Annotated in this window: 52 protein-coding genes, 2 rRNA genes and 1 other RNA gene; 36 read left to right on the top strand and 19 right to left on the bottom strand. The window is 56.2% G+C overall.

Annotation, left to right across the window (positions count from 1 at the left end):
- From CLM71_RS18145 to grcA, 3 genes are all read right to left on the bottom strand, one after another.
- A complete protein-coding gene (locus tag CLM71_RS18145) occupies positions 1-750 on the bottom strand; it encodes an ankyrin repeat domain-containing protein (RefSeq protein WP_105232231.1) in 750 nt (249 codons plus the stop codon).
- Positions 743-1,705 carry a phospholipase gene (locus CLM71_RS18150; RefSeq protein ID WP_105232232.1) on the bottom strand — a complete coding sequence of 321 codons (963 nt, stop codon included), beginning with the start codon at positions 1,703-1,705 and terminating at the stop codon, positions 743-745. Before CLM71_RS18150 ends, CLM71_RS18145 begins: the two co-directional genes overlap by 8 nt.
- Positions 1,706-1,875: 170 nt before the next feature.
- A complete protein-coding gene (gene grcA, locus CLM71_RS18155) occupies positions 1,876-2,259 on the bottom strand; it encodes an autonomous glycyl radical cofactor GrcA (protein WP_105232233.1) in 384 nt (127 codons plus the stop codon).
- Between the two features lie 354 nt (positions 2,260-2,613).
- On the opposite strand from grcA, the gene ung reads away from it, so the two are divergent.
- Positions 2,614-3,297, top strand: a complete 684-nt coding sequence (gene ung / locus CLM71_RS18160; RefSeq protein WP_105232234.1) for a uracil-DNA glycosylase — start codon at positions 2,614-2,616, stop codon at positions 3,295-3,297.
- Positions 3,298-3,361: 64 nt separating this feature from the next.
- On the opposite strand, the gene grpE is transcribed toward ung, so the two are convergent.
- Complete coding sequence (gene grpE, locus CLM71_RS18165; RefSeq protein WP_105232235.1) at positions 3,362-3,934, bottom strand: nucleotide exchange factor GrpE; 573 nt, start codon at positions 3,932-3,934, stop codon at positions 3,362-3,364.
- A gap of 124 nt (positions 3,935-4,058) precedes the next feature.
- Here grpE and nadK point away from each other — a divergent pair, with 124 nt between their 5' ends.
- The 3 genes from nadK to bamE all read left to right on the top strand — a co-directional run bounded on the left by nadK (position 4,059) and on the right by bamE (position 7,263).
- Complete coding sequence (gene nadK, locus CLM71_RS18170; RefSeq protein WP_105232236.1) at positions 4,059-4,937, top strand: NAD(+) kinase; 879 nt, start codon at positions 4,059-4,061, stop codon at positions 4,935-4,937.
- A gap of 86 nt (positions 4,938-5,023) precedes the next feature.
- Positions 5,024-6,685: a DNA repair protein RecN gene (gene recN / locus CLM71_RS18175; protein WP_187044239.1), complete on the top strand. Its 1,662-nt coding sequence runs from the start codon at positions 5,024-5,026 to the stop codon at positions 6,683-6,685.
- 236 nt (positions 6,686-6,921) lie between these two features.
- The gene (gene bamE / locus CLM71_RS18180; protein WP_105232237.1) at positions 6,922-7,263 is read left to right on the top strand and encodes an outer membrane protein assembly factor BamE; all 342 of its coding nucleotides are present in this window, start codon (positions 6,922-6,924) and stop codon (positions 7,261-7,263) included.
- 105 nt (positions 7,264-7,368) lie between these two features.
- On the opposite strand, the gene CLM71_RS18185 is transcribed toward bamE, so the two are convergent.
- Together CLM71_RS18185 and CLM71_RS18190 are read right to left on the bottom strand one after the other, a co-directional pair.
- Positions 7,369-7,653, bottom strand: coding sequence for an RnfH family protein (locus tag CLM71_RS18185; RefSeq protein ID WP_105232238.1), 285 nt, complete (start codon positions 7,651-7,653; stop codon positions 7,369-7,371).
- Positions 7,646-8,080: a type II toxin-antitoxin system RatA family toxin gene (locus CLM71_RS18190; RefSeq protein WP_015673472.1), complete on the bottom strand. Its 435-nt coding sequence runs from the start codon at positions 8,078-8,080 to the stop codon at positions 7,646-7,648. Before CLM71_RS18190 ends, CLM71_RS18185 begins: the two co-directional genes overlap by 8 nt.
- 162 nt (positions 8,081-8,242) lie before the next feature.
- On the opposite strand from CLM71_RS18190, the gene smpB reads away from it, so the two are divergent.
- Entirely contained in the window at positions 8,243-8,725 is a 483-nt protein-coding gene (smpB, locus tag CLM71_RS18195) for an SsrA-binding protein SmpB (protein WP_015673473.1), read from the top strand.
- 50 nt (positions 8,726-8,775) lie between these two features.
- Positions 8,776-9,139, top strand: a transfer-messenger RNA (tmRNA) gene (gene ssrA / locus CLM71_RS18200).
- 308 nt (positions 9,140-9,447) lie between these two features.
- Here the strand turns inward: ssrA and CLM71_RS18205 are convergent.
- Both CLM71_RS18205 and CLM71_RS18210 read right to left on the bottom strand, forming a co-directional pair.
- Complete coding sequence (locus CLM71_RS18205) at positions 9,448-9,855, bottom strand: DUF1493 family protein (RefSeq protein WP_105233488.1); 408 nt, start codon at positions 9,853-9,855, stop codon at positions 9,448-9,450.
- 270 nt (positions 9,856-10,125) lie between these two features.
- Positions 10,126-11,343, bottom strand: coding sequence for an MFS transporter (locus CLM71_RS18210; RefSeq protein WP_105232239.1), 1,218 nt, complete (start codon positions 11,341-11,343; stop codon positions 10,126-10,128).
- Between the two features lie 170 nt (positions 11,344-11,513).
- Here CLM71_RS18210 and CLM71_RS18215 point away from each other — a divergent pair, with 170 nt between their 5' ends.
- From CLM71_RS18215 to CLM71_RS18225, 3 genes are all read left to right on the top strand, one after another.
- On the top strand, positions 11,514-12,242 hold the full coding sequence (locus CLM71_RS18215) for a 2-phosphosulfolactate phosphatase (RefSeq protein WP_105232240.1): 729 nt from the start codon (positions 11,514-11,516) through the stop codon (positions 12,240-12,242).
- Positions 12,243-13,112: 870 nt separating this feature from the next.
- A complete protein-coding gene (locus CLM71_RS18220; RefSeq protein WP_105232241.1) occupies positions 13,113-15,737 on the top strand; it encodes a DUF4214 domain-containing protein in 2,625 nt (874 codons plus the stop codon).
- Between the two features lie 1,089 nt (positions 15,738-16,826).
- Entirely contained in the window at positions 16,827-19,196 is a 2,370-nt protein-coding gene (locus CLM71_RS18225; protein ID WP_370446957.1) for a beta strand repeat-containing protein, read from the top strand.
- Between the two features lie 78 nt (positions 19,197-19,274).
- Here CLM71_RS18225 and CLM71_RS18230 read toward each other — a convergent pair whose 3' ends face one another.
- Positions 19,275-20,201 carry an alpha/beta hydrolase gene (locus CLM71_RS18230; protein WP_105232243.1) on the bottom strand — a complete coding sequence of 309 codons (927 nt, stop codon included), beginning with the start codon at positions 20,199-20,201 and terminating at the stop codon, positions 19,275-19,277.
- Between the two features lie 170 nt (positions 20,202-20,371).
- Here CLM71_RS18230 and CLM71_RS18235 point away from each other — a divergent pair, with 170 nt between their 5' ends.
- From CLM71_RS18235 to CLM71_RS18245, 3 genes are all read left to right on the top strand, one after another.
- On the top strand, positions 20,372-21,106 hold the full coding sequence (locus CLM71_RS18235) for a bifunctional 2-polyprenyl-6-hydroxyphenol methylase/3-demethylubiquinol 3-O-methyltransferase UbiG (protein ID WP_105232244.1): 735 nt from the start codon (positions 20,372-20,374) through the stop codon (positions 21,104-21,106).
- 196 nt (positions 21,107-21,302) lie between these two features.
- Complete coding sequence (locus CLM71_RS18240) at positions 21,303-21,716, top strand: DoxX family protein (protein WP_105232245.1); 414 nt, start codon at positions 21,303-21,305, stop codon at positions 21,714-21,716.
- A gap of 60 nt (positions 21,717-21,776) precedes the next feature.
- Positions 21,777-22,163 carry a VOC family protein gene (locus CLM71_RS18245; RefSeq protein ID WP_105232246.1) on the top strand — a complete coding sequence of 129 codons (387 nt, stop codon included), beginning with the start codon at positions 21,777-21,779 and terminating at the stop codon, positions 22,161-22,163.
- Positions 22,164-22,173: 10 nt separating this feature from the next.
- On the opposite strand, the gene smrA is transcribed toward CLM71_RS18245, so the two are convergent.
- A complete protein-coding gene (smrA, locus tag CLM71_RS18250) occupies positions 22,174-22,746 on the bottom strand; it encodes a DNA endonuclease SmrA (RefSeq protein WP_105232247.1) in 573 nt (190 codons plus the stop codon).
- 212 nt (positions 22,747-22,958) lie between these two features.
- On the opposite strand from smrA, the gene CLM71_RS18255 reads away from it, so the two are divergent.
- The gene (locus CLM71_RS18255) at positions 22,959-23,330 is read left to right on the top strand and encodes an MbeD/MobD family mobilization/exclusion protein (RefSeq protein WP_105232248.1); all 372 of its coding nucleotides are present in this window, start codon (positions 22,959-22,961) and stop codon (positions 23,328-23,330) included.
- Between the two features lie 54 nt (positions 23,331-23,384).
- Positions 23,385-23,831, top strand: a complete 447-nt coding sequence (locus CLM71_RS18260) for a DUF1198 family protein (protein ID WP_105232249.1) — start codon at positions 23,385-23,387, stop codon at positions 23,829-23,831.
- A gap of 32 nt (positions 23,832-23,863) precedes the next feature.
- Here the strand turns inward: CLM71_RS18260 and CLM71_RS18265 are convergent, their stop codons facing one another.
- Together CLM71_RS18265 and asr are read right to left on the bottom strand one after the other, a co-directional pair.
- A complete protein-coding gene (locus CLM71_RS18265; RefSeq protein WP_105232250.1) occupies positions 23,864-24,202 on the bottom strand; it encodes a DUF2002 family protein in 339 nt (112 codons plus the stop codon).
- A gap of 417 nt (positions 24,203-24,619) precedes the next feature.
- Entirely contained in the window at positions 24,620-24,928 is a 309-nt protein-coding gene (gene asr / locus CLM71_RS18270) for an acid resistance repetitive basic protein Asr (RefSeq protein ID WP_105232251.1), read from the bottom strand.
- Between the two features lie 197 nt (positions 24,929-25,125).
- Between asr and CLM71_RS24480 the strand changes: the two genes are divergently transcribed.
- The 5 genes from CLM71_RS24480 to nrdF all read left to right on the top strand — a co-directional run bounded on the left by CLM71_RS24480 (position 25,126) and on the right by nrdF (position 29,291).
- Positions 25,126-25,188, top strand: a complete 63-nt coding sequence (locus CLM71_RS24480; RefSeq protein ID WP_222618814.1) for a hypothetical protein — start codon at positions 25,126-25,128, stop codon at positions 25,186-25,188.
- A gap of 358 nt (positions 25,189-25,546) precedes the next feature.
- Complete coding sequence (nrdH, locus tag CLM71_RS18275; protein WP_105232252.1) at positions 25,547-25,783, top strand: glutaredoxin-like protein NrdH; 237 nt, start codon at positions 25,547-25,549, stop codon at positions 25,781-25,783.
- 9 nt (positions 25,784-25,792) lie between these two features.
- Positions 25,793-26,197: a class Ib ribonucleoside-diphosphate reductase assembly flavoprotein NrdI gene (nrdI, locus tag CLM71_RS18280; RefSeq protein WP_105232253.1), complete on the top strand. Its 405-nt coding sequence runs from the start codon at positions 25,793-25,795 to the stop codon at positions 26,195-26,197.
- Complete coding sequence (gene nrdE, locus CLM71_RS18285) at positions 26,179-28,323, top strand: class 1b ribonucleoside-diphosphate reductase subunit alpha (RefSeq protein WP_105232254.1); 2,145 nt, start codon at positions 26,179-26,181, stop codon at positions 28,321-28,323. The genes nrdI and nrdE overlap by 19 nt, the downstream gene beginning before the upstream one ends.
- An 8-nt stretch (positions 28,324-28,331) precedes the next feature.
- Positions 28,332-29,291 carry a class 1b ribonucleoside-diphosphate reductase subunit beta gene (gene nrdF / locus CLM71_RS18290; RefSeq protein ID WP_105232255.1) on the top strand — a complete coding sequence of 320 codons (960 nt, stop codon included), beginning with the start codon at positions 28,332-28,334 and terminating at the stop codon, positions 29,289-29,291.
- 58 nt (positions 29,292-29,349) lie between these two features.
- Here nrdF and CLM71_RS18295 read toward each other — a convergent pair whose 3' ends face one another.
- A complete protein-coding gene (locus CLM71_RS18295; RefSeq protein ID WP_105232256.1) occupies positions 29,350-30,705 on the bottom strand; it encodes a 2-hydroxycarboxylate transporter family protein in 1,356 nt (451 codons plus the stop codon).
- Positions 30,706-31,030: 325 nt separating this feature from the next.
- Between CLM71_RS18295 and CLM71_RS18300 the strand changes: the two genes are divergently transcribed.
- Positions 31,031-32,623 (top strand): sensor histidine kinase, encoded by a 1,593-nt coding sequence (locus CLM71_RS18300; protein WP_105232257.1) that lies wholly within the window; start codon positions 31,031-31,033, stop codon positions 32,621-32,623.
- Between the two features lie 21 nt (positions 32,624-32,644).
- A complete protein-coding gene (locus CLM71_RS18305; RefSeq protein WP_105232258.1) occupies positions 32,645-33,331 on the top strand; it encodes a response regulator in 687 nt (228 codons plus the stop codon).
- A 96-nt stretch (positions 33,332-33,427) separates the two neighbouring features.
- Here CLM71_RS18305 and CLM71_RS18310 read toward each other — a convergent pair whose 3' ends face one another.
- Positions 33,428-33,697: a hypothetical protein gene (locus CLM71_RS18310; RefSeq protein WP_158684832.1), complete on the bottom strand. Its 270-nt coding sequence runs from the start codon at positions 33,695-33,697 to the stop codon at positions 33,428-33,430.
- A 106-nt stretch (positions 33,698-33,803) separates the two neighbouring features.
- Between CLM71_RS18310 and proV the strand changes: the two genes are divergently transcribed.
- The 3 genes from proV to proX all read left to right on the top strand — a co-directional run bounded on the left by proV (position 33,804) and on the right by proX (position 37,297).
- A complete protein-coding gene (gene proV / locus CLM71_RS18315) occupies positions 33,804-35,006 on the top strand; it encodes a glycine betaine/L-proline ABC transporter ATP-binding protein ProV (protein WP_105232260.1) in 1,203 nt (400 codons plus the stop codon).
- Entirely contained in the window at positions 34,999-36,225 is a 1,227-nt protein-coding gene (gene proW / locus CLM71_RS18320; RefSeq protein WP_105232261.1) for a glycine betaine/L-proline ABC transporter permease ProW, read from the top strand. Before proV ends, proW begins: the two co-directional genes overlap by 8 nt.
- A 67-nt stretch (positions 36,226-36,292) precedes the next feature.
- Positions 36,293-37,297, top strand: coding sequence for a glycine betaine/L-proline ABC transporter substrate-binding protein ProX (proX, locus tag CLM71_RS18325; protein ID WP_105232262.1), 1,005 nt, complete (start codon positions 36,293-36,295; stop codon positions 37,295-37,297).
- Between the two features lie 41 nt (positions 37,298-37,338).
- Here the strand turns inward: proX and CLM71_RS18330 are convergent, their stop codons facing one another.
- Positions 37,339-38,220 (bottom strand): LysR family transcriptional regulator, encoded by an 882-nt coding sequence (locus tag CLM71_RS18330; RefSeq protein WP_105232263.1) that lies wholly within the window; start codon positions 38,218-38,220, stop codon positions 37,339-37,341.
- Between the two features lie 104 nt (positions 38,221-38,324).
- Here CLM71_RS18330 and CLM71_RS18335 point away from each other — a divergent pair, with 104 nt between their 5' ends.
- From CLM71_RS18335 to emrB, 7 genes are all read left to right on the top strand, one after another.
- On the top strand, positions 38,325-39,527 hold the full coding sequence (locus tag CLM71_RS18335) for an MFS transporter (protein ID WP_105232264.1): 1,203 nt from the start codon (positions 38,325-38,327) through the stop codon (positions 39,525-39,527).
- 114 nt (positions 39,528-39,641) lie between these two features.
- Positions 39,642-40,388: an AzlC family ABC transporter permease gene (locus CLM71_RS18340; protein ID WP_105232265.1), complete on the top strand. Its 747-nt coding sequence runs from the start codon at positions 39,642-39,644 to the stop codon at positions 40,386-40,388.
- Entirely contained in the window at positions 40,378-40,719 is a 342-nt protein-coding gene (gene ygaH / locus CLM71_RS18345) for an L-valine transporter subunit YgaH (protein ID WP_105232266.1), read from the top strand. The genes CLM71_RS18340 and ygaH overlap by 11 nt, the downstream gene beginning before the upstream one ends.
- Before the next feature lie 172 nt (positions 40,720-40,891).
- Positions 40,892-41,410 carry a transcriptional repressor MprA gene (gene mprA / locus CLM71_RS18350; protein ID WP_105232267.1) on the top strand — a complete coding sequence of 173 codons (519 nt, stop codon included), beginning with the start codon at positions 40,892-40,894 and terminating at the stop codon, positions 41,408-41,410.
- Between the two features lie 30 nt (positions 41,411-41,440).
- Positions 41,441-42,892 carry an efflux transporter outer membrane subunit gene (locus tag CLM71_RS18355; protein ID WP_105232268.1) on the top strand — a complete coding sequence of 484 codons (1,452 nt, stop codon included), beginning with the start codon at positions 41,441-41,443 and terminating at the stop codon, positions 42,890-42,892.
- Between the two features lie 87 nt (positions 42,893-42,979).
- A complete protein-coding gene (gene emrA, locus CLM71_RS18360) occupies positions 42,980-44,152 on the top strand; it encodes a multidrug efflux MFS transporter periplasmic adaptor subunit EmrA (RefSeq protein WP_105232269.1) in 1,173 nt (390 codons plus the stop codon).
- Positions 44,153-44,211: 59 nt separating this feature from the next.
- Positions 44,212-45,711: a multidrug efflux MFS transporter permease subunit EmrB gene (emrB, locus tag CLM71_RS18365; protein WP_111736576.1), complete on the top strand. Its 1,500-nt coding sequence runs from the start codon at positions 44,212-44,214 to the stop codon at positions 45,709-45,711.
- Positions 45,712-45,768: 57 nt separating this feature from the next.
- On the opposite strand, the gene CLM71_RS18370 is transcribed toward emrB, so the two are convergent.
- Positions 45,769-46,821: a tRNA/rRNA methyltransferase gene (locus tag CLM71_RS18370; RefSeq protein ID WP_105232271.1), complete on the bottom strand. Its 1,053-nt coding sequence runs from the start codon at positions 46,819-46,821 to the stop codon at positions 45,769-45,771.
- Positions 46,822-47,026: 205 nt separating this feature from the next.
- Between CLM71_RS18370 and trxC the strand changes: the two genes are divergently transcribed.
- The 5 genes from trxC (at position 47,027) to CLM71_RS18395 (ending at position 52,873) form a co-directional block, all read left to right on the top strand.
- Positions 47,027-47,446, top strand: coding sequence for a thioredoxin TrxC (gene trxC, locus CLM71_RS18375; RefSeq protein ID WP_105232272.1), 420 nt, complete (start codon positions 47,027-47,029; stop codon positions 47,444-47,446).
- A 119-nt stretch (positions 47,447-47,565) separates the two neighbouring features.
- Positions 47,566-48,261, top strand: a complete 696-nt coding sequence (locus CLM71_RS18380) for a tRNA-uridine aminocarboxypropyltransferase (protein ID WP_105232273.1) — start codon at positions 47,566-47,568, stop codon at positions 48,259-48,261.
- Between the two features lie 46 nt (positions 48,262-48,307).
- The gene (locus CLM71_RS18385) at positions 48,308-50,959 is read left to right on the top strand and encodes a bifunctional acetate--CoA ligase family protein/GNAT family N-acetyltransferase (RefSeq protein WP_105232274.1); all 2,652 of its coding nucleotides are present in this window, start codon (positions 48,308-48,310) and stop codon (positions 50,957-50,959) included.
- Positions 50,960-51,111: 152 nt separating this feature from the next.
- Positions 51,112-52,467: a CDP-diacylglycerol--serine O-phosphatidyltransferase gene (gene pssA, locus CLM71_RS18390; RefSeq protein WP_199776388.1), complete on the top strand. Its 1,356-nt coding sequence runs from the start codon at positions 51,112-51,114 to the stop codon at positions 52,465-52,467.
- A gap of 76 nt (positions 52,468-52,543) precedes the next feature.
- Positions 52,544-52,873 (top strand): YfiM family lipoprotein, encoded by a 330-nt coding sequence (locus CLM71_RS18395; protein WP_105232276.1) that lies wholly within the window; start codon positions 52,544-52,546, stop codon positions 52,871-52,873.
- 1 nt (position 52,874) lies between these two features.
- Here CLM71_RS18395 and CLM71_RS18400 read toward each other — a convergent pair whose 3' ends face one another.
- From CLM71_RS18400 to CLM71_RS18410, 3 genes are all read right to left on the bottom strand, one after another.
- Positions 52,875-54,179, bottom strand: coding sequence for an MFS family transporter (locus tag CLM71_RS18400; protein WP_105232277.1), 1,305 nt, complete (start codon positions 54,177-54,179; stop codon positions 52,875-52,877).
- Between the two features lie 239 nt (positions 54,180-54,418).
- Positions 54,419-54,534, bottom strand: a 5S ribosomal RNA gene (gene rrf / locus CLM71_RS18405).
- A gap of 179 nt (positions 54,535-54,713) precedes the next feature.
- Positions 54,714-57,621 (bottom strand): 23S ribosomal RNA (locus CLM71_RS18410).
- Between the last annotated feature and the right edge of the window lie 50 nt (positions 57,622-57,671).

The raw sequence follows: 57,671 nt of genomic DNA on the forward strand, positions 1-57,671 counted from the left end.
TCACAATACGCGATAACGCGCCGCCAGCCGGTGCGCCTGCAGCCAATCATCCAGCTGCTGACGCGCCTGACGCATGGCTTCATTCTGCAGATGCCGCGGCGTCTGGGCGAAATAAGCCTGAAATGTCATCCCCTGCCGGTTAACCGCCGCAGCATCCGCGCCGTTTTGCAACAGCATCAACGCCACCTGCGGCGCGTTGATTCTGGCGGCAATATGCAGCGGCGTATCACCGACGCGATCGGCCAGACGGCTGTCGGCAGCCGCATCCAGCAGTTGGCGCACCTGCGTCGGACGGCCGGCCAGCACCGCAGCGGCCAGCGGCGTCGCGCCGCTGACGGCGTTACGCACATCAACCACCGGCTGCCGCGCCAGCAGCTGTGTCAGATAGCCGGCATCCTCCACCATCGCCGCGATATGCAGCGCGCTGTTGCCGTCCATGCCGGTTTCCGTCACGTCGGCGCCGGCATCCAGCAGCGCCTGTACGCTGCCAGGCTGCTGGCGTAAAATCGCCCACTGCAACAGCGTTATACCCTGCTCGCCGCGCTCACCAAGCGCCTCCGGCGTCGCCAGTGCCGCGATACGGGCCGTATCACCAGTGGCAACCGCCAGCGCCAGCGGCTGGCAGCTCTGGCCGTTAAACGGCGTCGTTTGCTGATTCATCTGCAGTTCCTCGGCCTTTCCCGACAACGCCAATACTGCTAACGGTATCAATAACATCAGCAATATTGGCCAGCGTAATCTGTCAGGCATCGGCCTTTGTCTCCCACGGTTTCTGTTCCATCATCGAGCTAATCACCTTATCAATACCATGCGCGGCAAGACTGCGCTCCAGATGCTTGCTCGGCCGCCAGTCGTCAATACCATTTAGCGTATCATTATTTTCCAAAATGATTTGATGGCCGATGGCATTCGGGATCAGCGACGTCGACTCCTGCGTCGACGTCAGCATGTCATATTGCTCGCTGTAGCGGCGAATACCGCCGGCTTCCGCATCCTGTCTGGCTGCGGCCGGATCGATACCAAAGCGATTCAGGGTGTGATCGGACACTCCGGCAGCGTTGAAGGTGACCGCCAGCGTACCGGTGGCCAATGCGGCGGTAGCCGCCAGACCGCCCCCCAGTGAGTGCCCGCTAATTACCAGCCGCTCGCCAAACGCCGCCTTGGCGCTTTTCGCTACTGACACTGCCTGATTGTACTGTACGTCATCGTATCCCGTCGCCTGACGCACATTGCTTAACCAGTCCCGCCAGTCGTTGGTGCCGGCAAAGGCCAGTACATATTGCTGCCCGTCATGGTAAATGCCCGCCTGAAAACCCGATGCCGTATCATGCAGGCTTGCAGGCTCAATACCGGCGCTCAGCAATGCCGCATCGCTTAGGCGGCTGAAGTTTTCTACGCCCTTTCCGTCCAGGCTGTAAACGTCCTTAGCCAGCAGCGCCAGGGTGTAATCCCCCTGTTGCGGCATCTGCCCGCGCATCAGATCGGTTTTGGCCGACGAGGCGACAGCGGCGACATCATTGACCAACGAATGCAGCAGTTGCTGCGTTTGCCGGTTCTGTGACGACGTTGATGGATGCGCCGCCGTGGGCAACCGTTCGCCAGCGACAGGCTCTGCCGGAATGGGCGGCTCCGTGCGCCGTTCGGGAACCACAGGCAAAGATACGGCAGGTAACGCCGCCGAAGTAAAACTTAAAGACATGCTCATGCCGACTCCTTGTCGATAGTTCAGTCATCGCACTGATAACCAGCGCCAGGTTAGCTATCGGCAGGTCGGAGCAGTTCTGTAATACCAGAGTGTGATCCCGGTCTAAATTTTGATTGCCGGGCATAAAAAAGGGGAGCCAAGGCTCCCCCGATAAGTCAACCGCCTGACAATTACAGGCTTTCGGTAAAGGTACGTGTAATCACGTCACGCTGCTGTTCCGGCGTCAGTGAGTTAAAGCGCACCGCATAGCCGGAAACGCGGATGGTCAGCTGCGGGTATTTTTCCGGATGCTTCACGGCGTCTTCCAGCGTTTCACGACGCAGTACGTTGACGTTCAGATGCTGACCGCCTTCAACACGCACGGTCGGCTGCATTTCCATCGGCACTTCACGATACTCGATGGTGCCCAGCTCGCTGACCGGCACGATTTGGTCTTCAGCATAATCGGCTTTGGCGCACACGCAACGTGCTTCTGATTTTTCGTTATCCAGCAGCCAGAAAGAGTTCACCAGCGCCTGATTGTTTGCTTTGGTAATTTGAATACCGGTAATCATGTTATTGCCTCCGTACAAGGGCGAAAAAACTTATTTCATTGATAACCCGAACAAGGTTTAGGTCATTTGGTAAAACCATTTATTGTTCTGTATACCAGCCCGACCCCGGTAATTCTTTGATTAAGGTCAATTTCCAACCAAAGCCCACGCGCTACAAAACGGCAAATTTCTGTTTTATATCAATATTTACCCAATCGGTACTGGCAATTATTTTTGTAAATTTTCAACAAAACCTGCAAAGACCATCTGCGCCGCCGCTGAGCGACAGGGAATGTTAAATGCGGGTTTCGCTCCGTAAAGCTAAACGGTAAGCTATGCCCGATGAATGATTAACGAAAACAAAGGAGAGCGTTAATGTCCACTCCCCTCACCTGGCATGACGTTATTGGCAAGGAGAAAGAGCAACCCTATTTTGTCGACACGCTCGCCTTTGTTGCCAATGAGCGTCAGGCCGGCAAAACCATTTACCCGCCGCAGAAAGACGTGTTTAACGCTTTTCGCTTTACCGAACTGGCCGACGTCAAGGTGGTGATCCTCGGTCAGGATCCCTACCACGGCCCGAATCAGGCGCATGGCCTTTCATTTTCCGTGCTTCCCGGCGTGCCGGCGCCGCCGTCGCTGGTGAATATGTATAAAGAACTGGCAACGGATATTCCGGGCTTCGAGCGCCCCGATCACGGTTGCCTGCAAAGCTGGGCGGAACAGGGCGTACTGCTGCTCAACACCGTATTGACGGTGGAGAGAGGAAACGCGCACTCGCATGCCAACCTGGGCTGGGAAACCTTTACCGATAAGGTCATCGCCGCGCTGAATGAAAACCGCGAAGGCGTGGTATTCCTGCTGTGGGGCTCACACGCGCAGAAGAAAGGCAGTTTTATCGACCGTCAGCGTCATCACGTGCTGAAAGCGCCGCATCCGTCGCCGCTTTCAGCCCACCGCGGCTTCTTTGGCTGCCGGCACTTCTCGCAAGCCAACCAACTGCTGGAACAGCAGGGGCTAACGCCGATCGACTGGATGCCGCATTTACCGCAGCAATAAGCCAGACGGCAAAAAGGCACCCGAGGGTGCCTTTTCTTTATCTATTGCATCATACAGGCAACGATTATTTGGAAACTGCCACCATCGCCGGGCGCAACAGACGACCGTTCAGCGTATAGCCTTTCTGCATCACCATCATCACCTGGTTCGGTTCATGATCGGCAGACTCCATCAGGCTCATCGCCTGGTGCACATCCGGATTGAACGGCACATTCACGTCGCCGACAATTTCGATACCGTATTTACGCACCACGTCCAGCAAGGATTTCAGCGTCAGTTCGATACCTTCGACCATCGCCGCCAGCTCTGGATTATTACGGTCCGCCAGCTCCAGCCCGCGCTCCAGGTTGTCGATTACCGGCAGCAGATCGGAAGAGAATTTCTCCAGGGCGAATTTATGCGCCTTTTCAATATCCTGCTCGGTACGACGACGAATATTTTCGACTTCAGCCTTGGCGCGCAGCTGGCTTTCGCGTTCGCGCTGCTGAGCGTCCGCCAGTTGGGCTTCCAGCTCGGCAATACGTGCGTCACGCAGATCGACACCTTCTGCTGCTTCCTGCTGCACGTCCTCGTGCTGAGCGTGTTCCATTTCTTCCGAGACTTGCTCGTTTGGCGTCTTGTGTTCTTTACTACTCATGAATATCTCCGCGTTTTAGCATTAATCCCGCAACTTGGCTTATTATGGGGATCAAAACCGGGGTTTCAAGTCAACCGGTCACAATGTAAGACATAATCTGGCTCCGGTGAGGGAAAACGCAACAATGAATAAAAAATTTAACTGCATTGGCATTGTTGGCCACCCGCGTCACCCGTCGGCGCTGGCAACGCACGAGATGCTGTTCCACTGGCTGGTCGCCCGCGGCTACAACGTGATGGTTGAACGACAAATCGCCAAGGATCTGGGGCTGAAAGAAGCGGTAACCGGCAGCCTGGCGGAAATCGGCCAGCAGGCCGACCTGGCGGTGGTGGTCGGCGGCGACGGCAACATGCTCGGCGCGGCGCGGGTGCTGGCGCGTTACGAGATTAAAGTTATCGGCGTCAACCGCGGCAATCTCGGCTTCCTCACCGATCTGGACCCGGACAATGCCCTGCAGCAGTTGGCCGACGTGCTGGAAGGCGAATACATCAACGAGCAGCGCTTTCTGCTGGAGGCGATCGTCCAGCGTGAGCAGCAGCCATACCGCATCAGCACCGCCATCAATGAAGTGGTGCTGCACCCCGGCAAAGTGGCGCACATGATCGAGTTCGAAGTCTATATCGATGACCGCTTTGCTTTTTCCCAGCGCTCCGACGGCCTGATTATCGCCACGCCGACCGGTTCTACCGCCTATTCACTGTCCGCCGGCGGCCCGATACTGACGCCGTCGCTGGAAGCCATCGCGCTGGTGCCGATGTTCCCGCATACCCTCTCCGCCCGCCCGCTGGTCATTAACGGCGACAGCACCATTCGGCTGAAGTTTTCCCACGTCAGCAGCGATCTGGAGATCAGTTGCGACAGCCAGATCGCCCTGCCTATCCAGGAGGGGGAAGAGGTGCTCATTCGTCGTAGTGATTTCCACCTGAATCTTATTCATCCAAAGGATTACAGCTATTTCAATACGTTAAGCACCAAACTCGGCTGGTCTAAAAAATTGTTCTAAAATCTTGCTCAACTACTTTACTGTATATAAAACCAGTTTATACTGTATGAAATTACAGTTATGTGTTTATACACAGGAAGGTTCCCATGCTGTCGCAATTAACCATCAGCAATTTTGCTATCGTTCGTGAGTTGGAGATCGACTTTCAACCGGGTATGACGGCGATTACCGGTGAAACCGGCGCCGGTAAGTCGATTGCGATTGATGCTCTGGGGCTGTGCCTCGGCAGCCGTGCCGACGGCAACGCGGTCCGGCTGGGCGCCTCCCGTGCCGACCTGTGCGCACGCTTTTCCCTGGCCGACACACCTTCCGCCCGCGAGTGGCTGGAGCAAAATCATCTGGACGACGGCAACGAATGCCTGTTGCGCCGGGTGATTGGCGCCGACGGCCGCTCACGCGGCTTTATCAACGGCACCTCCGTGCCCCTGTCGCAGCTGCGCGAGCTGGGCCAACGCCTGATCCAAATTCACGGCCAGCACGCACATCAGTTGCTGCTGAAACCGGAACACCAAAAATCACTGCTGGACGCCTACGCCGGCGAAGCGGAACTGATGACGGAGATGCGCCAGGCCTATCAGCGCTGGCACCAAAGCTGCCGTGAGCTGGCGCACCATCAGCAGCAATCCATCGAACGCGAAGCGCGTAAGCAACTGCTGCAGTACCAGTTGAAAGAGCTGAACGAGTTCGCGCCGCAAAGCGGCGAGTTTGAGCAGATTGATACGGAATACAAACGCCTGGCCAACAGCGGCCAGTTGCTGACGCTCAGCCAGCAGGCGCTGCAGCTGTTGGCCGATAGCGACGAACACAACATGCTGAGCCAGTTGCACAGCGTCAAACACCTGCTGCTGGAGCTTATCGGCATGGATGACAAACTTGCCGGCCTGCTGGATATGCTGGAAGAGGCATCGATTCAAATCAGCGAGGCCGGCGACGAACTGCGCCACTATGCCGAACGTATGGATCTCGACCCCAACCGCCTGTATGAACTGGAGCAGCGCATTTCACGCCAGATAGCGCTGGCGCGCAAACATCATGTCACGCCGGAAGAGCTGCCGACCCTGCATCAGCAGTTGCTGGAAGAGCAGGAACTGCTGGCCCAGTATGAAAGCGACCACCAACAGCTGAACGAAGCGGTTACCCAACACCATCAGCAGGCGATGGCGCTGGCGGAGCGCCTACACCAACAGCGCCGGCACTATGCCGCCGAACTCACCCAACTGATCACCGACAGCATGCATGCGCTGTCAATGCCGCACGGCCAGTTCAGCATCGACGTACATTTCGAACCTGAACATCTGGGCGCCGAGGGCGCAAGCCGCGTTGAGTTCTGCGTTTCCACCAACCCCGGCCAGCCGCTGCAGCCGCTGGCAAAGGTCGCTTCCGGCGGCGAGCTGTCGCGTATTGCGCTGGCAATTCAGGTGATTACCGCGCGTAAGATGGAAACGCCGGCGCTGATTTTCGATGAGGTAGACGTCGGCATCAGCGGCCCGACCGCCGCCATCGTCGGTCGCCTGCTGCGCCAACTCGGCGAGTCCACCCAGGTGATGTGCGTTACCCACCTGCCGCAGGTGGCCGGCTGCGGACATCAGCACTTCTTCGTCAGCAAACAGACCGACGGCACAGCGACAGAGACGCAGATGTCACCGCTGGGTAAACGCGCACGCCTGCAAGAACTGGCGCGCCTGCTGGGCGGCAGCGAAGTCACGCGGAACACGCTGGCTAACGCAAAAGAGCTGCTGGCGGCGTAAAAAACTCAACTTTTTCATATTCTCGCGGTCTGAATGTAGCGCTGTAAACCTGAACGATTTCAACTTGCTGCATACCGACCGCCCGACAGGCCTGAGGGGCGGCGATGCCCCGCCCTGCAGAGTCAAAATGCATGGCTATCGCCGCAGCCGCTTGAAAGTTGAAGGGTATAAAGGTTTCCAACTGCCGCAAGGTCTATTATCATCGGCATCCTATGCCCTAAAGGAATATGATTACTATGCGCTGTAAAATGCTGACTGCTGCCGCTGTGGTTCTTGTGATGCTGACTGCAGGCTGCTCGACTTTCGAAAAAATCGTTTATCGCCCTGATATCAATCAGGGGAACTACCTGACAGCCGCCGACGTGGGCAAAATCCACAAAGGTATGACCCAGCAGCAGGTCGCTTACACTCTGGGTACGCCAATGCTGCAAGACCCGTTTGGCACGCAGACCTGGTACTACGTGTTCCGCCAACAGCCTGGCCACGAGAAGATCACCCAGCAAACGCTGACGCTGACCTTCGATAGCGCCGGCGTATTGACGGATATTCAGAATAAACCGGCGCTGACCGGCAAGTAATTACGGGCCGCCCGCCGGCCCATACAAGAGTCGGTTAATCTTGTATGACAGTCACAGGCTGCAACTCGGCAGGTGAGGTTCAAAAAATAAGGCGCTGATAGCGCCTTATTTTTTTGCTTTCTCCGCGCGTTGCCGACGCAGTTCTTTCGGGTCGGCAATCAGCGGCCGGTAAATCTCCACCCGGTCGCCATCATTCAGCACATCGCCCGGCTTGGCCGGACGGCTATAGATGCCAACCTTGTTAGTCGCTAAATCGATATCCTTACGGAGTTCCAGCAGTCCGGAGGCTATAACCGCCTGTTCGACCGTACTGCCTGCCGCCAGCTTAACCTGACGCAGATACTGACGTTCCGGCAGCGCATAAACCACCTCTACGCGTATCTCAGACACTGTAAACCTCTTTGGCGCGCTGGGTAAAAGCCTGCACCATATTGCTGGCCAGCTCTTTAAACACCTTACCGAACGCCAGTTCGATCAGTTTGTTGGTGAACTCAAAGTCCAGATGCAGTTCAACCTTGCAGGCCTCCGGGCTGAGCGGCGTAAACTGCCAGCCGCCCATCAGCTTGCGGAACGGGCCATCAACCAGTTGCATGTTGATACGATGGTTATCCTGCAGTGTATTACGCGTTGTAAAAGTTTTGCTGATACCGGCTTTGGCTACGTCCACGGCGGCGGTCATCTCACTGTCCGTCGCATTCAGTACCCGACTGCCGGTGCAGCCTGGTAAAAACTCGGGATAGGCGTGAACATCGTTAACCAACTGGTACATCTGCGCAGCGCTAAACGGCACCAGCGCAGATCGACTAATCTGGGGCATATCATTTCCTGAGCAACATAAATCGAACAGATAATAACATTTATCTGGCGTCAGACAAAAAATCTGCTACGCGGGCAGACGCCCGCTAACGCAAAAAAATTGCGCAGACGTTGAACGCTAAAGGATTTCTTTCGCTGTGGCATCCAGTATAATGAGCACCTTATGAAAAAGAAAAAAGCATACAAACCCGGCTCAGCCACCATTGCGCAGAACAAACGCGCCCGCTACGAGTACTTCATCGAAGAAGAGCTCGAGGCTGGCCTGTCTCTGCAAGGGTGGGAAGTAAAATCGCTGCGTGCTGGCAAAGCCAATATCAGTGACAGCTACGTGATGTTCCGTGACGGTGAAGCCTATCTGTTCGGCGCCACCATCACGCCACTGAACGTGGCTTCATCACATGTGGTATGCGACCCAACGCGCTCCCGTAAACTGCTGCTGAAAAAACGCGAGCTGGACTCGCTGCTTGGCCGCGTCAACCGTGACGGTTACACCGTCGTCGCCCTTTCCATGTACTGGAAAAACGCCTGGAGCAAGTTGAAGATCGGCGTTGCCAAGGGTAAAAAAGAGCACGACAAGCGCGATAACATCAAAGATCGCGAATGGCAGACGGCGAAAGCCCGTATCATGAAGAACGCAAATCGTTAAGCCGCTGGCATAGCAGCGTAAACTTCTGATATACTGCCTGACAGTTACTTGGGGCTGATTCTGGATTCGACGGGATTTGCGAAGCCCAAGGAGCATGCCGAGGGGCGGTTGGCCTCGTAAAAAGCCGCAAAAAAATAGTCGCAAACGACGAAAACTACGCTTTAGCAGCTTAATAACCTGCTCAGAGCCCTCTCTCCCTAGCCTCCGCTCTTAGGACGGGGATCAAGAGAGGTCAAACCCAAAAGAGATCGCGTGGATGTCCTGCCTGGGGCTGAAGCGTTAAATCCAATCAGGCTAGTTTGTCAGTAGCGTGTCCATCCGCAGCTGGCCGGCGAATGTAAAGATTGGACTAAGCATGTAGTGCCGACGGTGTAGTAATTTCGGACGGGGGTTCAAATCCCCCCAGCTCCACCAAATAGGTCGCCGGTGATACCAGATAGACCCGGTGATAATGACAAAAAAGCCCGCAAGCTCAGCCTGCGGGCTTTTTTGTGTCCTCAATCGCAAGATCATCCGTTCGGATGTCGAGAAAAGTGCGTGTAATCCCCAGACACCTAACATAATGAAGGCCAATCACGTATGCCAACGATGGAAGCATCCAACCATAAAAGCCATACTCTGGAAAAAGATAGATAGCCATTCTATTTTTAATTTGAAACTCGGGCATGGCAATGAGTAACTCAAAGCTATTATAAAGATAAAACTAGCCAAAGTGATAAATGTTAATACTCTGTACTCGATGTAGTAGATCCGCTATTTTTTCTATGAGCAGCAACCAGTGCATCATGTAACGCCCCTACTGTCAGATCGCGGATGATAGGACGAGGCTTATTACGCAGCCAACCTATCAACCGTCCAATACAAAGCGGATCAAACCCTTCGGAATGGAAAAGATATTCGTTCTCCCCCAGCGAGAATGTAGTCCGGTAACCGTCTTCATCCGTATGCAGGACTATTCCAAACCTCTGTGCGACCTCCTCCAAAAGCTCCGCACCATCATCGCCGGTAATGCCTAGATCTTCTTCAAGATAAGTCTGCGCAGTAATAGAAGCACGGCGACTCCCTGTAAAATCACGTACAAAGTCGATAAGCTGAGAAAGAGTAGGATAGCAATATTCAGTGTTAGTCATGATAAAGTTACACACCAAGCTTAATTACATTAACGATTAAACAAATAATATCAAAACGCTTCACAAAGCCAATTCTATCGAAAAAACGTCTGGAATGATAAAATAGGTAAATATATCACCAATAACACCCCCCTATTTCAATATTAGTACACCTAACATATCGAGCCACAACAGTTTTATTTTCCATGCATTAACTCTTCAACGCCGTAGCACCCACAATAATTAATGCCTCCAACATTATTCCGGATAAACCACAGCGCCCTTCTCTTTTTATTCACCAGCCGGCTTTTCCTCCAACTCCGGCGCCGCACGCAGTCGCTTCAACAGCATAAACAGGAAAAGCGGCTGAATCACCGTCAGGGCCATCGTCAGCCAGGCCAGCTGGTCGACATTGCCCAGCCGCCCATCCACGTTGGTTAATATCATTGAAGATACGACCGCCGCCAGGCCGCTGAAGATATGCTGGCAAACGCTTTGTAAGGACATAAAGCCCGCTCTTTCCCAAGGCTCGGGCACCTGGCTGTTTACCGCCGCCACGGCAATAGTGCGCGTCGCGGTCACCGCCATAAACAGCGTGAAAATCACGATCGGCGGCATCGACGGCGTATGTAAGAAGCCATCCCACACCACCAGCAGGATCAACACTCCCATTATCAGCGTCATGCGCATGGCCCCCAGCTTATCAATCAGGCGACCGCCAAACTGCATCGCCAACAGGCTAAAAATACCGCCCATCACGTAGTAATAGCTCATGTCGCTGCGCGGTACGCTAAGGTTGAATTGGAAATAGGTCGCCACGTTAGGCACGATCAGGAACGTGCTGAAAATCGCCAGCCCGATCGCCGCAAAGGCGTTCAACACCACCGGACGCCTCAGCATTTTGACAAAGGAAAACGACGGCTGTTGCTGCTGCAGATGCGCCGTCATCGTCGGCAATTTAGCGTACACCGCCGCCAAGACACACATGCCCAAAGCGCTGACGATATAAAAAGGCGCGCTCCACCCGTAGCGCATCGCCAGTTCCAGCCCCAACGGAACGCCGGCAATTGCCGCCAGTGAAAAAGCGCCCATCACGATAGCCATCGCCCGGCCACGCTGCTGTTGTGGCACCGCATCGACTACGATGGCCAAAGCTATCGACGTAGCCGGGCCGGCGCAAACTCCGGCCAACAGGCGAGTGATAAACAAACTTTCCATATTCCAGGCCAGCGTGCATGCCCAAGTCGCCGCCGACAGCCCTAATAACGCCACCAGCGCGACAGACTTACGATCGAACCGGTCAATAAACTTCGCACATAACAGCGAGGAAAGTGCCGCCGCCAGCGTATAACCCCCGCCCAGATAGCCGATATAGGTGGGTGAAATCCCCAGCTCTCGCGAAAGATCCGGCCCCAGCGGCATCACCATCATAAAGTCCAGCGCATTGACCAGTTGAATTAGCGCCGCCAGCCAGACGATACGCATTTCCGGCGTACTTACCTTGCTCATCCTTTAAACTCCAACATTAATGGCAATCCCTACGCCGAATCTGCTGATATTTTCATCTAAAAATAAGCGACAGTTCCAGCATAAACATCTGACAAAGGATCAATAGTAGTTCACTTCTTATATTTGGATATTTCGCTACGCTATATAAATTCAGTCAGAAGGACACCGCTATGGTTTGGTATGCGCAAGAACGGTTCTCCGTCCGTCTTGAGTGGGGGATAGAGGCTGTCGAACAACTTGGCCAGACGGCAGATTGCATCATCATCGTTGACGTGATGTCATTTTCAACCTGTATAAGCCTTGCGGTGGATAACGGCGCCAGGGTTTATCCCTATCCCTGGAAAGACGAGTCGGCAATCGCCTATGGCAATGAGAAAGGGGCAATCGTTGCAAGTACTGAGCGCCGCCTCAAAAGCAACGGTTATTCCTTATCCCCTTGTTCGCTCAAAGACATCGAACAAGGCGTCAGGCTCGTTCTCCCCTCGCCCAATGGCTCGGCAATCTCTTTTCGCGCCAAGGATAGCGGTGCAGCCGTCTTCAGCGGTTGCTTCAGAAACATGGCGGCAACCGCCAGAGCCTGCCGCCATTTTAAGCGCATCCTGGTCATACCCTACGGTGAACGGTGGCCTAATGGTACTCTGCGCCCTGCGGTTGAAGATTTGGCCGCTGCCGGCGGCATTATTTCTTATCTGACGGACAGAACATTGTCACCGGAAGCCAGCGCTACCGTATCCGCCTACCGCCACAGCTATCAGAAAAATATTTCAGCCCTTAATGAATGCGCGTCCGCTTTAGAACTTGCTAGCCGTGGGTTTGAGAATGATGTAGCGCTTTGTCTGGAACGGAATATGAGCGAAATTGCATGTCGTTTGCATGGGGATGTTTTTGCCCCACTATAGTCAGATCTTCCTCCCTGCCTGACCGGTAACAGCAGACAACAAGAAAAGCGTAATGAACCGATGTAAAAAACCGGGGAAAACACTTTCCGCCAGTTCTTGCTGACGCTCCGCCCTTCTCGCTGCCTCCCATCGAGTACTGTATTCGTGAGTAACTGCACGGCATCAGGACTGCTGCTCTACCGTCGACGCAAACCTGTTGTTAACCAACAAATATCTGTCAGCTCTCAACCTCGATAGACCCTTTGGACAAACATTAAAATAAGATTAATCTCATATTGATTTTCTCTAATGACAGATAATTGAAAGAGTTATTTTAAAGGCAGGTGAAAAAGTTATGATAAATTATTAACAAGTTAAGTTTAACTATTTACAACAGTAATAATGACAATATAAAAGCAGACGAAAAAAGAAAATCGATAAATCAATAATGAATATCATTATCATTAAGAAAAAAGCTCAATTCACTCAGAAAAAATAAGCAAAAAAAACCATAAAAAACAACAAAATAAAAACAAACTCGGTGATATTTTATGCACCTAACCCTGCAAAATTTTCACCTAAAAAATCGTTAAAAATATATATAAAATCCTAAACAAAGCCGTTTAATTACCTAAAAAACCAGAGACAACCGTCATTGGTTTGGCTTAAGTAAAATATTTCTTAATGTAAACATTGACAGTTTTTAATCATTGAACTTTCTTTTAATTAGGTGAAAGAGGTGCGTTTCGCACGACCCCCTTTTACCGTTCACTTCCCATTACCATTATTTTCTTGAAGGTTTTTCTCACCTTCAGGGGATGTTGTACGCCGGGGAGTTGAAGATGTTAAAAATTTTTCTTATATGATTGAATTTTAAGAGGTAATATCCTTATGGCTTCTTTACCATCACAGCAACAAGCTGCGTCTATTTACTACTCGATCTTAGGAACGGTAACCACCTACAGTGGGTTCAATTCCTTTGCAAATCAGTTAGAAAGTGGTACACAAACCGTAGAAAGCCTGGCGACACAATTCCTCAATTCAGCAAAAGGACAACAACTGTACGCTGGCCAAAGTGACGCACAAATTCTTTCTCAGGTGTATGCACGCGCATACGGCGACACTCCATCCGCAGACCAGGTAACGCAACTGTTAAGCAGCGGCTCGTTAGAAAGCGCGCTGACGACGTTGGTGAATGACTTATTGAACTATCAAGGCTTTGATGACGCGACCTTAGCGAAGCAACAAGCCTTTGAGACCAATGTCAACAAGATGCTCTACCTGGACTCGTCAAATCTGGCAGACGCTTCTTACCAGGAACAGGCCGTAGCTCTTGCTTTGGCCGTGGCAGATCGCGGCGTATACTCCATTTCGCTCGAATCCTGGAGTAACTCGCTGCAAAAAGGTATCAGCATTGACTACCTGACCAAAACGTTGCTTGAGTACCCAGAATTCCAGCGTACCGTTGGTCAGTTGGAAGGTAACGATCTGATCACGCAGATATTCACCACCGTGCATGGTATTGCACCAACGTCAGAGCAACTGGCGACTTACAGTGCGTTGTCTGATAAACAAAGTATTATTGTCGCCATTATCAACGATCTTCGAACCTCAACCGCCACCGACGATGCTACGTTGACCAACCAGCACGCCTTTGAAGCCAGCATCGGGGAAAACCTGCTGTATAAAACGGCAGCCAAGCTGAGCGTCACCGAGGGCGGTGGCAATGCGACCGGTACCGTAAATACCAATGCCAGCCATCAATTAAGCAATGCGGAAGTTGCCGTACTGAAAACCGTTCAGTTGGATGCCAATTCTGCCGGCACCGTCGATCTGACGTTTGCTGATAACCTCAGCAGCTTAACCATCAATGGCAACGCCGCCGCTACGGTGAATCTATCTGATAACGGCGCACGAGGCGATACCGCCCTTGTCGTCAATAACGCGAACATTACCCTGAATGCTGGCTCAGGGAATGAAAACATCGACCTTTCTGCTGCTGACGTTGCCAATAGTACCGGTACCTTTAACCTAGGCAGCGGTAACGACGCCCTGCTTTGGGCCGGCAATGCTACCAACGGCGTAAATAGCGTATCTGCCAATCTGCATGCTGACGGCGGTGACGGCACGGATATCCTTTCCGCCAACTTCCTCTTAAAATCTGTCGCAACCACCAGTAATATCCTAGGGATCCGCAGCAGCACCGTAACCAGCAATACCAGCAACTTCAGCAATTTTGAAAAAATCGATCTGGCGGGCTACGTCGGTCAATCCAGCGGCACACTGAACGGTAATGCGGTCACAACGCCAGCTCACACCTTTGACTTTGGCATCCTGAATGGTACCGCCACGGTAGAAGGCACCAGCGGCGGCACCGTTACTCAGGCGACTCAGGGCACCAACCTGGGCAGCCAGGGTTTTGCGTTGTCTGGTAAAGCCGATAACGTCAAGGTCATCAACGCCGCTGGCGGTGATGCAGCTGCACTGACCGTCACCGGCAATGCAGGTGCCGACAGCAATCTGGAAATCACTTTCCGTCAGAATGCGACTAACAAATTCGACATCAATTTCGACGCCGCCAGCGCGCAAAACATTGACGCCGGCTCACTGAGTCTGATCAGTAGCAGCAGCGTTCTGGGAGGTACTGCGCTAGGTACGGTGAATATCGCTTCCGGTGGTCAAGGCGACTTTACCAACATTCTGGATCTGATTGGCACCAATTCACAGATTCAAACTATCAACGTTTCCGGCGATCACCAGATCGATCTCGCATTGGGCAGCGGTTACAGCAACGTGCGTACCATCGATGCTTCCAGCAACACTGCCGGTATCAATCTGGACTCTGCACACGCAGGGACCGGTGACGGTATTCTGGTACAGTTGTTGAATATCCTTCCGCTCAGCGCAGTGACCACTACCCTGCTGACGCCGCTCCTGAATACTCTGGGCCTGAACGGCTATCAGTTGGAAGTAACCGGCACTGCCGCCGATGACACTTTCAACATTGCCGCCAACACCACGGTTACTGGCGGTGCTGGCAGCAATACCTACGAGCTGAAAGGCAGCACCAGCCAGGCCGGTGTAACCATCACTGACTTCAACAGTGCTAAAGACAGCATCGTTGATGCCGCCTCCGGCGTCACCCTCTCGGGCGCAGCTGGCGGTTCTGTTGCAGATTACGGTCTGCGCTCTGCAGATATCATGGATGGCCTGCTGGGTTCTCTAGTTGGCGGTTTGACCAACGGTGTAGTTGGCCTGTTGGGTGGGATTCTGGGGTTGGGCAACAGCAACTCACTGACCTCGAAAGTGGGTGTTGCATCAGTAGCCTTCGATAACGGTACAGATGCCAGTTACGTTATTATTGATAATAACGATAACGGCTCCCTGGACAGCTCAGACAGCGTTATCTACCTGACAAATCAGGACCACCAGTCGCTGATCGACAGCCTGCACTACACCGAAGTGAGCGTAAACGGCATCGCCAGCGCACCGGCCGCCGATCTGGCCGTAGCCTGATCTCTGCTGACAGGATAATAATTTTTGTACGCTTAACGATCTCGTAACCAAACCCGTAAGTTTATTCTTGCGGGTTTTTTTATTCCTGGCCGGGAATACAATCACCCTATAAAGGCAAAGGCAAAGGTTAAGGTTTATGATGCATACTACGATATGTGGGTATTTCTCCCTACCACAGATTAGCGCTGTACACTTATACACCAGAAGATAGCTCCTCATAAAATAGCTATGGTAATCCCCCTTCACCTTTAATCACTGAACCGTTATTCAGCATGATGGTATAAAAAAACCGAAAGAATATATGCGAGCATGCACGCATATCTTCAGTTCATACGTTCCCCCCCACAAAAATAGCGTTCATGTGCATAAAATAACAACGCAATGGCAATATAACCACATAAAAAATAACTATATTATAGGCCCAATAAAAAATTTAAAATCAATGAAATAAAAGTTTAAAAATTCTCCCAACCGGCAGTGATACCCCCATCACAGATGATTAAATAGCATACAGCACTCACATTGTGAAACACGTCATACCAGAACATCCAATCTGGCACTTTTCTTAATTTTCGCGACATATTTTTTAATCAAACTACGTTCCCTTCTTTATTATCAAAAACCTCTCTCCACAAAGGACTACTCCATCGACATAAGACCAACATTGACAGCATGTATTTGTTGGACTTTTCTTTTACTGGGTGAAAACGACCTCACCCAATGCCCATACTGATATAAGGGAAAGGGCAATCTGGGGTTTTATATTTTAAACAGCATACTTCAAATGCTCTCGCGTTCGCATTTACCGAAAAATAAGGTGGTATTCCTATGGCTTCTTTACCTTCGCAACAACAGGTTGCGTCGATTTATTATGCAATTACCGGCAATAATTCACCAACCAATACTGCTTTCAACTATCATTCTAACTTATTGGAAAACGGTGAAAAAACGACAGCAAACCTGGCAGCCGATTTTCTGAACTCAGCTCAAGGTCAACATCTCTATGCGGGAAAAAGCAGTGAACAAATCATCTCGCAGGTCTTCTCCCATGTATACGGAACATCACCTTCCTCCGCACAGGTCACTGCGTTGCTGAACGGCAACAGTACTGCCCAAGCCATCTCCACGCTGGTTAACAACCTGCTGAACTACGATGGGTTTGACAGCACAACGCTGGCTCGCCAGGCAACGTTCGAGAATAACGTCGATAACCTGATTTATCATAACGCGGATCAACTCCCCGGGCTGGATTATCAGGAACAGGCGATGTCGATAGCCCTGGCCACCATGGACCGCGGCCTGTTCTCTCAATCTCTTGAAGCCTGGAGCCAGACACTGGCGGCAGGAGGCAGTCAAGCCGGGCTGATCGCCGCAAAACTGTCCTCCCCTGAGTTACAGCGCACTATTGGCAATCTGGATGGTGCTGAGCTGGTTAAACAGATCTATACCACCGTGCACGGCACGGCCCCAAGCGCCGAACAAATTGCTGCCTACAGCGCGCAACCCAATAAGCAGAGTATCATTGAAGCCATCATCAACAATCTGCGCGACTCGACATCTACCAATGCCAACACCGCGACTCAGCAGCATGCTTTTGAGGCACGTATCGGGGAAAACCTGCTGTACAAAACCACGGCTACGCTCGGCGTGGCAGAGAAAGGCGGCAATGCCACCGGTACGATCAACACGCAAGCACACCATCAATTAAGCAATGCTGAGACGGCCGTGCTCAAGCACGCTCTGCTCAACGCGGACAAAGCCGGCAGCGTTAATCTGAAGTTTGCTGACAGCCTCAACAACCTGACCATCAACGGCAATGCAGCCGCCACGGTCAATCTGTCTGATAACGGCGCCAACAGCGGCGTTAATATTGGCGTCAACAATGGCAATATCAAACTGAACGCCAGCTCCGGCAACGATATCGTCAACGTCTCCTCCAGCGCCAATATCGCTAATGGCACCGGCACCTTTAACCTGGGCAACGGCAATGACTCGCTGCTTTGGGCCGGCAACGCCACTACCGGCGGCAACAGCGTATCCAGCCAAATCTCCGCTAACGGCGGCGACGGCACGGATACCCTTTCTGCCAACTTCATCACCAAATCCGTTGCCACCACCAGTAATATCCTGGGGATCCGCAGCAGCGCCATCACCAGCAACGCCGACAAGTTCAGCAATTTCGAAAAAATCGATCTGGCTGGCTATGTAGGCAAATCCAGCGGTACTCTGAACGGCCAGGCAGTAACGACCGGCTCCCACACCTTTGACTTTGGCCTGCTGAACGGCACCGCCACGGTAGAAGGCACCAGCGGCGGCAGCGTCACCCAGGGCGCGAAAGCCACCAACCTGGGTTCGCAAGGGTTTGAACTGTCCGGCAAAGCGGATAACGTGAAAGTCATCAACGCCGCAGGCGGTGATGCCGCCGCGCTGACCGTAACCGGCAATGCCGGCGCCAGCAGCAATCTGGAAATCGGCTTCCGCCAGAACGCCACCAACAAGTTCGACATCAGCTTCAACGCCACCAGCAACAAAGATGTCGATGCCGGCTCCCTGAGCCTGTCAAGCAGCAGCAGCGCGCTGGGCGGCACCTCGCTGAGCACCGTTAATATCGCCTCCGGCGGTAAGGGCGACTTCAGCAACATCCTGGATCTGGTGGGCACCAACTCTCAGGTACAGACCCTGAAAGTGACCGGCGACCATAACCTGGATCTGACGCTGGGCAGCGGTTACAGCAACGTACGCACCATCGACGCTTCCGGCAACACCGGCGGCATCAACCTGGATTCCGCCCACGGCGGTACCGGCGACGGTATCCTGGTGCAACTGCTGAATATCCTGCCGCTGAGCTCGGTCACCACCACACTGCTGACGCCGCTGCTGAACACGCTGGGCCTGAACGGCTATCAGATGAAAGTGACCGGCACCAACGCTGACGACTCCTTCAGCCTGGCGGCCAACACCACCGTAACCGGCGGTTCAGGCAGCAATACCTATGAGCTGAAAGGCAGCACCACCAAAGCCGGTATCACCATCACCGACTTTAACAGTGCTAAAGACAGCATCGTTGACACCGCTTCCGGCATTCACCTCTCCGGCGCTGCCGGCAGCTCGGTGGCGGACTACGGCGTGCGCTCTTCCGATATCATGGATGGTCTGCTGGGCTCGCTGGTTGGCGGCCTGACCAATGGCGTGGTTGGCCTGCTGGGCGGCATTCTGGGCCTGGGCAACAGCAACTCGCTGACCTCCAAAGTCGGTATCGCCTCGGTAGCGTTCGACGGCGGCAAAGATGCCAGCTATGTCATCATCGATAACAACGACAACGGCACGCTCGATAATTCAGACAGCGTGATCTACCTGACTAACCAGAACCACCAATCTCTGGTTAACAGCCTGCATTACACCGATGTCAGCGTTAACGGCGTTGCCGGCACCGCTTCGGCCGACCTGGGCGTAGCCTAACGTCTCACCCGGTCATCTGACCGCGAATAAAAAAGCCCGCAGCTCAGCCTGCGGGCTTTTTGTTTGCCATATCTCAGGTTACTGCCCGGAGGCTATCCCTTCCAACGCCGGCGCAATAGCGGCATCCAGCATCGCCCCGTGGCTTAATGCCGGCCATTGGCGATAGCTGGCCCGCAACCCCGGCAGTGTGTCCAGACGCTGCGACAGCTGACGCGCGACATCGGCCGGCTGCGACGTACGCTCCTCTGGATGCGGCTGCGCCTCAGGGGCCTGTTGCCCCACCCACAGCTGCAGACGGGCGTTCAATACCGGCGACTGGCGGACAAACGCCTGCGCTTCCTTAAGAATTTGCCCTTTGCCCCACCACAGCGAAGGCTCCACCGCAATATAGTGCTGGAACAACTGCGGACGCTGGAACAGCGTATGCAGCACAAACAGCGCGCCGTATGAATGCCCCCACAGCGTCTGACGCTGCGGATCCACGGTGACGCGCGCCGCCACCTGCGGTTTGATGCGCTGCTCTAGCAGCGTCGCAAACGCATCGGCACCGCCGCTGCGCCAGCGGCCCATCTGCACCGGGTGGCCACGCTGCCCGGCAGGCAACGCCGGCGTATAATCATAGGCGCGCCCGGCTGCATCAATACGCAGATCGTTATCATAAGACAGCATCACCAACAGCGGCGGATGAGGCGCCTGCGCCAGACGCTGCAGTAGCCCGGCATTAAGCTGCATCAACACGGCGTTGCCATCCAGAAAATAAATCACCGGATACCCCGCCGCCGGGGCGGCCTGTTTCGGCTTGGCGATGCGAATGCGGTAGTGGCGTTCACCATCCGCCGAGGCCAGACGAAAGTCGCTGAAGGCATAGTCAGCCGTCCCGCGCTCCGCCACCGTAACGCCAATCCGGCGATCCAAATCCGGCCGGGCGCTGGCGGGCGCCGTTGCGCACACGCTCACCAGCAGTACAAATAAAACCCTATAAAAACGGTGGTAAAACAACGGCATAAACCATCCTGTCTGTAGGTGAAACGTCATAGTGTCGCAGCAGATGTTATATAAATTTCAGCCGGGTAGCGCAATCGCCCCGTGACCGTCCCCGCTGGAAATCAATCATGCGTCCGCCTACTATGGCGAATGAGTGATTTACCACCACCACATCTGACACCGGAGTTTCCATGTCACAAAATATCTACGACAACCAACGCTTCTTTGACGGTTACGCGCAGCTCAGCCGCTCGCAACACGGCCTGGACGGCGCACCGGAGTGGGCCAGCATCCGTGAAATACTGCCGACTCTACAGGGGAAAAACGTCATCGATCTGGGCTGCGGCTACGGCTGGTTCTGCCGCTACGTCCGTGAGCAAGGGGCCGCCGAAGTGCTGGGGATCGATCTGTCGCAAAAGATGCTCGAGAAAGCGCAATCCATGACCAATGACGCCGGTATCCGCTATCAGCAGCAGGATCTGGAAACGGCGCAGCTGCCGGCGGCGTCTGCCGATCTGGTTTACAGCTCGCTGACGCTGCATTACATCGTTGACCTGCCAGCGCTGTTCAGCCGCGTCTTTCAGGCGCTGCGCCCCGGCGGCCGGTTTATTTTCACCGCAGAGCACCCCATTTACACCGCGCCGCAGCGGCAGGGCTGGCTGATCGCCGAGGACGGACAAAAATCCTGGCCGGTCAACGGCTACCAGCGTGAAGGAGAGCGTATTTCCAACTGGCTGGCGGAAGGGGTGATCAAACAGCATCGCATGCTGGGCAGTTACCTGAATATGCTGGTGCAGCAGGGCTTCATCATCAATTATTTGAATGAATGGGGGCCTTCAGCACAGCAAATTCGCGACAACCCGGCGCTGGATGAAGAAAAAGAGCGTCCGATGATTTTCATCCTGTCTGCGCAGAAGGCGCGCTAATTCCCCCGCTTTTTTCCTCCTGCCCTTCATTCAATATTGCCATTTTCGGGGAGGCCGCCTCCCCCGCAGCGCCTGCGCGCCATAATTCCGCCTATGCCAACGTTCAGGCCGCACCATACCTCGAATAACGGTAAACATGGTCTACGCTTTAAGCAGCAACACAACATAACGTTTATCAGTGGCTAAGGAGTTAGCAATGGGTGATAGTTCAAAAGACGGCGTTATTCTGCTGGCCAGAATATTGCTGATGATCCTGTTTATCATTTTCGGCTGGATGAAACTGACCAACTTTGGCGCAACCGTCACCTCCATGGAAGGTTACGGCGCCCCGATGCCCTATCTGGCGGCGATCATCGCCGTGGTGGTGGAGTTTTTGTTTGGCATCGCGCTGATTATCGGGATCTTTACCCGCCCCATCGCGCTGCTTTTCGCCCTGTACGTGCTGGGCACCGCCTTTATCGGCCATCCGTTCTGGCAGATGACCGGAGCGGAAATGATGGGCAACGAGATTAACTTCTTTAAAAACGTCAGTATTATCGGCGGGTTATTGCTGCTGGCAGTCACCGGCGCCGGACGTTACTCGCTGGACCATAAACTGTTCGATAAATAACCCACGCGGCCGATTAGCGCATTCTGCGCCATCGGCCGCCCTGCACGACGGCGGATAGCCATGAAAATAGAACGGCTGGACCACCTGGTGTTAACGGTGGCGGACATTGAACGCAGTTGCCAGTTTTATCAGCAGGTGCTGGGATTTGACATCATCACCTTTCGCGGCGACCGCAAGGCGCTGCGCTTCGGCCAGCAAAAAATCAATCTGCACCGGCAGGGGCATGAGTTTGAACCAAAAGCGCACCGCCCCACGCCCGGCTCGGCCGACCTGTGTTTTATCACCTCGACCCCGCTTGAGCAGGTGATCGAAGAACTGGACGACCTCGGCGTCATCATTGAGGAGGGGCCGGTGGAGCGCACCGGCGCGATTGGTCCTCTCCTCTCGCTGTATCTGCGCGATCCGGATAATAACCTGCTGGAAATCGCTAATCTGCTGTCCGCCTGAGCGCGCGACGTTAACGGCTGCGCTTGGCGTGACGCTCGAAATTATCCGCTTTGGCCGCCGCAGATTTACGCAGCGTCACATAGCAGGCACCCTCGCCGCCGTCACGCGGCAGCGCGCGGCAAAATGCCTGCACCTGCTCCAGCTGTGCCAACCACTTGGCGACATAGCTGCGCACAATATTGGCATGGCTCTCATCATCACGCCCGCGACCATGTACGATCAGCAGCGAGCGCAGGTTCTCTTTTTCCGCCAGCGTGATAAACCGGTACAGCTCCTGCCGGCAGGCCTCCACCGGCCGCCTCAGCAGGTGCAGGCTGGCCTGCGGGGCGTAGCGTCCGCTGCGCAGCTTATCCAGTACGCCCTGCTGAATCCCTTCCCGTTTGTATTCGAGCGGCGTATCGCCGGGAATAATCGTCAAAAAATCGCTGCTGAGTGGGTTTTCCTCTGACTGTGCCAGCGCGTCGCGCCGGGCGCGCTTATCGACCTGGGACTGCGGTTGCAGATACAGCGTTTGCTGCTGCCCGGATAACGGGATGACATCCGCCATCGCCTGCTCAAAAAAGCCTTTATCTTCGTTGCTCATCTCGCTGCCACTCACGTAAGGGTTGATACCGGAAACGACCTGGGGCTCCTTGTACTGCGGGGAATTTCGTTGATTGTAAGACCCTGCGGCCAGGTTGCAAGTTCCGGATGCGCACCGGGAGTTTGTCTGCTTTTGTTCGCAACGGGTGAGCTTACGCGCGCTTTTCGTTATACTGCAGACAGACTACTGAGTGCCGCAAAGGGAAGAAGACCATGACTATGCGCGAGCTGGAAATCCAGTTTCAAAATGCAATGAATGAGTTGCAGGCCAGCTTCGAAAAGCAGCACCGCGAATGGCAACAAAGCTATGACGCTCTGCAACAACAGCTGGAAGAATCCAAACAGCGTGAGATGGCGCTGCTGGAGGAGGCCAAACGGCGTGAGGCCGCGCTGCATGCGCAAAATGAGCAACTGGAGCGCAAACTGAGCACCGCCACTTCCGTTCCGCAACAGCATGCACTGGTAAAACAGATAAAAATGCTGGGTGCGCATCTGGACGCGCTGGCAAAAGACGCCGCCACGTTCAACCACCATCTGCAAAACCAGCAGCAGACCGCAGGGAACTTCAGCGGCGAGCAGCACTGAAACGGCAGGCGCCAGCCCGGCGCCCCAGACCATCACTGAGTAGAAAATAGCGCCATGACGTGGATTATCATCGCTGTTCTGATCGTCGTATTTATCGCCGGCTATCGGATCCTGACGTCCGATACCCGCAAGGCCGTTGACTCGCTGGCCCAGTGGCTGCGGGTCAAGCCCATGCTGATTGAGTCAATGATGCAGGAAATGGGTGGCCGCAACAGCCAAGCGTTTATTCGCATGCTGAATAACGGCTATACCGAAGAGATGCACCGGGCCGCCTACCTGCTGTTTATCTATGTCGCCTTTATCAAGGAGGCAGACGACACCCAGCTCGCCCAATGGCGCGATATGCTGATTCGCGCCGGCCTGTCGCCGGAACTGAATGCGGAATACACCGAATCCGCCCTGTTCTACTTTGCCGAATTGGATCTGGACGCGTTTGAACTGGCGCAGTTCCGTCGCGCCTATAATGCGCGTTTTAATCTGGATGCGGTAGCCAACGGCTGAGTACCGGCACGGCGCAACGAGCCGCGTTGGGGTTACAGAAACATGCTGTAAAGGTAGCGGCTCAGCGCTTCACGCGAGCTGAAACCGTGGGGAATACCGTAACGCTGGCCCGGACTGTCGCCGCTGACGTCCAGCGGGAATTCAAGGTATTGTTCGCTGACGCGTATCGGCGAAGCCGGCGTGGCGAAATAGCGGCTGCGCTCTTTTAACTCAGGATGAATCACCAGCGCGGTTCTGCCCATCCGGGCTTCCCGGTTCACGTACACATAGTGCTCGCCCTTGCGGTAACCATACGCCTGGTCGGTCATCGAGTCACACTTAAAGCCAGTACTCTCCAATACCTTAGCCACTTCATCCGGCCGTAAATACATCGCTTTCTCCTCTCATTCCAAACTGCCGTGCGACCTTACCGGAATCATTGGCCGAAACAATAATTTTCCGCCGTCAGCACGGGGGTTTCAGACTATTCTTGAGGCACGGTTTATGGCGGGATAGCGTTGCATTCTGCAGAACCAAACGCGCGGTTTGAGGCGCAGCGAAGGGGAAAATAGCGTTACGTTTGAAAGGGAAATCAGGCGTCGACGGGCGGCACGCGGGTTACAAAAAACGGTTCAGAAACAGCCACCAGGCGACCAACAGGCCGCACAAGGCAATCACGCTGCAGATCAGCGCCAACAGGTAGCGATTTATCATGACAGGCGGCCCTAAAAAAACACCCGGGGAACCGGGTGTTGGCATCAGACGCCATAAGCCAGGCGCTTGACGCGTGGCTTATGGCGATCGCTTAATCAAGCGGCTTTCTTGCCTGCTTTTTTGTGATGCTTTTTCGCCGCCTGCGCTTTTTGCGCCGGGGCTTTTTTAGCGTGTTTTTTCGCTTTGGCGGCCTGAGCTTTCTGCTCTGCGGCTTTTTTATGGGCTTTTTTGTGATGCGTTTTCTTATGGCTGGTTTTTGCCGGCGCTTTTGTCGCCGCGGCAGCCGGTGAGCTGGTGGTTGCCGCCGGTGCAGCTGCTGCCGGCGCAGCCGCAGTTTCAGCCGCGAAGGCCACGGAAGACAGACCCATCGTTGCCGCAACAGCCAGAGCTAATAATTTTTTCATCATTACATTCCTCAGTATGTTCTTCGGTAAGCCCCTGCGGGCCGTTGCAGCAGATACTAGAAGAAGCGCCGTCGCCTTTCCGTGAGTGATTGGTTTCCTTGAGTAACCAAATGTACAACCCCACAGGTGCTGACTCTCACACGTGCCGACGCGCGGCCGAAAAATGGTCTACACTGTAAAGATATGCTGATGAATATGTGCATGACAGACCTTGGCAGAACGTGGGTATCGCACCCGACGCGCTGCCGGACCGGCGTTAACACCCCTTGCAGTCATAAAGATAAAACAGATGTGCGTCTGGCCCGCGGGAAACCGCGGGCCGCTTACTTTTATCCCCCATACCGTCGCCAGACCGACCAAAACCTCTCCTGATTGACTCCCCTGCTTAGCGGCATAAAAAAATTTTCCGCCGCCGATCCAGCCCCGGTGCGGCTTCGCACAAAAATAGGATAAAACACTATATATAGAGCGGTTGATAAACTTAAGATCAATATCTAGTATCTTAAACATCAACCGCAGGGACAACGCGTGGGTTGATAACGTCGTCAGAAATGCCGCATCAGGTTCTGGTTTCTGACTTTACCGCCTTTCCTTCAAACCAAAAGGTAAATGCGAATCATGAGTATTATTATTTACAGCAAGCCGGACTGTGTCCAGTGCAACGCCACCTATCGCGCATTCGATAAACAGGGAATTGCTTATCAGGTGATCGATCTCACTCAGGATCAGCAAGCGCTCAACCATGTCAAATCATTAGGCTACCAGCAGGTTCCGGTGATCGTTGCCGGCGACGATCACTGGGCGGGCTTTCGCCCCGACAAAATTGGCGCGTTGATTCACGCCACGGCGTCGTGAGTCGTTCTGATGAATCCATTGGTCTATTTCTCCAGCAGTTCGGAGAACACACACAGGTTCGTTGAGAAACTTGCGCTGCCGGCGATACGCATCCCGATCGCCGGCAGTCGTGAAAATCTGCTGGTGGATCGCCCCTATATTTTGATCGTACCCAGCTATGGCGGCGGCAGCGCCACCGGTGCGGTGCCGATCCAGGTAATCCGCTTTCTCAACGATCCGCATAATCGCGCTTATCTGCGCGGCGTCATCGCCGCCGGCAACACCAACTTCGGCGCAGCGTATGGCATCGCCGGCGAGATTATCGCCAAAAAATGCCAGGTGCCTTTTCTTTACCGCTTTGAACTGCTCGGCACCGCACAAGACGTTGCAAACGTACGACAGGGAGTAACCGCATTTTGGCAACGACAGAATTGATCAGACCCGGCGCCGACGCGCTGGACTACCACGCGCTTAACGCCATGCTCAACCTTTACGATGCCGAAGGGCACATCCAGTTTGAGCAGGATAAACAGGCCGCGCGCCACTATTTCCTGCAGCACGTGAACCAGAACACGGTATTTTTCCATAATCTGGCGGAAAAGCTGCGCTATCTGGTGGATGAGGGCTACTACGAACCGCAGGTGCTGACGCAGTACGATTTCCCGTTTATCAAGCAGCTGTTTAAGCAGGCGTATGCGAAAAAGTTTCGCTTTGCGACCTTCCTCGGCGCTTTTAAATATTACACCGGCTATACGCTGAAAACCTTCGACGGCAAACGCTACCTGGAACGCTATGAGGACCGGGTATGTATGGTGGCGCTGACGCTGGCGGCCGGCGATACCACGCTGGCGCAGCATCTGGTGGAAGAGATGGTGTCCGGACGCTTCCAGCCGGCGACGCCCACCTTCCTGAACAGCGGCAAAAAACAGCGCGGCGAGCTGGTTTCCTGCTTCCTGCTGCGGATCGAAGACAATATGGAGTCGATCGGCCGGGCGGTGAACTCGGCGCTGCAGCTGTCAAAACGCGGCGGCGGCGTGGCCTTTCTGCTGAGCAATATCCGCGAGGCCGGCGCGCCAATCAAGCGGATCGAAAACCAGTCGTCCGGGGTGATCCCGATCATGAAGATGCTGGAGGATGCCTTCTCCTACGCCAATCAGCTGGGCGCCCGACAGGGGGCCGGCGCGGTGTATCTGCACGCCCACCATCCGGATATTCTGCGCTTCCTCGATACCAAGCGCGAAAACGCCGATGAGAAAATCCGTATCAAGACGCTGTCCCTTGGCGTCGTGATCCCGGACATCACCTTCGAACTGGCGAAAAACAACGAAGAGATGTACCTGTTCTCGCCGTATGACGTCGAAAGAGTGTACGGCGTGCCGCTGTCGGAGCTCAGCGTCAGTGAAAAGTACCGCGAAATGGTGGACGACAAGCGCATCCGCAAGTCGCGTATCAACGCGCGTGAGTTTTTCCAGCTGCTGGCGGAAATTCAGTTTGAGTCCGGTTATCCCTATATCATGTTTGAAGATACGGTGAACCGCGCCAATCCGATCGCCGGCCGCATCAATATGAGCAACCTGTGCTCGGAAATCCTGCAGGTCAACCGCGCCAGCCGCTACAACGACGATCTCAGCTATCAGCAGATCGGTAAGGACATCTCCTGCAACCTGGGTTCGCTGAACATCGCCAAAACCATGGACGCGCCGGACTTCGGCAAAACGGTGGAAACCGCCATTCGCGCGCTGACCGCGGTGGCAGAGATGAGCGATATCAGTTCCGTGCCCTCCGTCGCCGAAGGTAACCGCGCCTCGCGCGCCATTGGTCTCGGCCAGATGAACCTGCACGGCTATCTGGCGCGTGAACGCATCTTCTACGGCTCGCCGGAAGGGATCGACTTCACCAATATCTATTTTTACTGCGTCGCCTATCACGCCCTGCGCGCCTCGAATCAGCTGGCGATCGAGCGCAAATGCAGCTTCGGCGGCTTTGAAGAGTCGGCCTATGCCAGCGGCGAATACTTCGCCAAATACATTGATACCCCATGGCTGCCGCAGACCGAGCGGGTAAACGCGCTGTTTGCCGACGCCGGTGTCTCTATCCCGACACAGGCGGACTGGCAGGCGCTGCGCCAGTCGGTGATGCTGCACGGTTTGTACAACCAGAACCTGCAGGCGGTGCCGCCAACCGGTTCGATTTCTTACATCAACAACTCCACCTCAAGCATCCATCCGATCGTCTCGCGTATCGAGATCCGCAAGGAGGGCAAGATCGGCCGCGTCTATTATCCGGCGCCCTATATGACCAATGACAATTTGGCGTATTACCAGGACGCCTACGAGATTGGTCCGGAAAAGATCATTGATACCTACGCGGCCGCTACCCAGCATGTCGATCAGGGGCTGTCGCTGACGCTGTTCTTCCGCGACAGCGCCACTACCCGCGATATCAACCGGGCGCAGATCTACGCCTGGCGCAAGGGCATTAAAACCATCTACTACATCCGCCTGCGTCAGATGGCGCTGGAAGGTACCGAAGTTCAGGGCTGCGTGTCCTGCGCGCTGTGAGGAACGTTATGAAACTGCAGAGAGTCCAGGCGATCAACTGGAATAAAATCGAAGACGATAAGGATCTGGAAGTATGGAACCGGCTGACCGCCAATTTCTGGCTGCCGGAGAAGGTGCCGCTGTCGAACGATATCTCCTCCTGGGGCACGCTGACGCCGAAGGAGCAGCAGCTGACCATTCGCGTGTTCACCGGCCTGACGCTGCTGGACACCATTCAGAACACCGTCGGCGCGCCGACGCTGATCGGTGATGCCATCACCCCGCATGAAGAGGCGGTCTATTCCAATATCAGCTTTATGGAAGCGGTGCACGCACGCTCCTACAGCTCGATCTTCTCCACGCTGTGCCAGACCCGCGACGTCGATGAGGCCTACCGCTGGAGTGAAGAGAACCGCGCGCTGCAGAAAAAGGCCGATATCATTCTGGCGCATTACCGCAGCGACGATCCGCTGTTGAAAAAGGTCGCCAGCGTGTTTCTGGAATCCTTCCTGTTCTACTCCGGCTTTTATCTACCGATGTACTGGTCCAGCCGCGCCAAACTGACGAATACCGCCGATCTGATCCGCCTGATCATCCGCGACGAAGCGGTGCATGGCTACTACATTGGCTATAAATTCCAAAAAGGGCTGGAGCAGGTTGACGCCGCCCGTCGCCAGCAGGTGAAGCGCTTTGCCTTCGACCTGCTGCAGGATCTGTATGAAAACGAGGTGCACTACACTGAAGAGCTGTACGACGAGGTGGGCTGGACGGAAGAGGTGAAAACCTTCCTGCACTACAACGCCAACAAAGCGTTGATGAACCTCGGTTACGAGGCGCTGTTCCCGGCATCCATGGCGGAGGTTAACCCGGCGATTCTGTCGGCGCTCTCACCCAATGCCGACGAGAACCACGATTTCTTCTCCGGTTCGGGGTCGTCTTACGTGATTGGCAAGGCGGTGATCACCGAAGATGAAGACTGGGCGTTTTAAGCGGCCAAAAAAAGCCCCGTGGGGACGGGGCAAGGCAAAGACCTGCTAAGGAACACTATCAGGCAAAGAAATGCGACAACACCAGCAGAGAAAGGGATACGTTGATCGCGCCGCCGATGCGGGTGGCGATCTGAGCGAACGGCATCAGCGACATGCGGTTGCCGGCCGTCAGGATCGCCACGTCGCCGGTGCCCCCCTGCCCGCTCTGGCAACAGGAAACAATGGCGACATCGATCGGGTGCATGCCAATTTTTTTACCGACGAGGAAACCGGTGCCCACCAGCGCGCCGACGGTGCAGACAATCACGATCAGGTTCTGCACGGTGAAGGCGTCCACCAGCTCCTGCCACGGGGTAATCGCCACACCGACGGCGAACAGAATCGGGTACGTCACCGCAGTGCGGAAGAATTTATACACCACCTGTGAGCCTTCCTGGATACGCGGCGAAACGCCGTGCGCCAGTTTGACCGCCACGGCGGCAAACAGCATGCCGACCGGCGCCGGCAGGCCAATCATACGGTGCAGCAGCATCCCCACCATATACAGCAGAATCGCCAGCAGCGCGCCGCAGGCCAGCGTGCTGACGTCCACCTTGCCGCTGATTTTTTCGACCGCCGACATCTCGCTGCCGCCCGCTTTACTCGGCATCAGGCTGCCTTCGCCGGTGAGATGCGGGTAGCGTTTGCCCAGTTGGTTCAGCAGGCCGGCCATCACGATCGCCGTCAGGCTGCCGAGCATGACGATCGGCAGAATGCGCCCCAGCGCCACGCCCTGCTCCATATGCAGGATCGTCGCATAGCCCATTGACAGCGGAATCGCCCCTTCGCCGACGCCGCCGGCCATGATCGGCAGGATCAGGAAGAAGAAGATCTGGAACGGCTCCAGCCCCAGCGCCAGCCCGACGCCCATCCCCACCAGCATGCCGACGATCTCGCCGCACAGCATCGGCACGAAGATACGCAGGAAGCCCTGGATCAGCACCTGGCGGTTCATGCTCATAATGCTGCCGACGATAATGCAGCAGATGTAGAGATAAAGAATATTGGTCGACTTATAGAATTTGGTGGTCGACGCCACCACCACGTCCGGCAGCAGACCGTAATGCACCAGCGCAGAGGGGATAAAGGTCGCGCAGATTGCTGCCGCCCCCATTTTCCCCACCAGCGGCAGACGTTTGCCGAACTCACCGCAGGCAAAACCAAAAAAGGCCAGCGTCGCCACCATCACCACGATATCGCTGGGCAACGAGCCTTCCAGACAGTCGAGCAGAATCAGTCCGCCAGCCAGTAAAAAGAACGGCAGCGGAATAATGCCTATTTTGTAATTATCCAAAACCCGCCACCACTTTTCCCGCAGCGGAACGTCTGCGGTTTTATCGCCGGCAACGAGATAAGAATCATCAGTTGTGCTCATAATCTGGCCTCTTATTGGTTTGTTCAGCCATCATAGATAATGCAACAGATTATTCGCTGTGATTCTGTTCAAAGATAAAAAGGGTTTTTAATGGTGGTTATGGTTTCTATGGTTTTTAATCGGGTTATGTAAAATATGGCGTGGCGTTAATGGTTTTAAAGATAATTTAATTTAAACTTTATCGAATTATAAACAGTGTAGACGAATTCGCCACGGCGAGTATAAAGCCATGCCGGCGATCACAACATGATCGAACGCAATACACCTGACGACGCATCTCGTGATAGGGTAAGCCACCGAATTCGCTTCCTGACCCACGGCCGACATGCGTAGAAAACTCTCATTTCAAATCAAACTGTTTCTGTGTCTGGTCGCGTTCTCCTGCCTGTTGCTGACGCTGATCGGCGCCTATACCTATTATCAGCTGGACGCCCAACTGCACCGCGATTTGGGCGCGCGGGCGCAGGTGCAGGCCCGGGAAATTGCCCTGATTCCCTCTTTGGCGCAGGCGGTGCAACAACAGGACGCACATGCCATTGCCGCCCTGCTGAAAAAAATCCGCGCCAGCAGCGACGCCAGTTATATTGTGATCGGCGATCGTCATGCTCGCCACCTTTATCATTCCGAATATCCCGGCCGTTACGGCACGGCGATGGTCGGCGGCGATAATAAAGAGGTGCTGGAAGGTAAAAGCATTATTTCCATTCGCAAAGGCGGCATCGGAATATCGTTACGCAGTAAAGCGCCGATCGTCGACGAAAATAATCAGGTGATCGGCATTGTGTCGGTCGGCTATCTTAAATCGCATATCGATAATTTAAATGCACGCACCCTGACGCAGATTATCGGCTCGATTATTCTGCTGCTGATCGCACTGTTTATTTTCTCCTGGCTGCTGTCAAAAAACCTCAAACGCCAGATGTTCTGGCTGGAGCCGCAGGATATCGCCCTGCTGGTGCGTCAACAAAAGGCGCTGCTGGAAGCCATTTATGAAGGGGTGATCGCCATCGATCCCCAGCAGAAGATCATCACCATCAACCACGCCGCGCGCGAGCTGCTGGATCTGCGCCAGCCGGCCAGCAGCCTGATGGGGCGCGATATCGCCGAGGTGATCCAGGCACAGCCGGACTTTTTCAGCCCGACGCAGCTCGCCCAGGATTGTCACGACGAGGTCTGCCGCTTCAACCACGTCCGGGTGATCGCCAACCGGGTGCGCATCATGCAGGAAGATCGCCTGCAGGGCTGGGTGATCAGCTTCCGCGATAAAAACGACATCAATACGCTGAGCAGCCAGCTCAGCCAGGTGAAACGCTACGCCGACAGCCTGCGCATTATGCGCCACGAACAACTCAACTGGACTGCCACCCTCGCCGGGCTGCTGCATATGCAGCGCTATGACGAAGCCATACGCTACGTGGAGGCGCAGTCGGAAGGCGCGCAGGAGATCCTCGACTTTATTTCGCAGCGTTTCAGTTCGGCGGCGCTGTGCGGCCTGCTGCTGGGCAAATATGCCAGCGCGCGGGAAAAAGGCGTGGAACTGCGTTTTGACCCCGCCTGTCAGCTGCGCCAGATACCGGCCGCGCTGAATGAAACCGAACTGATGTCGATTATCGGCAACCTGCTGGATAACGCGGTGGAAGCAACCCTGCATTGCGCTGCGCCGCACGACGCGGTAGAACTCTATATTAATGATAATGGCAATGAGTTGGTGATTGAGGTCGCCGACCACGGCGGCGGCATCGCGGCGGAGATACGCGAGACGCTGTTTGAACAGGGCGTTTCCACCAAACGGCACGGCGATCACGGCATCGGCCTGCACCTGGTCGCCAGCCATGTCGCCCAGGCGCACGGCAGTATAGAAGTGTCGGACAATGAGCCGCACGGCGCCATTTTTTCCCTGTTTATCCCCAAGAATTGATAAAAAACGGGCACCCGAAGCATGCAACCTGAAGCACTGGACGTTTTGATCGTCGAAGATGAACCGCAGCTGGCAACGCTGCATGCAGAGTTTATCGAGAAGAATTTTAATCTGCGCGTCGTCGCCTATGCCGCGACCCTGAGCGAAGCGCGAGCCAAAGTCAGCGCACAACGGCCGCGGTTAATCCTGCTGGACAATTTCCTGCCGGACGGGCAAGGCATCGAGCTGATGGAAGAGCCTGCGGTCAAAAATCCCGGCTGTTCGGTAATCTTCATCACCGCCGCCAGCGATATGCACACCTGCAGCCAGGCCATTCGTAACGGCGCCTTTGATTACATCATCAAACCGCTGTCGTATAAACGGCTGCGCAACTCGCTGGAACGTTTTATGCAGTTTGTGCAGACCCAGCGTACGTTTAAAGTGATCGACCAGAGCAACGTCGACGCCCTGTATAACCTGCAGTCCAAGCAGTTTTCCACTGAGCCGAGCGCCAAGGGCATCGAGCCCAATACCCTGGAGCTGGTGCAGGCGCTGTTTATCCGCCGACCGGATTACGCTCATGCGGTGGAGGATATTGTCGAGCAGGCCGGCATCAGCAAAACCACCGCGCGCCGCTACCTGGAATACTGCGTCAGTACGCAGTTCGTCCGGGTCGAAATGGTGTACGGCAATATCGGCCATCCCAGACGTTTGTACCGTAAGGCGTAACGTGACATCAGACTGTCACAGTCGCCGGTTACACTGCCCCGGCGATATCCCCTCGATGTCGACGTCTGTTGTTGAATACTGATGAATTTCACCCGGCTATCCGCCGGGTTTTTTATTATTTCCGCCACGCTGAAATTTACCCATTGCGCCGTCATCCAGGACGATAAAATATGCCTCCAGCAGGCAAGATTTATCCTGAAAAATATCAACCGACATTTCAGCCGCAGGCAACGGATATTTATCAATAAATCCGTCTTGTTCAGTGGAATATTTTGCGATCATTGCCAATAATTTTAAATCACCGGCAATTTTACCATAGCCAAGATAACGCCTGATGTAAACCGCCGCCCGACGTACTGATAACATTGAGACTTGTCTCAAATGCTCACTGTGTTAGGGTATGAAGCACTATTATTTTCGTATTAGGAAGTTTTTTATCGTTTGAAATAAACCAGAGGAAACAGCACATTGCATGTCAATTAAAATAGAAGTTAAGAATCTATATAAAATATTCGGTGAACATCCGGATCGCGCATTTAAGCTGATAGACAAAGGGTTCAGCAAAGACCAGTTGTTTGAAAAAACCGGACTTTCACTTGGCGTGAAAAATGCCAATCTGGCCATTGAAGAAGGCGAAATCTTCGTCATCATGGGGCTTTCCGGCTCCGGGAAGTCAACCCTGGTACGCCTTCTCAATCGTCTGATCACCCCCACCCGCGGCGAAGTACGCATCGACGGCGAAGATATTGCGAAAATATCGGAATCTGCGCTGCGTACGGTGCGCAGAAATAAAATCAGCATGGTATTCCAGTCATTTGCGCTGATGCCGCACCTGAATGTAGTAAATAATACGGCATTCGGCATGGAACTGGCCGGCATTCCGCTGCAGGAACGGCAGCAAAAAGCGCTGGAGGCGCTGCGTCAGGTCGGGCTGGAAAATTATGCCCATTCCTACCCGGATGAATTATCCGGCGGTATGCGCCAACGCGTCGGCCTGGCCCGCGCCATGGCGAATAACCCGGATATATTACTGATGGATGAAGCCTTCTCGGCGCTCGATCCGTTAATCCGCACCGAGATGCAGGATGAGCTGGTGAAACTGCAGGCCAAACATCAGCGCACCATCGTATTTATCTCTCACGATCTGGATGAAGCCATGCGCATTGGCGATCGCATCGCCATTATGCAGGGCGGTGAAGTGATTCAGGTCGGCACGCCGGATGAAATCCTCAACAACCCGGCCAACGACTATGTCCGCACCTTCTTCCGCGGCGTCGATATCAGCCACGTTTTCAGCGCGAAGGATATCGCCCAGCGCCGCCCGGTCACCCTGATCCGCAAAGCGCCCGGTTTCGGCCCGCGTTCGGCGCTGCGTCTGCTGCGTGACGAAGACCGCGGCTATGGCTATGTGCTCGACCGCGGGCAGAAATTTGTCGGCGTGGTGTCGATCGACTCGCTGGAAAAAGCGCTGGAGGCCAACCTGAGCCTTGATGACGCACTGCTGGAAGCCCCGGCGCCGGTTGCTGCCGATATGCCGCTCAGCGAACTGATTTCGCTGGTAGCGCAGGCGCCCTGCGCCGTACCGGTTATCGACGACGAGCACACCTATATCGGAATCATCTCCAAAGCCATGCTGCTGCAGGCTTTAGATAAAGAGGGCCCAGCGAATGAGTGATGACAAAAACCAAGATCCGTGGGCAAGCGCCTCTGAACAACCTGACGCCCCGGCGCAAAACACGCCGGCGCAGGATGCCCCGACACAGGGCGCTCCGGCACAGGACGCCCCCGCAGGCGGCAGCAGCGATCCCTGGTCAACCGGCGGTTCCGCCGGCGATGCGCCCGCACAGGCACCGGCCGGGAATGGCGCGGACGCCTGGTCCAGCAGCCCGCCGCCTGCCGCGCATGATGCCGGACAGCAGGCTGCCCAGGGCGGCGCAGACTGGCTGAACAGCGCGCCGGCCCAGCCGGAGCACTTCAACCTGCTCGACCCGTTCCACAAAGCCTGGGTGCCGTTTGACTCCTGGGTCACGCAGGGCATCGACTGGCTGGTGCTGCATTTCCGCCCGCTGTTTCAGGGCATTCGCGTGCCGGTTGATTTTATCCTCAGCGGCTTTCAACAGCTGCTGCTGGGGATGCCGGCGCCAATCGCCATTATCGTGTTCTCGCTGATCGCCTGGCAGCTGTCCGGCCTCGGCATGGGCGCCGCCACGCTGGTGTCGCTGATCGCCATCGGCGCAATCGGCGCCTGGTCGCAGGCGATGGTGACGCTGGCGCTGGTGCTGACGGCGCTGTTCTTCTGTATCGTCATCGGCCTGCCGCTCGGCATCTGGCTGGCGCGTAGCAAACACGCCGCCAAAATCATCCGGCCGCTGCTCGACGCCATGCAGACCACCCCGGCGTTTGTCTATCTGGTGCCGATCGTCATGCTGTTCGGTATCGGCAACGTGCCAGGCGTGGTGGTGACCATTATCTTCGCCCTGCCGCCGATCGTGCGTCTGACGATCCTCGGGATCAAACAGGTGCCGGAAGATCTGATCGAAGCGGCCGAATCCTTCGGTTCCAGCCCGCGCCAGCTGCTGTTCAAGGTGCAACTGCCGCTGGCAATGCCGACCATTATGGCCGGGGTTAACCAGACGCTGATGCTGGCGCTGTCGATGGTGGTGATCGCCTCGATGATCGCCGTCGGCGGTCTGGGACAGATGGTGCTGCGCGGCATCGGCCGGCTCGACATGGGCCTGGCCGCCGTCGGGGGCGTCGGCATCGTGATTCTGGCCATTATCCTTGACCGTCTCACCCAGTCGCTGGGGCGTGACAGCCGCAGCAAAGGCGCCCATCGCTGGTACGCCCACGGTCCCATCGGCCTGCTCGCCCGGCCATTTATGAAAAAAGCCTGAGAGGTTTTCCCGCCGGCAGCGTTCCGGCGGGTCACAACGCCACAACATCAAACACAGAGGAAAGACTATGCGCACTACAGGAATCTGGGCTGTCGCCCTTACCACACTGATTGGTTCACAGGTTGCTTCCGCTGCTGATTTGCCAGGAAAAGGTATCTCGGTACAACCGGTGCAGAGCACCATTTCGGAAGAGACCTTCCAGACCCTGCTGGTCAGCAAGGCGCTGGAAAAACTGGGCTACGACGTTAAACCACCGCGTGAAGTCGACTACAACGTTGCCTATACCTCAATCGCCTCCGGCGACGCCACCTTCCTCGCCGTCAACTGGGATCCGCTGCACGCCGACCAGTACAAGGCCGCCGGCGGTGATGCCAAGTTCTACCGCGAAGGGGTATACGTCAACGGCGCCGCACAGGGCTATCTGATCGACAAGAAAACCGCAGACAAATATCACATCACCAACGTGGAGCAGTTGAAAGATCCGAAAATCGCCAAGCTGTTCGACACCAACGGCGACGGTAAGGCCGATATGACCGGCTGTACGCCGGGCTGGGGCTGTGAAGCGGTGATTAACCACCATCTGGACGCCTACGGGCTGGAAAAGACCGTCACGCACAATCAGGGCAACTACGCGGCAATGATCGCCGACACCATCACCCGCTTCAAGGAAGGCAAACCGATCCTGTACTACACCTGGACGCCATACTGGGTGAGCGACGTACTGGTACCGGGGCGCGATGTGGTCTGGCTGCAGGTGCCGTTCTCCTCCCTGCCGGGCGAGCAGAAGAACGTCGACACCAAGCTGCCTAACGGCGCCAACTATGGCTTCCCGGTCAATACCATGCGTATTGCCGCCAACAAACAGTGGGCAGAGAAGAACCCGGCAGCCGCCAAGCTGTTCGCCACCATGAAACTGCCTATCGCCGATATCAACGCCCAAAACCTGCGTATGCATGAAGGCCAGGCGTCTGAATCCGATATCGAAAACCACGTTAACGGTTGGATCAAGGCCCATCAGGCAACATTTGACGGCTGGGTGAAAACCGCCGAAGAAGCCGCGGCGAAGAAGTAATCCCTCCCTCTACGGCCCTCTCTCTGCGGGAGGGCCGATTCTCACTCTCCCGCCGGCCCCAGGCCGCTAAACTGTAAAAAGCGCTCCGCCGCCCTGGACAGCGGCTGATGCCAGGCGCAATACACCTGTCTGCGCGGGCCATCCTTGATGGGCACCGCCACCAGTCCGCTCAGACGCAGGGCGGTAGAAACCGGTACGATGCCGGTCGCCAGGCCGCTGCGCACCAGATTCTCCAGCCATTCAATATGGTCGATTTCAAAGCTGACGTGCCGCCTGACCCCGGCGGCCTGAAAGGCGCGGTCGGTCTGCCGCCGGGCGCCGGTGCCGCTATAAAAATCCACCAGCGGAACTTCCGCCAGTGCCGGCAGCGTCACCTGCCGACAGCCGGCCAGCGCATGGCGAGGCGACACCAGAGCCACCAGCGGCTCATCGGTCAGCAGACGGTGAGAGGCCGGCAGCATATCCTTGTCCCCCGGCCAGATGCCGACAAACGCCACGTCGGTCTGCTGCTGACGAACGTTTTCCAGCAGCAGCTCGCTGATCCCCACGTACAGGCGAATATTGACCGCCGGATGATGGCGATGAAAGGCCGCCAGCTTTTCCGTCAGATCTATCGCATTCAGCGTTGAGATGGTGCCAATGGTCAGCGTGCCGGACAGCGTGCCGCTGGCCGACACCACTTCATCCACCAGCGTCTGACGAGCCGACAGCAGCCGCTGTGCCGGCAGGATAAACGCGCGCCCGGCCGAGGTCAGCGACACCCGGCGCGAGGTGCGTTCAAACAGCACGCAGCCCAGTTCCTCCTCCAGTTTGGCAATCTGGTGGCTAAGGGCTGACTGGACGGTATGGCAACGCTGAGCGGCGCGGGTAAAACTCTGCTCCTCCGCCACCGCCAGCGCATAGCGGATCTGTTTCAGGTTCATGGCATCTATCGTGAAATGAGATAAATAAAATGAAAATTATACATTGGATTTGTCAGCTTTCCTGCCCGATACTCTGCGCACTTTTTCCAGTTATCTGAAATCCGATGAAAACAACAACAGAACACCCGGGACTCAGTCCGGCGCTGACCGCGCTGATCGCCATGGCGACCGGCCTGGCCGTCGCCAGCAACTATTACGCCCAGCCGCTGCTGGAAACCATTGCCCAGCAGTTTAACCTGTCGGTTAATCAGGCCGGCTTTATCGTCACCGCCGCCCAGTTAGGCTATGCGGTCGGCCTGCTGTTTCTGGTGCCGCTCGGCGATATGTTCGAACGGCGCGGCCTGATCGTGTTTATGACGCTGCTGGCCGCCGGCGGCATGTTGATCACCGCCACCTCCAGCACGCTGGCGGTGATGATCCTCGGCACCGCACTGACCGGGCTGTTTTCCGTGGTGGCGCAAATTCTGGTGCCGCTGGCGGCGACGCTGGCGCATCCGGAAAAACGCGGCAAAACCGTCGGCATTATTATGAGCGGCCTGCTGCTCGGCATTCTGCTGGCGCGCACCGTCGCCGGGGCGCTGGCCTCCGTCGGCGGCTGGCGCACCATTTACTGGGTGGCCAGCGCGCTGATGATCGTCATGGCGCTGATCCTGTGGCGCGCGCTGCCGCGCTATAAGCAGCACAGCGGGCTGAATTACCCGCAGCTGCTGAAATCGATCTTCGTACTGTTCGGCACCACGCCGCTGCTGCGCACCCGCGCCCTGCTCGGCGCGCTCTCTTTCGCCAATTTCAGCGTGCTGTGGACCTCGATGGCGTTTCTGCTGGCCGCCCCGCCGTTCGGCTATTCCGAAGGAGTCATCGGTCTGTTCGGCCTGGTCGGCGCCGCCGGCGCGCTGGCTGCTTCCCACGCCGGCCAGCAGACGGATAAAGGCCGGGCCGGATTCACCACCAGCGCCGGGCTGATCCTGCTGCTGTTATCCTGGATACCCATCGCTTTAGCTAAACAATCACTCTGGGCACTATTAATCGGCATCATCATTCTGGACCTGGCGGTGCAGGCGGTACACGTCACCAACCAGAGCGTGATTTACCGCGTGATGCCCGACGCGCGCAACCGTCTGACCGCCGGTTATATGACCAGCTACTTTATCGGCGGCGCGCTGGGCTCGCTGCTGTCGGCCTCTGCCTACCAACATGCAGGCTGGTACGGTGTCGCCGCCGCCGGCATTACGCTGTGCATCATCAGCCTGTTAATCTGGTGGCGCGGCCAGCGGCACGACCCCCAGTGGCGGTCAAAATCTGATTAGCAAGAAAACAATAACCAGTGAAATTTATTAGCGGCACAGGGTATAAACATTACTCACTCTCTGGTAATGTTCTGGAGATAAACTATTGGTCTCCTATTCTGTGCCGCCGACAATATGCAAAGCCAAGCCTCTGAGAACCTGACGCCTTCCGCCGCACGCTCTACTTTCGTCAATGGCATTATTGACAGCCTGCCAATCGTTATCGGCTACCTACCGGTGGCGTTCGCCTTTGGCCTCAGCGCCGTCAAGCTCGGCTTCTCGCCGCTGGAAAGCCTGTTTTTTTCCTGCATCATCTACGCTGGCGCCAGCCAGTTCGTCATCACTGCGCTGCTCAGCGCCGGGATGTCGCTGTGGGTGTCCGCGCTGACGGTGATGGCGATGGATATCCGCCATATTCTCTACGGGCCGGCGCTGCGCCACCGCATTAGCGCCCGCCTGTCCAAAGGTAAAACTGCTCTGTGGGCGTTCGGCCTGACCGACGAGGTCTTCGCCGCCGCCAGCGCCAAACTGATCCGCGACCGGCGCAGCTGGAGCGAGAACTGGATGCTCGGCATCGCGCTCAGCTCATGGCTCGCCTGGGTGGCGGGCACGGCGTTAGGCGCTCTGTTTGGCAACGGCCCGCTGGAGCAGTTCCCGGTTATCGAGGCCTCGCTCTCCTTTATGCTGCCCGCGCTGTTTCTCAGTTTTCTGCTGGCTGCCTTCACCCGCCCGCAAAGTCTGATCATCGCCGCTTCACTGGCCGGCGCACTGCTGGGGCTGCTGTGTTTCTCTATTCCGGCGGCAATCCTGAGCGGTATAGGCGCAGGCTGCCTGGCGGCGCTGTTACAACCAACGGCAACGGAGAACGTCGATGAACGCTGATGTACTGCTTATCGGTCTGGTGGTCGGCTGCGCGAATTACCTGTTCCGTTACCTGCCCTTGCGGTTTGCCCCGGCGCGTCAACGGCCGGGTATGCCGCGCGGTAAAATCGCCCTGCTGCTCGACAGCATCGGCATTGCCTCCATCTGCGCGCTGCTGGTGGTTTCCAGTACCCCGGAGGTGATGCGCGATCACGCCAGGCTGCTGCCGACGTTAACCGGTTTCGCCGCGCTGGCGCTATGCTTTTACCGCACGAAAAGCATTATTTACGCTACGCTGTTCGGCGCGCTGGCGTTCGGCATTACTTTAAAAATTCTTATTGTTTTTGGTTGAGCCGAGAGCCATTACGTGCGCTCCCTCACATAACCATGCGCAAAGTGGCGATTAATGGCGCAATCACGGCAAATAAATGACACAAATTGTTAAATTATTCACCAAGCTGAAGATTTACATTATTAATCACTATCGTTACTATACCGAACGTAATCAATGAGGCCCCTAAATAATGGAAAACTCGTTTACCCCCATAGAAAATATGTTGAATTTCCGCGCCAAACGTCAGAAAGACTTCCCCTATCAGGAAATTCTGCTGACGCGGCTGTGCATGCATATGCAAAGCAAGTTGCTGGAAAATCGCAATAAAATGCTGAAGGCCCAAGGGATAAACGAGACATTGTTTATGGCGCTGATTACGCTGGATGCACAGGAAAACCACAGCATTCAGCCTTCGGAGCTCAGCTCCGCACTCGGCTCTTCGCGCACCAATGCGACACGCATCGCCGATGAGCTGGAAAAACGCGGGTGGATTGAACGTAAGGAAAGCGACAACGACCGCCGCTGTCTGCATCTGCATTTGACGCCAAAAGGCACCGAATTCCTGGCGCAACTGCTGCCGCCGCAGCACAAATGTCTGCATTTCCTTTGGTCCACACTCAATAACGATGAGCAACACCAGCTGGAGCAGCTGACGCGCAAACTGCTGGCACGTCTGGATCAAATGGAAGTCTCAGAACAGTTATCCTAATTATTCATTTCTGTTCAGGTAACCAAATTTATGCGATCCCCATTTAACTGGAGACTCACCCCGCTGTTCGCCGTTTTACTGCTGGCCGGGTGTGCATCTACCGATAATATAGCCCCGCAGTCTACCCTGATGGATCCGCAAAACCTGCAGCTGGCGCAACCGAAGGTCAGTTCGCTGGCCATCAGCCCGCAGTGGTGGCGCGCCCTCAACGATCCGCAGCTCGATGGCCTGATGACTCAGGCGCTGCAAAACTCGCCGTCGCTGAAGCAGGCTGCCGCACGGGTGCGCGAAGCACGCAGCGTGATGGGTGAAGCCAGCGCCGCCAACGGCCCGAACCTGGATCTCAACGCCGGCACCACCCGCCAGCGTACCCCGCAAAACGTCAACTCCGGCCTCGGTTATCCCAACAAGCCAATTTACTCCAGCTCCAATTCGCTCGGCCTGAACCTGGCCTACGAATTTGACTGGTGGGGCAAATACCGCAACCAGGTCAACGCCGCCAAAGCGCAGGTTGACGCCGCGCGCGCCGAGCAGGAACAGGCGGCGCTGACGCTGACCAGCTCCGTAGCTTCGGCCTATTACCTGCTGCAGAACTATTATGCGCAGGAAAAACTGCTGCAGCAGGAAGTGACGAACAACGACCGCCTGACGCAGCTGCGCCAGCAGCAATATCAGGCCGGGATGACCGGCGTTGACGTACCGCAACAAACCAAAGCACAGTCCGATGCGGCCAAGCAGCAGATTCTGCAGCTGCAGTCGCAAATTGAGCAGTTAAAACACCAGCTGGCAGCCCTAAGCGGCCAGGGTCCGAATGCGATGCAGCATTTGCGTCCGGTGAAACTGCCGGCCGACTCGCTGCTGGCGCCGAAAGGCGAGCTGACCGCCGACCTGCTGGGTAAACGCCCGGACATTGCGGCCCAGCGTCAGCTGGTGGAATCCTATAACCAGCGCGTCGCCGCGGCCCGTAAAGAGTTCTATCCGAGCCTGTCGATTTCCGCCTTCGCCGGTTTGACCACCACCAACGTCAACGGCACCAGCCCGAACCTGTTCGAAGCCGCCAGCCAGGCTTGGAATATCGCCCCGGCGATTTCGCTGCCGATCTTCCACGCCGGCGCGCTGCGCAGCAAGCTGGGTGAAGAGTCCGCCCTCTACGATCAGGCGGTAGAATCCTATAACCAGACTATCCTCAATGCGCTGCAGGAAACCGCTGACGCCATTACGGTTCAGCAAAGTACCGCCCAGCAGTTGCAGCAGGCCTCCTCGGCCTCGCAGTCTATGCAGCAAGTTTACCAGGTCGCCAATGCACGTTACCGGGCAGGGATTATCGGGCGTGACGATCTGTTATCCAGTCAGACGCAGCTGATCCAGCAGCAACTGACGGAATTAAGCGCCAGCAGCAATATGATGCAGGCGAAGATAGGACTGATCCGCGCGCTGGGCGGCGGCTATCAAGCCCCGTCGGCCACGGACGAAAAAGCATAATAACTCTATCCAAAATAATTAAAGCGGTATCACGGCGGCCGGCGTGCGTCGTCGCCTGAACCGGCAAGGAAAAACGTGGAGAAAACCATGAGCACAAATGCGGAGACACAAACCCCGCAGCAACCGACAGGCAAAAAGAAACAGCGTAAATTTTGGCTGCTTCTGCTGACGGTGATTTTTATTGTTATTGGGGTGGCTTATTTAGTGTATTGGTTCCTGGTGCTGCGTCATCATCAGGAAACCGACGATGCCTACGTGGCGGGCAACCAGGTGCAGATTATGTCCCAGGTCGGCGGCAGCGTAACGCGCATCAATTTCGATAATACCGATTACGTCAAACAGGGCGATGTGCTGCTGACGCTCGACCCGACCGACGCCGAACAGGCGTTCGAACGGGCGAAAACCGGGCTGGCCAACAGCGTGCGTCAGACCCACCAGCTGATTATCAACAGTAAGCAGTATCAGGCCAATATCGCCCTGCGCAAATCTGACCTGAGCAAGGCGGAGAACGACCTCAAGCGTCGCGTGGTGCTGGGCAGCGTCGATGCCATCGGCCGTGAAGAGCTGCAACACGCGCGCGACGCCGTCACCAGCGCTAAAGCCGCGCTGGAAGTGGCCGTGCAGCAATACAACGCCAATCAGGCGATGGTGCTGAATACGCCGCTGGAACAGCAGCCGGCCGTGCAACAGGCTGCCGCACAGATGCGCGACGCCTGGCTGGCGCTGCAGCGCACCAAAGTGATCAGCCCGATCACCGGCTATGTCTCACGCCGCAGCGTACAGGTCGGCGCGCAGATCGCCGCCGGTTCGCCGCTGATGGCGGTAGTGCCGGCCGATCACGTGTGGGTTGACGCCAACTTTAAAGAAACGCAGATCGCCAATATGCGCATCGGCCAGCCGGCCACCGTGGTCAGCGATGTCTACGGCGACGACGTGGTGTATCACGGCAAAGTGGTCGGTATCGATATGGGCACCGGCAGCGCCTTCTCCCTGCTGCCGGCGCAGAACGCCACCGGCAACTGGATTAAAGTGGTGCAGCGCCTGCCGGTACGTATCGAGCTGGACGCCAAGCAGATTGCCGATCATCCGCTGCGCATCGGCCTGTCTACGCTGGTGAACGTCGATACCAGCGACCTCAACGGCCGCATGCTGGCCAACGTGGTCAACGACAAGCCACGCTATCAGAGCGATGCGCTGACGCTGCAGCTGGCGCCGGTGAACCAGATGATCGCCGATGTTATTCATGCTAACGCCGGTTAAGCGAGCGGGAGGCTACCTTGGCAGCACAAAAACCGCTTGAGGGGGCCCAGCTTGCCTGGATGACGGTCGCGCTCGCCATGGCGACCTTTATGCAGGTGCTGGACTCCACCATTGCCAACGTTGCGATACCGACCATCGCCGGTAACCTCGGGTCATCCAACTCGCAGGGCACCTGGGTTATCACCTCGTTCGGGGTGGCGAACGCCATCTCCATCCCGATTACCGGCTGGCTGGCGAAGCGCTTCGGCGAAGTGCGGCTGTTCCTGTGGTCCACCGCGCTGTTCGCCATCGCTTCCTGGCTGTGTGGTATCTCCAACAGTCTGGGCATGCTGATCTTCTTCCGCGTGATCCAGGGGCTGGTGGCCGGCCCGCTGATCCCGCTGTCCCAAAGCCTGTTGCTGAATAACTATCCGCCGGCGAAGCGGGCCATGGCGCTGGCGCTCTGGTCGATGACGGTGATCGTCGCGCCGATTTTCGGCCCGATTCTCGGCGGCTATATCAGCGACAACTATCACTGGGGCTGGATCTTCTTCATCAACATCCCTATCGGGGCGTTTGTGATTTTCGCCGCCCTGGCGACGCTGCGCGGCCGTGAAACCAAAACCGAGATCAAACCGATAGACACTATCGGGCTGATTTTGCTGGTGGTGGGCATCGGTTCGCTGCAGGTGATGCTGGATCAGGGGAAAGAGCTGGACTGGTTCAACTCCACCGAAATCATCACCCTGACGGTGGTGGCGGTGGTGGCGCTGCTGTTCCTGGTGGTCTGGGAGCTGACGGACGATCACCCGGTGGTGGATCTGTCGCTGTTCAAGTCGCGTAACTTTACCATCGGCGTGCTGTGCATCAGCCTGGCCTATATGCTCTACTTCGGCGCCATCGTCCTGTTGCCGCAGCTGTTGCAGGAGGTGTACGGCTACACCGCGACCTGGGCCGGGCTGGCCTCGGCGCCGGTCGGCCTGATCCCGGTGCTGCTGTCGCCGCTCATCGGCAAATTCGGCCACCGGCTGGATATGCGCCGGCTGGTGACCTTCAGCTTTATTATGTATGCCGTGTGCTTCTACTGGCGCGCCTATACCTTTGAACCGGGTATGGACTTCGGCGCCTCCGCCTGGCCGCAGTTCGTCCAGGGCTTCGCCATCGCCTGCTTCTTTATGCCGCTGACGACGATTACCCTGTCCGGCCTGCCGCCGGAGCGTATGGCGGCGGCGTCGAGCCTGTCGAACTTCGTGCGTACTCTGGCCGGTTCAATCGGCACCTCGATCACCACCACGCTGTGGACGCAGCGCGAATCGCTGCACCATTCGCAGCTGACGGAGTTTGTGAACCCTTACAACCCGCAGTCGCAGGAGATGTACCACCAGCTTGAGCAGTTGGGAATGAGCCAACAGCAGGCTTCGGGGTATATCGCCCAGCAGATTACCGCTCAGGGGCTGATTATCTCGGCCAACGAAATCTTCTGGCTGTCGGCCGGGGTGTTCCTGATTCTGCTGGCGCTGGTGTGGTTCGCCAAACCACCGTTCAGTTCCAGCGGCGGGGGCGGCGACGGCGCCCACTGATCCATCCATAAAAAACGGGCGCCTCAGGCGCCCGTTTCTTTTATCGCAATCTGGCCATTACGCCTGATTCTGACGCCACCAGTCCGCCAGCAGAATGCCGGTCGCGACCGAGACGTTCAGACTCTCCACCTTGCCGGTGCCGCCGATGGAGACGTTCATGTCCCCCTGCTGCCAGGCGCCGTCGCTCAGGCCATCGCGTTCCTGACCCAGCACCAGCACCATTTTGGCCGGCAGTTTGGCCTGCGCCAACGCCACGCCTTTATGGCTGGAGGTGGTCACGATGGTGTAGCCCGCCTGGCGGAAGCTATCCAGCACCGACAGGAAGTCGTCGGCATTGATCGCCTTGATATGCTCCGCGCCGCCTTCTGCGGTACGTACCGCCGCGCCGGATTCCAGTAGCGCCGGATCCTGCAGCAGCACGCCGTTCACGCCGAAGTGGGCGCAGGAGCGCATGATCGCCCCCAGGTTGTGCGGGTTGCCCACCGCTTCCAGCGCCAGCACGCAGTCACTGGCCGGCGCCGTCTTCAGGTAAGTGGTCGCATCCAGTCCCTGGCGCTTTTTGATCAGGAAGCAGACGCCGCCGTGGTGCTCGGTGCCGGACGCTTTTGCCAGCTCTTCATCATCCACCACGTGGTAAGCCTTACGGTTAGCCGCCATCCAGCGCAGCGCCTCGCGGAAACGCGGCGTCACCGACTGCACGAACCAGGCGCGCACGATAGCGTCAGGACGGCTGGCGAACAGCGCCTGACAGGCATTCTCGCCATACACCCGCGTTTCTTCCGCACGCTGGCGGCGCAGCTGTTCCGGATCGATAAAACTTTTGCCGCTGATGCCGCCGTGGTCAAACGCCGGCTCCGCATCCGGGCCGCGCGATACGGTTTTCCACGGCGAATCATTGCCGCCGCGTCCTTCCGTACGTGCCGGACGACGCCCGCCGCGGTCGCCGCCGCGCGCCTTATTATCCTGAGCGCCGCGACCGGAGCGCGACTTGTCCGCCGGACGGCCTTTGCCGGCCGGGCGTTTGTTGTTACGATCGTCGCCGCCGTCTTCGTCATTGCGGACGTACATCACTTTAACTTTGCCGTTTTTGCCACTAAATGAGTCGTTCATTGTCTTCTCCACCAACGCGCAGGCGCGAAGATTACCTGATGTCGGTCTGCTAAGCCACCAACTTGGACGAATAAGATCCCGGCTATTACATTCATTGAACAAACCTCTTTGTTCGATAACGCGCTTTTGCCGATAATAAACAGCATTAACGAAACATAGCCGCCACGCTTGCGCGCTATGTCAGCTACCCGTACCCGAGGTTCCCATGAATACAGTTTGCTCCGCTTGTAACGCCACCAACCGCGTCCCGCAAGACCGTCTGACTGACGGCGCCAAATGCGGCCGCTGCGGCCATGAATTATTCGATGGCGAGGTGATTAACGCCACCGCAGAGACCCTGGATAAATTACTGCAGGATGACCTGCCGGTAGTGGTTGACTTTTGGGCGCCGTGGTGCGGCCCCTGCCTCAACTTTGCGCCGATTTTCGAAGACGTTGCCGAAGAACGGGCCAGCAAGGTGCGCTTCGTCAAGGTCAACACCGAAGCTGAACCTGAACTCAGCGCGCGCTTCCGGATTCGCAGCATCCCGACCATCATGCTGTTCCGCGACGGGAAAATGGTGGATATGCTCAGCGGCGCGATGCCCAAAGCGCCGTTTGACAACTGGCTTGATGAATCAGTGTAACGCAAAACCCGCCGCCGCGCCGTCCGTGACGGACGGCGGCCCCCATCCCACCCTGATGTTTTCTGCGTTACAATAGCGGTTTTTACGCCGGAATAAGCGCCGGCCTGCCCAGGATCGCTATGACCGACAACGCCGTACTTCGCCTGCGCCAGCTTCGTCTGGATCGCGCCACCCGTCCTTTTCTGGCACGCGGCTGCCGCGTGGCGCGCTGCCAGGGCTGCCTGCTGCCGCAGAAAAACTGCCTGTGCGACACTATTACTCCTCAGTCCGCCGACAGCCGTTTCTGCCTGATCATGTTCGGCGCCGAACCGCTCAAGCCCAGCAACACCGGCCGGCTGATCGCCGATATTCTACCGGACACCCAGGCATTTCTCTGGTCGCGCACCGAAGTCGATCCGGCGCTGCTGGCGGCGATTAACGATCCGCACCGTCAGCCGTACGTGGTATTCCCTGCCTCCTACGCCGATGCCGGGCGGCCGGTCTACAGCCAACTGCCGACGAGTGGCAAGCCGCCGCTGTTTATCATGCTCGACGGTACCTGGTCGGAAGCGCGCAAAATGTTCCGCAAAAGCCCCTACCTGAATCAGTTCCCGGTATTTTCACTGGACGTCGCCGCAGCGTCCGACTATCAGCTGCGTGAAGCCAGCCGCGCCGAACAGCACTGCACCGCCGAAGTCGCCGCCGCGCTGCTGCAACAGGCGGGTGACGACGCTGCCGCGCTCGGCCTGAGCCAGCACTTCAGCTATTTCCGCCAGCGCTATCTGGCCGGTAAACCTACGCGTCCAGCGGCGTCGATCACAGCAACATCGCCATAAAGCGCCTAAAATCAGGCGACAACGTTGCGGTTAAAGGAGTGAGGTTATGAGTCAGCGAGGCTTGGAAGCGCTATTACGTCCCAAATCTATCGCCGTGCTGGGGGCGTCGCAACGGCCGGGACGTTCGGGCCATCTGATGATGCACAACCTGCTCGCCGGCGGTTTCAACGGCCCGATTCTGCCGGTCACGCCGCGCTATAAGGCGGTATGCGGCGTGATGGCCTATGCCGACGTCGCCAGCCTGCCGATCGCCCCCGACCTGGCAATCATCTGCACTCACGACTCACGCAATCTGCCGCTGCTTGGCGCATTGGGCGAACGCGGCTGCAAAGCCGTGATTATTCTCTCCGCCCAGCCGGAGCAGTTCGCCGAGCTGAAAGCCTGCGCCCAGCGTTACGCCATACGCCTGCTGGGGCCGAATAGTCTCGGCCTGCTGGCGCCGTGGCAAGGCATCAACGCCAGTTTCTCACCGGTGCCGATACTGCCGGGCCGGCTGGCGTTTATTTCACAATCCGCCGCCGTCGCCAATACCATTCTCGACTGGGCGCAGCAGCGCGAGGTCGGCTTTTCCTATTTTGTCGCATTAGGCGACAGCCAGGATATCGACGTCGATGATCTACTGGACTTTCTGGCGCGCGACGCGAAAACCAGCGCCATCCTGCTGTATCTGGAAAATATTCACGATGCGCGCCGTTTCCTGTCAGCCTCGCGCAGCGCCTCCCGCAATAAGCCGATTCTGGTGGTAAAAAGCGGTCGCAGCCAGCAGGCCCAGCGTCTGCTGAACGGCCAGCAGGGGCTGGACGCCGCCTATGATGCCGCCATCCAGCGCGCCGGCCTGCTGCGCGTGCAGGATACCCACGAGCTGTTCTCGGCGGTGGAGACCCTCAGCCATATGCACCCTTTGCGCGGCGAGCGTCTGATGATTATCAGCAACGGCGCCGCGCCGGCGGCGATGGCGCTCGACCAGTTGCTGGCGCGCAACGGCAAACCGGCCATGCTGAGCGCAGAGACGCAGCAGCAACTCAGCGCGGCGCTGCCGGGTTTTATCCCGCTGAACAACCCGCTCGACCTGCATGATGACGCCACGCCGGAACGTTATCTGGCAGCGCTGCAGGTGCTGCTGGACAGCAACGATTACGACGCGCTGCTGCTGATTCATGCCCCCAGCGCCGCCGCGCCCGGCACCGTAACCGCGGAGAAACTGGTCGCGGCAATTCGCCAGCACCCGCGCGGCAAGCGCATCACGCTGCTGACCAACTGGTGCGGCGAATACTCCTCGCAGGAAGCCCGCAGGCTGTTCACCGACGCCGGGATACCCACCTACCGTACGCCGGAAGGCGCCGTGACCGCTTTTATGCATATGGTGGAGTACCGCCGCAATCAGAAACAGCTGAAGGAGACGCCGGCCCTGCCGGTCGGACTGACCGCCAATACCGCCGCCGCTCATCAGCTGATTCATCAGGCGCTGGCCGAAGGCGCCAGTCAACTGGATACCCATGAGGTGCAGCCGATCCTGCAGGCCTACGGCCTCAGCACGCTGCCGACCTGGATTGCTGGCGACAGCGCCGAAGCGGTGCATATCGCCGAGCAGATCGGTTATCCGGTGGCGCTGAAGCTGCGCTCGCCGGATATTCCGCATAAGTCCGAGGTTCAGGGGGTGATGCTCTATCTACGCACCGCCACCGAGGTGCAGCGCGCCGCCGATGCGATTCTCGATCGCGTCAAACGTACCTATCCGCAGGCGCGCATCCACGGCCTGCTGGTGCAGAGCATGGCGAACCGCGCCGGCGCGCAGGAACTGCGGATCGCCGTTGAGCAGGATCCGATCTTCGGCCCGCTGATTATGCTGGGCGAAGGCGGCGTGGAGTGGCGGCAGGAACATCAAGCCGCCGTCGCCCTGCCGCCGCTCAATATGGCGCTGGCGCGCTATCTGGTGCTGCAGGCGGTGAAAGGCGGCAAGATTCGCGGCCGCAGCGCCCTGCGCCCGCTGGATATTCCCGGCCTTAGCCGGCTGCTGGTGCAGGTCTCCAACCTGATCCTCGACTGCCCGGAGATCGCCCGGCTGGATATTCATCCAGTGCTGGCGACCGGCAGCGAATTCACGCTGCTGGACGTATCAATGCAGTTGGCGCCGTTCAGCGGCGATCCGCAGGCGCGGCTGGCCATTCGCCCCTACCCGCAGGAGCTGGAAGAGACCATCACGCTGAAGAACGGTGCTCACTGTCTGTTCCGGCCGATCCTGCCGGAAGATGAGCCGGCGCTGAAGCACTTTATCGACCGCGTGACCAAAGAAGACCTTTATTACCGATATTTCAGCGAGATCAATGAGTTTAGTCATGATGACTTAGCGAATATGACGCAAATCGACTACGATCGTGAAATGGCATTTGTCGCGGTCGCCGAGGATCAGCAGATTATCGGCGTGACGCGCGCACTGTCCGACCCGGACAATACCGACGCCGAATTCGCCGTCCTGGTACGTTCCGATCTGAAAGGATTAGGCCTGGGTCGTCAACTGCTGGAAAAGATGATTGGCTATGCGCGCAGCCGCGGTCTGCTGCGTTTGAGCGGCATCACCATGCCGAATAACCGCGGTATGGTGACATTGGCAGAGAAACTGGGTTTTATGGTGGACGTACAGCTGGAAGACGGTATCGTCAATCTGACGCTGCCGCTGAAGTCCGGAAAAGCGAGGTGAGCTATGTCGCAACGCGTTACAAATCCACCATTTAATGCCAAAACATACGCACAATCGGGGCAACTAATGGTATTATCGACCACTTGTTCGATTTTATGTTGTCTGCATGTGGCGTTCCGGCCATCTAATCATGAGAGAAGAAGCGCACTGTGATGTTGTCAAAATTTAAACGTAGCAAACATCAACAACACCTTGCACAACTGCCAAAAATTCCCCAGTCGGTAGCTGATGTTCGTACGCTGTACACGCCGTCGGATTACCGCACCGCCTTACTTGACGCCATTGCCAACGCCACTCAGCGCATCTATCTGGTCGCCCTGTATCTTGAGCACGATGACGCCGGCCGCGATATTCTCAACGCGCTGTATCAGGCAAAGCAGCAGCGCCCTGAGCTGGAAATTTGCGTGTTGGTGGACTGGCATCGCGCACAGCGCGGCCGTATCGGCGCCGCCGCAGCCAATACCAACGCCGACTGGTACTGCGCCATGGCGCAGCAGCACCCGGACCTTAGCGTACCGGTGTACGGCGTGCCGGTGAATACCCGTGAAGCGCTGGGCGTACTGCACCTTAAAGGCTTTATCGTTGACGATACCGTGATCTACAGCGGCGCCAGCATCAACGATGTCTATCTGCATCAGCACGATAAATACCGTTACGATCGTTACCAGTTGCTTGGCAACGGCTCGTTGGCCAGCGCGATGGTCGACTATATCAGGCAGCATCTGCTGACCGCCGGCGCCGTGCAGCGCCTGGACCGCTGCGATCGCCCCAAAAGCCCGGAAATCAAAAACGAAACGCGGCAGTTTCGTCTTGCCCTGCGCCACGCCGGTTACCAGTACAGCGGTAGCGCAGGCAACGACGAGCTGGCGGTGACGCCGCTGGTCGGGCTGGGCAAACAAAGTGTGCTGAACAAGACCATCCATCACCTGATGGCCAGCACCGACCAAAAGCTGACGCTGTGCACCCCCTACTTCAACCTGCCGGCGCTGCTGGTGCGCAATATTATTTATCTGCTGCGCCAGGGCAAACAGGTGGAAATTATCGTCGGTGACAAAACCGCCAACGATTTCTATATTCCGCAGGATCAACCGTTCAAAATCATCGGCGCGCTGCCGTACCTGTATGAAATCAACCTGCGCCGCTTCGTTACCCGTCTGCAACGCTATGTCGATACCGGCCAGCTGATCGTCCGCCTGTGGAAGGACGGTGACAACAGTTACCACCTGAAAGGCATGTGGGTCGATGATGAATGGCAGCTGCTCACCGGCAATAACCTCAACCCGCGCGCCTGGCGGCTGGATTTGGAGAACGCCATCCTGATCCACGATCCTAACCAGGAAATGCGTGAACAGCGCGCCCAGGAACTGGAATGTATCCGCACCTACACCACCGTGGTCGGCCACTACCAGGAACTGGAAAGCATTCAGCAATACCCGGTAAAAGTACGCAAGCTGATCCGCCGATTACGACGCATCCGCATCGACCGGTTGATTAGCCGTATACTCTGATTCCGCTATAATTGATTCTCCAGACCCCGGCACGCGCCGGGGTTTTTGTACGCCATGACAACAGGACGTTTTCATTATGCGTGTATTGCATCTCTGCCTGCTGATCCCACTGTTATTCACCGGCGGCTGCAGCCATCTGGCCAACGACAGCTGGACCGGTAAAGACAAAGCCCAGCATTTTATCGGCTCTGCGGCGCTGGCCGCCGCCGGTAGCGCCTACGGCGACCATCAGAATTGGAGCGAGCCTCACAGCCGCACTTTCGGCCTGATGTTCGCCATCAGCGTCGGCGCCGCCAAAGAGCTGTATGACAGCCGCGAAGGCGGCACCGGCTGGAGCTGGAAGGATTTTGCCTGGGATGTTGCCGGGGCGGCGGCGGGCTATAGCCTGTACCACGCCACCCGCTGACTTACAGCTGAATCTCCTTCCCTTTGCGATGCAGCTTCAGCGAAACCAGCAGCGCCAGCAGGCTCATGCCGGACACATACCAGAAGAAGACATTCTCGATGCCGAATGACTTCAGCGACAGGGCGACGTATTCCGCCGAGCCGCCGAACATCGCATTGGCAACGGCATAAGACAGCCCCACGCCCAGCGCCCGCACCTCAGGCGGAAACATTTCCGCCTTCAGCAGGCCGCTGATCGAGGTATAAAAACTGATGATAATCAACGCCACAACAATCAAGCCAAAAGCGGCATAAGGACTGGAGACGCTTTTCAGAGTAAACAGAATCGGCACCGTTAACAGCGTCGCCAGCGTGGAGAAGATCAGCATGGAGTTACGACGGCCGATCTTATCCGACAGAGCTCCGGCTACCGGCTGCAGCAGCATAAAGACGAACAGCGCCGCCGTCATGATGCCGCTGGCCAGCCTGGCGTCCATACCGGCGGTATTGACCAGATATTTCTGCATATAGGTGGTAAAGGTATAAAACGTCAGCGAGCCTGCCGCAGTAAAACCCAGCACCATCAAGAATGCTTTGCGGTTTTTCCACAGCCCCCTCAGCGAACCGGCATCCTGATGATTACGGGTTGAGGCGTCAGACGTTTCGTTCAACGAGCGGCGCAAATAGAGCGCTACAACCGCCAGTACCGCCCCCAACGCAAACGGAATGCGCCAGCCCCAGGCCACTAACTCAGCATGAGACAGGATCTGCTGCAGCACCACCAGAACCAGCAATGCCAACAGCTGGCCACCGATCAGCGTGACATACTGGAAAGAAGCGTAAAAGCCGCGCTTGCCTTTCACCGCCACTTCACTCATATAGGTCGCGCTGGTGCCGTATTCACCACCGACCGACAGCCCCTGGAACAGGCGCGCAACCAGCAGCAGCACCGGCGCCCAGTTGCCGATCGACGCGTAGGTGGGCAGACAGGCGATCACCAGCGATCCCGCGCACATCATACAGACCGAGATCAGCATGGAGTTTTTACGGCCATGCTTATCGGCGATATAGCCAAACAGCCAACCGCCGATCGGCCGCATAAAGAAGCCGGCGGCGAAAATGCCGGCAGTTTGCAGCAGTTGGGTGGTACTGTTGCCTGCCGGAAAAAAAGCGGCGGCAAAATAGATCGAGCAGAAGGAATAAACGTAGAAATCAAACCACTCCACCAGGTTGCCCGATGAAGCGCCAACAATGGCAAAGATTCGCTTTTTTTTATCTTGTGCCTCTAACGTAGCGGCATCCCCGAGCGGTGAGGTTGTTTCAGTCATTATCTATTCTCCAAGCCAGTGTTTTGGCACCCTGCAGGTTTATTGTTGCTTTGTTGTTTACAACAAATTAACAACTTAATGAGTAGCAGGCGAAGAATATTGTCGTGATTTTTGTGATACGGATTAAACAGTAGGATGAAAGTCACGCACTGTTACAGTGCGCCCGTATAAAACGATCCTAACGGCCAAAAACGCAAAAAGCCTCATGCTTTCGCATGAGGCTTTTTACTTTGTTTGATGCCTGGCAGTGTCCTACTCTCGCATGGGGAGACCCCACACTACCATCGGCGCTACGGCGTTTCACTTCTGAGTTCGGCATGGGGTCAGGTGGGACCACCGCGCTATTGCCGCCAGGCAAATTCTGTTTCAATCAACCCGCAACGTTTCCACGCCGCCAGTCAATCCAATCTCGGAACTTCACTGAAAATTATTCGTATCATCCTGATACTCACCCCTTCGGGGCCAACGCTCCGCGTTGTTCAAAATCGTTCCCGACGATTTTGTCATCCGTCTCTAAAACACCTTCGGTGTTGTAAGGTTAAGCCTCACGGTTCATTAGTACTGGTTAGCTCAATGCATCGCTGCACTTACACACCCAGCCTATCAACGTCTTAGTCTTAAACGTTCCTTCAGGGGCCTTAAAGGCCCAGGGAAGACTCATCTTGAGGCAAGTTTCGCGCTTAGATGCTTTCAGCGCTTATCTTTTCCGCACTTAGCTACCGGGCAATGCCATTGGCATGACAACCCGAACACCAGTGGTGCGTTCACTCCGGTCCTCTCGTACTAGGAGCAACCCCTCTCAATCTTCCAACGCCCACGGCAGATAGGGACCGAACTGTCTCACGACGTTCTAAACCCAGCTCGCGTACCACTTTAAATGGCGAACAGCCATACCCTTGGGACCTACTTCAGCCCCAGGATGTGATGAGCCGACATCGAGGTGCCAAACACCGCCGTCGATATGAACTCTTGGGCGGTATCAGCCTGTTATCCCCGGAGTACCTTTTATCCGTTGAGCGATGGCCCTTCCATTCAGAACCACCGGATCACTAAGACCTGCTTTCGCACCTGCTCGAGCCGTCACTCTCGCAGTCAAGCTAGCTTATGCCTTTGCACTAACCTCACGATGTCCGACCGTGATTAGCTAACCTTCGTGCTCCTCCGTTACTCTTTGGGAGGAGACCGCCCCAGTCAAACTACCCACCAGACACTGTCCTCACCCCCGATTAGGGGGCCGAGTTAGAACATCAAACATTAAAGGGTGGTATTTCAAGGTTGGCTCCATGCAGACTGGCGTCCACACTTCAAAGCCTCCCACCTATCCTACACATCAAGGCTCAATGTTCAGTGTCAAGCTATAGTAAAGGTTCACGGGGTCTTTCCGTCTTGCCGCGGGTACACTGCATCTTCACAGCGAGTTCAATTTCACTGAGTCTCGGGTGGAGACAGCCTGGCCATCATTACGCCATTCGTGCAGGTCGGAACTTACCCGACAAGGAATTTCGCTACCTTAGGACCGTTATAGTTACGGCCGCCGTTTACCGGGGCTTCGATCAAGAGCTTCTGGTTACCCATAACCCCATCAATTAACCTTCCGGCACCGGGCAGGCGTCACACCGTATACGTCCACTTTCGTGTTTGCACAGTGCTGTGTTTTTATTAAACAGTTGCAGCCAGCTGGTATCTGCGACTGGCTTCAGCTCCATCCGCAAGGGACTTCACCTACGCGCCAGCGTGCCTTCTCCCGAAGTTACGGCACCATTTTGCCTAGTTCCTTCACCCGAGTTCTCTCAAGCGCCTGGGTATTCTCTACCTGACCACCTGTGTCGGTTTGGGGTACGATTTCGTGTTACCTGGAGCTTAGAGGCTTTTCCTGGAAGCTTGGCATCAACTACTTCTGCACCGTAGTGCATCGTCATCACGCCTCAGGGTTAACAAGCAACCGGATTTACCAGGTCACTCCCCCTACACGCTTAAACCGAGACAACCGTCGCTCGGCTAGCCTAGCCTTCTCCGTCCCCCCTTCGCAGTAACACCAAGTACAGGAATATTAACCTGTTTCCCATCGACTACGCTTTTCAGCCTCGCCTTAGGGGTCGACTCACCCTGCCCCGATTAACGTTGGACAGGAACCCTTGGTCTTCCGGCGTGCGGGTTTTTCACCCGCATTATCGTTACTTATGTCAGCATTCGCACTTCTGATACCTCCAGCATGCCTCGCAGCACACCTTCAACGGCTTACAGAACGCTCCCCTACCCAACAACGCATAAGCGTCGCTGCCGCAGCTTCGGTGCATGGTTTAGCCCCGTTACATCTTCCGCGCAGGCCGACTCGACCAGTGAGCTATTACGCTTTCTTTAAATGATGGCTGCTTCTAAGCCAACATCCTGGCTGTCTGTGCCTTCCCACATCGTTTCCCACTTAACCATGACTTTGGGACCTTAGCTGGCGGTCTGGGTTGTTTCCCTCTTCACGACGGACGTTAGCACCCGCCGTGTGTCTCCCGTGATAACATTCTTCGGTATTCGGAGTTTGCATCGGTTTGGTAAGCCGGGATGGCCCCCTAGCCGAAACAGTGCTCTACCCCCGAAGATGAGTTCACGAGGCGCTACCTAAATAGCTTTCGGGGAGAACCAGCTATCTCCCGGTTTGATTGGCCTTTCACCCCCAGCCACAAGTCATCCGCTAATTTTTCAACATTAGTCGGTTCGGTCCTCCAGTTAGTGTTACCCAACCTTCAACCTGCCCATGGCTAGATCACCGGGTTTCGGGTCTATACCTTGCAACTAGACGCCCAGTTAAGACTCGGTTTCCCTACGGCTCCCCTATTCGGTTAACCTTGCTACAAAATATAAGTCGCTGACCCATTATACAAAAGGTACGCAGTCACACCACGAAGGTGCTCCCACTGCTTGTACGTACACGGTTTCAGGTTCTATTTCACTCCCCTCGCCGGGGTTCTTTTCGCCTTTCCCTCACGGTACTGGTTCACTATCGGTCAGTCAGGAGTATTTAGCCTTGGAGGATGGTCCCCCCATATTCAGACAGGATAACACGTGTCCCGCCCTACTCATCGAACTCACGACCTGTGCATCTTCGTGTACGGGACTATCACCCTTTACTGTGCGACTTTCCAGACGCTTCCACTGACACACAAGCCGATTCAGGTTCTGGGCTCTTCCCCGTTCGCTCGCCGCTACTGGGGGAATCTCGGTTGATTTCTTTTCCTCGGGGTACTTAGATGTTTCAGTTCCCCCGGTTCGCCTCATGCCACTATGTATTCATGACATGATAGTGTGTCGAAACACACTGGGTTTCCCCATTCGGGTATCGTCGGTTATAACGGTTCATATCACCTTACCGACGCTTTTCGCAGATTAGCACGCCCTTCATCGCCTCTGACTGCCTAGGCATCCACCGTGTACGCTTAGTCACTTAACCTCACAACCCGAAGGTGTCTTTCGACATCGTCGCGTTGCTACATTTGAGAG

The sequence above is a fragment of the Serratia sp. MYb239 genome (assembly GCF_002966855.1).
Classification (GTDB): domain Bacteria; phylum Pseudomonadota; class Gammaproteobacteria; order Enterobacterales; family Enterobacteriaceae; genus Serratia_B; species Serratia_B rhizosphaerae.

Excerpts from the sequence above, each read along its gene's own strand:
- CLM71_RS18145 (WP_105232231.1), bottom strand. The coding sequence starts at position 750 with ATGCCTGACAGATTACGCTGGCCAATATTGCTGATGTTATTGATACCG.
- CLM71_RS18150 (WP_105232232.1), bottom strand. The coding sequence starts at position 1,705 with ATGAGCATGTCTTTAAGTTTTACTTCGGCGGCGTTACCTGCCGTATCT.
- grcA (WP_105232233.1), bottom strand. The coding sequence starts at position 2,259 with ATGATTACCGGTATTCAAATTACCAAAGCAAACAATCAGGCGCTGGTG.
- ung (WP_105232234.1), top strand. The coding sequence starts at position 2,614 with ATGTCCACTCCCCTCACCTGGCATGACGTTATTGGCAAGGAGAAAGAG.
- grpE (WP_105232235.1), bottom strand. The coding sequence starts at position 3,934 with ATGAGTAGTAAAGAACACAAGACGCCAAACGAGCAAGTCTCGGAAGAA.
- nadK (WP_105232236.1), top strand. The coding sequence starts at position 4,059 with ATGAATAAAAAATTTAACTGCATTGGCATTGTTGGCCACCCGCGTCAC.
- recN (WP_187044239.1), top strand. The coding sequence starts at position 5,024 with ATGCTGTCGCAATTAACCATCAGCAATTTTGCTATCGTTCGTGAGTTG.
- bamE (WP_105232237.1), top strand. The coding sequence starts at position 6,922 with ATGCGCTGTAAAATGCTGACTGCTGCCGCTGTGGTTCTTGTGATGCTG.
- CLM71_RS18190 (WP_015673472.1), bottom strand. The coding sequence starts at position 8,080 with ATGCCCCAGATTAGTCGATCTGCGCTGGTGCCGTTTAGCGCTGCGCAG.
- smpB (WP_015673473.1), top strand. The coding sequence starts at position 8,243 with ATGAAAAAGAAAAAAGCATACAAACCCGGCTCAGCCACCATTGCGCAG.
- CLM71_RS18205 (WP_105233488.1), bottom strand. The coding sequence starts at position 9,855 with ATGACTAACACTGAATATTGCTATCCTACTCTTTCTCAGCTTATCGAC.
- CLM71_RS18210 (WP_105232239.1), bottom strand. The coding sequence starts at position 11,343 with ATGAGCAAGGTAAGTACGCCGGAAATGCGTATCGTCTGGCTGGCGGCG.
- CLM71_RS18215 (WP_105232240.1), top strand. The coding sequence starts at position 11,514 with ATGGTTTGGTATGCGCAAGAACGGTTCTCCGTCCGTCTTGAGTGGGGG.
- CLM71_RS18220 (WP_105232241.1), top strand. The coding sequence starts at position 13,113 with ATGGCTTCTTTACCATCACAGCAACAAGCTGCGTCTATTTACTACTCG.
- CLM71_RS18230 (WP_105232243.1), bottom strand. The coding sequence starts at position 20,201 with ATGCCGTTGTTTTACCACCGTTTTTATAGGGTTTTATTTGTACTGCTG.
- CLM71_RS18235 (WP_105232244.1), top strand. The coding sequence starts at position 20,372 with ATGTCACAAAATATCTACGACAACCAACGCTTCTTTGACGGTTACGCG.
- CLM71_RS18240 (WP_105232245.1), top strand. The coding sequence starts at position 21,303 with ATGGGTGATAGTTCAAAAGACGGCGTTATTCTGCTGGCCAGAATATTG.
- CLM71_RS18245 (WP_105232246.1), top strand. The coding sequence starts at position 21,777 with ATGAAAATAGAACGGCTGGACCACCTGGTGTTAACGGTGGCGGACATT.
- smrA (WP_105232247.1), bottom strand. The coding sequence starts at position 22,746 with ATGAGCAACGAAGATAAAGGCTTTTTTGAGCAGGCGATGGCGGATGTC.
- CLM71_RS18255 (WP_105232248.1), top strand. The coding sequence starts at position 22,959 with ATGACTATGCGCGAGCTGGAAATCCAGTTTCAAAATGCAATGAATGAG.
- CLM71_RS18260 (WP_105232249.1), top strand. The coding sequence starts at position 23,385 with ATGACGTGGATTATCATCGCTGTTCTGATCGTCGTATTTATCGCCGGC.
- CLM71_RS18265 (WP_105232250.1), bottom strand. The coding sequence starts at position 24,202 with ATGTATTTACGGCCGGATGAAGTGGCTAAGGTATTGGAGAGTACTGGC.
- asr (WP_105232251.1), bottom strand. The coding sequence starts at position 24,928 with ATGAAAAAATTATTAGCTCTGGCTGTTGCGGCAACGATGGGTCTGTCT.
- nrdH (WP_105232252.1), top strand. The coding sequence starts at position 25,547 with ATGAGTATTATTATTTACAGCAAGCCGGACTGTGTCCAGTGCAACGCC.
- nrdI (WP_105232253.1), top strand. The coding sequence starts at position 25,793 with ATGAATCCATTGGTCTATTTCTCCAGCAGTTCGGAGAACACACACAGG.
- nrdF (WP_105232255.1), top strand. The coding sequence starts at position 28,332 with ATGAAACTGCAGAGAGTCCAGGCGATCAACTGGAATAAAATCGAAGAC.
- CLM71_RS18295 (WP_105232256.1), bottom strand. The coding sequence starts at position 30,705 with ATGAGCACAACTGATGATTCTTATCTCGTTGCCGGCGATAAAACCGCA.
- CLM71_RS18300 (WP_105232257.1), top strand. The coding sequence starts at position 31,031 with ATGCGTAGAAAACTCTCATTTCAAATCAAACTGTTTCTGTGTCTGGTC.
- CLM71_RS18305 (WP_105232258.1), top strand. The coding sequence starts at position 32,645 with ATGCAACCTGAAGCACTGGACGTTTTGATCGTCGAAGATGAACCGCAG.
- CLM71_RS18310 (WP_158684832.1), bottom strand. The coding sequence starts at position 33,697 with ATGTTATCAGTACGTCGGGCGGCGGTTTACATCAGGCGTTATCTTGGC.
- proV (WP_105232260.1), top strand. The coding sequence starts at position 33,804 with ATGTCAATTAAAATAGAAGTTAAGAATCTATATAAAATATTCGGTGAA.
- proW (WP_105232261.1), top strand. The coding sequence starts at position 34,999 with ATGAGTGATGACAAAAACCAAGATCCGTGGGCAAGCGCCTCTGAACAA.
- proX (WP_105232262.1), top strand. The coding sequence starts at position 36,293 with ATGCGCACTACAGGAATCTGGGCTGTCGCCCTTACCACACTGATTGGT.
- CLM71_RS18330 (WP_105232263.1), bottom strand. The coding sequence starts at position 38,220 with ATGAACCTGAAACAGATCCGCTATGCGCTGGCGGTGGCGGAGGAGCAG.
- CLM71_RS18335 (WP_105232264.1), top strand. The coding sequence starts at position 38,325 with ATGAAAACAACAACAGAACACCCGGGACTCAGTCCGGCGCTGACCGCG.
- CLM71_RS18340 (WP_105232265.1), top strand. The coding sequence starts at position 39,642 with ATGCAAAGCCAAGCCTCTGAGAACCTGACGCCTTCCGCCGCACGCTCT.
- ygaH (WP_105232266.1), top strand. The coding sequence starts at position 40,378 with ATGAACGCTGATGTACTGCTTATCGGTCTGGTGGTCGGCTGCGCGAAT.
- mprA (WP_105232267.1), top strand. The coding sequence starts at position 40,892 with ATGGAAAACTCGTTTACCCCCATAGAAAATATGTTGAATTTCCGCGCC.
- CLM71_RS18355 (WP_105232268.1), top strand. The coding sequence starts at position 41,441 with ATGCGATCCCCATTTAACTGGAGACTCACCCCGCTGTTCGCCGTTTTA.
- emrA (WP_105232269.1), top strand. The coding sequence starts at position 42,980 with ATGAGCACAAATGCGGAGACACAAACCCCGCAGCAACCGACAGGCAAA.
- emrB (WP_111736576.1), top strand. The coding sequence starts at position 44,212 with ATGACGGTCGCGCTCGCCATGGCGACCTTTATGCAGGTGCTGGACTCC.
- CLM71_RS18370 (WP_105232271.1), bottom strand. The coding sequence starts at position 46,821 with ATGAACGACTCATTTAGTGGCAAAAACGGCAAAGTTAAAGTGATGTAC.
- trxC (WP_105232272.1), top strand. The coding sequence starts at position 47,027 with ATGAATACAGTTTGCTCCGCTTGTAACGCCACCAACCGCGTCCCGCAA.
- CLM71_RS18380 (WP_105232273.1), top strand. The coding sequence starts at position 47,566 with ATGACCGACAACGCCGTACTTCGCCTGCGCCAGCTTCGTCTGGATCGC.
- CLM71_RS18385 (WP_105232274.1), top strand. The coding sequence starts at position 48,308 with ATGAGTCAGCGAGGCTTGGAAGCGCTATTACGTCCCAAATCTATCGCC.
- pssA (WP_199776388.1), top strand. The coding sequence starts at position 51,112 with ATGTTGTCAAAATTTAAACGTAGCAAACATCAACAACACCTTGCACAA.
- CLM71_RS18395 (WP_105232276.1), top strand. The coding sequence starts at position 52,544 with ATGCGTGTATTGCATCTCTGCCTGCTGATCCCACTGTTATTCACCGGC.
- CLM71_RS18400 (WP_105232277.1), bottom strand. The coding sequence starts at position 54,179 with ATGACTGAAACAACCTCACCGCTCGGGGATGCCGCTACGTTAGAGGCA.